We start from the raw sequence: 56,842 nt of genomic DNA, 5'->3' as shown, positions 1-56,842 counted from the left end.
AGAGGATCCCCCGATGGGGATCGCGCTGGAGAGCGTCGACGAGATCGATCGCTACTCCATCCAGCTCTATCACCGCACGGCCGACCAGATCGACCTGGCCGGGAAAGACGTCCTCGAGGTCAGCTGTGGCCACGGTGGTGCGGCGTCGTACATCACCCGGTACATGAAGCCGGCGTCGTACACGGGGCTGGACCTCAACCCCGCGGGCATCGAGTACTGCCGCAAGCACCACCAGCTGCCCAACCTGAAGTTCGTGCACGGTGACGCGGAGAAGCTGCCGTTCCCGGACGAGTCGTTCGACGCCGTCATCAACGTCGAGGCCGCCCACCTGTACCCCCATTTTCCGCTGTTCCTCCGCGAGGTCGCGCGGGTGCTGCGGCCCGGCGGCCACTTCCTGTATGCGGACCTGCGCGGCTCCGGCGGCGGGCACCTGGAGAAGTGGGAGGCCGATCTGGCGGCCGGCCCGCTGCGCGAGGTGTCGCAGCGGTCCATCGAGCACGAGGTGCTGCGCGGTCTGGAGAAGAACTCCGTCCGGCACACGGACCTGATCCAGCGACACACACCAAGGCTCCTGCGCGGCGTCGCGAAGGACATCGCGGGCGTCCAGGGTGCACGGCTGTACCAGCAGGTCGAGCGCGGCGACATCTTCTACCGCATCTACGACCTGGTAAAGGACTGAACTCAGCCGTCACCGGGTGAGGGGGCGGTGGAGAATTCCTCCAGGCACCCCTCGGCGACCGCATGCCTGATGCTGTCGGACATCTTCGGGCACGATCTGCTGCGGCTGGGGTCGCCGCCTTCGGCACGGATCTCGCTGAAAAACGCGCACCGCTGCGTCGCCTCCGAATTCCACTGCACCGCAGTGTGTTCGGGCCCCAGCTTCTTGACGGCCACCGTCGAGTGGCAGAACCGGCAGTCCACCGGAACCAGTCCGGAGGTCAGGTACCGCCGGCGGTCGGCCGCGGTGGCCTCCCGGACCGCCGCCAGGCGCGCCGGGTCGTCGGCGAAATCCGGTGCCTTGGACCAGGATCCGTGGGCCGGCGAATCGGATGGGGCATGCGCGTGGTCATCGTCATCGCCATGCCCCATCAACTGCAGCATCGAACGGGCCAGGCTCTCGGCTTCGTCGGCGGTGCCGACAAATGGGCTCCGAGCCTGATCCCGTTCGTCGTTTGCAGTCATTAGGAGGACTGCGCTGATTCTTTTTCGGACGACTTGGCTTCAGCCTGCAAGCGCAGGTTCTCGGCGACCTCGCCCTGCCACTTCTCGTTGGCGGCCGTGGTGTCGATCTCCAGCTCGAAGCGGTCGGTCATGTCGGGCGTGATGTCGGCGACGTCGACGTAGAACTGCTGGTACCAACGGCGCATCTGGTAGACAGCGCCGTCTTCCTCGACCAGCAGCGGGTTGTCGATGCGGGTCTTGTGCTTCCAGATCTCGACGTCCTGCATGAAGCCCTTGCTGACACCGTCGGTCATGGCGTCGGCCAGCTTCTGGGTGGTCTTCTCGTCCATGCCCTTGGGCTTCTCGACGATGACGCCCCACTGCAGCACGAACGCGTCCTGGCTGACCGGGTAGTGGCAGTTGATCAGGATCGACTCGGCCTTGTAGCCGCTGTAGTTGTTGTGCAGCCAGTTGATCATGAACGACGGCCCGAAGTAAGAGGCCTCCGAGTCCAGGTGCGCCTCGCCGTACTGGGTGCCCATGCCACCGATGTCCGGCCGGCCCACGTTGTGCAGGTACTGGCTGGCGATGTGCCCCTCGAAGACGTTCTTGAAGTACGTCGGCAGGCCGTAGTGGATGTAGAAGAAGTGCGCCATGTCAGTGACGTTGTCGATGATCTCGCGGCAGTTGCTGCCCTCGATCAGCAGCGAGTTCCACTGCCAGTCGGTCCAATCGTCGCTGTGGAATTCGGGGATCTCGGGGATCCGCACTTCTTCCTGCGGCGGGTTGCCCTCGTGGTCGTGCCAGACGAACAGCAGGCCGCCGCGGACGTCGGTGTGCCAGGCGCGGGTGCGGGCCAGGCGCGGGGTGCGCTTGGCGTAGGGCACCAGCTGGCACTTGCCGTCGCCGCCCCAGCGCCAGTCGTGGAACGGGCACGCGACGGCGTCGCCCTTGATGGTGCCCTGGGACAGGTCGCCGCCCATGTGCCGGCAGTAGCCGTCCAGGATCTTCAGGTCACCGTTCGAGTCTGCGAACACCACCAATTTGGTGCCGAATGCCTCGAACGAGTGCGGCTTGCCGTCCAGGAAGTTCTTCACAGGACCCACGCAGTGCCACCCACGGGCAAAGCGGTCCGGCAGTGCGCCGGTATCGATCTCGCGAACCCCCGCGGTTTCGGTGCTCACCTTGGCCTCCCAATCTGTGCCTAGTAACTAGAACACGTTACAGTTTTTCCTCGGTGCAGCGCAATGCAAGTGTCCCCACCTGCGGTGTATTGCGAGGGTGAGCGAAGCGACGGGGTAGGTTTTGACCATGCCGCTTTACTCCTTCGAGGGCCGAAGCCCGGTCGTCGACCCCACGGCCTTCATCGCCCCCACCGCCGTCCTGATCGGCGATGTCCGCGTCGAGGCCGGGGCATCGGTGTGGTTCAACGCGGTACTGCGCGCCGATTACGCGCCTGTCGTCATCCGGAACGGTGCAAACGTGCAGGACGGGTCCGTGCTGCACGCTCCGCCCGGCATTCCGGTCGACATCGGGCCCGGCGCGACCATCGCCCACCTGTGCGTCGTGCACGGCGCCCATGTCGGTGCCGAAGCGCTGATCGCCAACAACAGCACCATCCTCGACGGCGCGGTGATCGGCCGCCGCAGCCTGGTCGCGGCCCATTCGCTGGTGGTGGCCGGCACCAAGATCCCGGACGAGGTACTGGTGGTGGGCTCACCGGCCAAGATCCGCGGTCCGATCGCCGGCACCGGTGCACAGACCTGGGTGGACACCAATCCCGCGGCTTATCGGGAGTTGGGGCAGCGCTATCTGACGGGGCTGGGCGAACTCTAGGCGACCAACTCGAGCGGGTGTTTGCGTTTGGCTGGGAACCGGGTGGGTCCGGTGCGAGACTGGGCGGATGAAGTTGACGGTGTTCTCGGTTGCCGGCGGCATTGCGTTCCTGCTCGCCCCTGCAGCACAGGCGGCGCCGCCGCCGAACTTCCCGGACTTCACCGGCTTTGCCGTGGTGACCGACACCCATCAGGACACCTACCACGGTGAGTCGCTCCGGGTGGTCAGGTTCGCCACGCCAGACGGGGTGTTCTGCGGCATCAGCGCGCTGGGCCAGGTCGGTAATTCGGTGCGCTGCTATGGCCGGATCCCGGGACTGCAGGCGGTGGCCGTCACCACCGACCGGTATTCGCCGTCACCATGTGATTTCGGTGTGGCACAACTGCATGCGGCGTCGCCGGGCGTGCTCAGTCAGGTCAGTGGCGACTGTCCGACCGACCTGGCGGGCAGCGCACCGCTGGCGGTGGGACAGAAGGTCGTGGTGGGATCGGCCACCTGTGGCGTCGCGGCCGGCGATGTCACCGCGTGCCTGGACAAGACCGACGGGGGTCACGGCTTCGTGCTGACGCCCGCGGGTTCCTGGACGTTCTGACTGCGCTTCAGGCCAGTGCGCCCAGCCCGGCGCAGTAGGTGTCGACGTCGATGTCGACCGGGTTGAACGCGCTGAGCACGATGTAGCCGGCGACGGCGGCGGCGACGGCCCGGGCCGCGTCGTCGGCGCGGGTCGGGGTGGTCCACCTGGTGGCGGCGCGACGGAAGATCTCCAGTTGGCGCGCGAAGCTCGCGGTGACCACGGCCTGTGTCTCGGGCCGGGTCTGGGCGTGCGCCCAGCCCTGGACCGCCAGCCGAAACAGATCGACACCCTCTGTGTGGCAACGGAATTGGCGTAACTTTTCCAGCAGGGACCGGAGGAAATCCAGGCCGCTGGTGCTTTCGTCCAGGCCGACCTCGGCGGCAAGGGTCTCGAACTCGGCCATCGACCCGGTGATGGCGGCACGGATCATGTCGTCTTTCGACGCGAAGTACCGGTACATCAGCCCGGCCGATACCCCGGCCTCGGTGCGGATGTTCTCCATCGACGTGCCCTCGACGCCGAGTCGGGTGAAACAGCGTCGGGCGGCGTCGACGAAGCGGTCCGACTGGGCTTGACGATGGTCGTCGCTGACCTTGGGCATGCCGCCGATTCTACGTGAATAAACATTCACTATTGACGAGGCGGGCGCTTGGCGATAAAAATGAATGAACATTCATTGAAAGGGGTCGGCGATGACCGTCACCAAGGTGCACCACCTCAACTGCGCCTCGATACAGGGGATTTCGGTGCTCGGACAGCATCTGGTCTGCCATGTACTACTGCTGGAGACCTCCGACGCCGGACTGGTCCTGGTCGACACCGGACTGGGCAGCGCCGACTACCAGGACATGCCCTCGCGGCTGGGCTGGGAATTCGCCAAGGTCTACGCCCGCGCGCTGGTCGACCCGTCGCTGGCTGCCATCGAGCAGATCAAGGAGTTGGGCTTCGATCCGCGCGACGTCCGGCACATCGTGCAGACCCACCTGGACCTCGACCATGTCGGCGGGCTCAGCGACTTCCCGGACGCGTTGGTGCACGTGCATGCCACCGAACTCGACGCCGCCCAGCGCCGGGCCGGGATCCGTGGCAAGCGGCGCTACCGGCCGAAGATGTTCGCGCACAACCCGAAATGGCGAACCTACGCCGCCACCGGCGAGCCATGGCTGGGCTTCGACGCAGTCCGTGGACTGGAAGATCTCGGCGAGGACATCCTCATGGTGCCGCTGTTCGGGCACACCCACGGCCACTCCGGCATCGCGGTCAACGGCCCCGACGGCTGGTTGTTGTCCTGCGGCGACGCGTATTTCGATGCCCGTGAGGTCAAACTTCCGCAGCGCCGCTGCGGTATCGGCCCGGAACTCTTCCAATTGCTGGTGACCACCGAACGCGCCAACCGCCGCGACAACCAGGATCGACTGCGGGCGCTGAACGCCGATCATCCCGAAGTGGCCACCTTCTGCGGACACAACCCGTTCGAATACCTGGATCTGGTGGAGAAAGCCGGGCAGTCCCCGCGCGGTATCTCACCCACCCGGCGCTTTCGTCCGGAGAACCGGGCCATCGGCCGCGGCGATCGGCGGGTGAGTACCCGATGATCGATTACCGCAGCACCACCGCCCTGATCACCGGCGCCAGTTCGGGATTGGGCGCACAGTTGGCCCGGCGCCTGGCCGCTCGGGGCGCGAACCTGATCCTGGTGGCCCGGCGCACCGACCGGCTCGACGAGCTCGCGGCCGAGCTCGGGGGCAGTGTCCAGGTCGCCGTCTACGGCCACGACCTGGCGCAGCCGGGCGCGGGTGCGGTTCTGGCACAACGGATCGACGCGGACGGACTGACCGTCCACACCCTGATCAACAACGCCGGCACCGGCGTGCACGGCGACTTCATCAGCGCGGATCCGGCGGCGTTGATGACCGAAATCCAGCTCAACGTGGTGAGTCTGGTCGAGTTGACCAGAGCCCTACTGCCACAGCTGTCGCGCGGTCGCGGCGCACTGGTCAACATCGCCAGCACCAGCGCCTACCAGCCGACCCCGGCGATGGCCGTCTACGGCGCCGGCAAGGCCTTCGTGCTCAGCTTCACCGAAGCGCTCGCCTACGAGACCCGGCGCAGCCGGCTGCGGGTGCTCGCGGTGTCGCCCGGACCCATGCACACCGAGTTCTTCGACAAGCTCGGCACCACCCGACCGGGAGTCGGCCGCTGGCAGACACCCGATGACGTCGCGGAATTCACGCTGCGGACCCTGGATCGGCGCTGCCCGCCACCGAGTGCCATCGCCGGCGCACTCAATGCCATGCCGGTGTTCTTCTCTCGCTTCACCCCACGACGGGTCGTGTTGGCCCTCACCGGCCGCATGGTCGGTGCCTGACCTGAAAGGAATTCCGATGTCACTGCTGCATGCTCTCCGCCCGACGGACCCACGTCGCGCACCGCGCCAACCCCAGATCACGCTGCCGCCGGGCAATTGGCACGAACTGGATCATCCGCGCCGGATCCCGCCGCTGTCCCGTCCGGAACTGACATGGTGGCAGCGGGCGTTCCTGGCCGCCATCCGGATCGGTGCCGGCGACAGCTACGACTACACCTGTTTCCTGGTGACCGCCAGGCTGGGCCGGGCGTTTCCGCTGCACACCCTGTTCTTCACCCAGCTGCTGCAACACGGCGCAATTGCCCAGGCGGACAACGAATGTGTGGTGGTGCGGGTGGCCTGGCGGATGGGTTGCCAGTACGAGTACGCCCACCACACCCGGATGGCGCTGGAACTGGGCGTCCCGCGGGCGACCGTCGAATCATTGACCAACGAGGACGACCCCGACTGGGCACCTCGGCTGCGGACGCTGCTCGAGGCGGCCGATGAATTGATCGCCACCAAGAACCTGTCGGCGGCCAGGTTCGACGCGCTACGGCGCGAACTCGATGACGATCAGATCTTCCAATTCACCACGCTGGTCGGCCATTACGTGATGGCGAGCATGATGCTCGGGGTGGCGGGCGTCCAGCTGGAGCCGGCCTTCGAGTTGGCCGTTCAGACCGGCCGGGCGGTGGCCGCCGAACGCTCGACCTCCCAGTAGGCACGCAACGCCACCATCTGCCCGGCGGCGTTCACCCGATAGGTGAACACTCCTTCGGTGGTGATCTGATGCCCGCCCATGGTGGTGACGATGCGGCCGATGTTGGCCTCCTCGTCACCACACTGGTAGGTCTGCTCGAAGTGGAAATCCAGCTGGTCGGTCGGGGCAATGGCCTTGTCCCAGAATGCCGCAATGGCTTCCTTGCCGCGATGGCCGGTGCCCTCGGGATCGAAGAACGACGGACCGATCGGGTCCTGCACGATGGCGTCGTCGGCGAACACCGACAGCCACGCCTCTTTGTCCCGGGCGGCCACCGCCGCGCGGGAGCGGCACCCGGCCAGATGTGCGGGGTGATTCGGATCGGTGACGGTCATGTCAGTCCTGCCAGCCGGAGTGGATGTGGATGTCGGCGTACCGCTTGAGCGAATCCTTCTTCTTCTCGACCCACGGCGTCTCGGCGTTCCACATCCGCGAACCATCCGGGGTGTACGGATAGTCCGCGGCCTGGGACTCCATGTAGAACAGCGAGTCCGGCAACGCGATCGCGTCGAACCCGACGTCCTCGGCGGTCTTGGCGATCTCGATGATGTCCTCGATCGGACCCATCGCCACGCTGACGGTGTACTTCATCCTGGGCATCAGGCAGGCTTGTCCGCCGACACCACCCACATCGAGTAGTACTGTGCGCCACCGCCATACGCGTGGCCCAGCGCCTTGCGGGCACCTTCGACCTGGTGGTCGCCGGCCTTGCCCATGACCTGGATGGCCGACTCGGCGAAGCGGATCATGCCCGACGCGCCAATGGGATTGGAGCTCAGCACACCGCCGGAGGCATTGAAGGGGATCCTGCCGCCGATGGCGGTCTCGCCGGCCTCGGTGAGCTTCCAGCCCTCACCTTCCGCGGCGAAGCCCAGGTTCTCCAGCCACATCGGCTCGAACCACGAGAACGGCACATAGACCTCGGCACAGTCGATCTCGTCGATCGGGCTGGTGATGCCGGCGTCGCGCCACAGGGCTGCGGCCGCGTCGCGGCCGGCCTGCGGGTTCACCTGGTCGCGGCCCGAGTAGGCCAGCGGCTCGGTGCGCAGCGCCGTGGCGTGGATCCAGGCCACCGGATGTCCCTCGGCCACGCGGGCGTCGGCTACTTCCTCGTTGCCGATCACCAGGGCTGCGGCGCCGTCCGACGACGGGCAGGTCTCATCGAAACGGATTGGGTCCCACAGCATCTGGGAGGACATCACCTTCTCGACGGTGATATCGGGCTGGTGCAGGTGCGCCAGCGGGTTCTTGGCGCCGTTGAGCCGGTCCTTGACCGCCACCATGGCGCCGATGTGGCTCGGCGCCCCGGAACGACGGATGTAGGCGCGCACGTGCGGCGCGAAGTAACCGCCCGCGCCCGCGCCGACGGGCTTGGTGAACGGCACCGGAATCGACAGCGCCCACATGGCGTTCGACTCCGACTGCTTCTCCCAGGCCATGGTCAGCACCCGGCGGTACTTACCGGACTTGACCAGGCTGGCGGCGACGATCGCGGTCGAGCCACCCACCGAACCGGCGGTGTGCACGCGGATCAGCGGCTTGTTGGTGGCGCCCGTGGCGTCGGCCATGAACAACTCGGGCATCATGACGCCCTCGAAGAAGTCCGGTGCCTTGCCGACGACGACGGCGTCGATATCGGCCATCGTGCAACCGGAATCGGCGAGGGCGCGGTCGATGGCTTCGCGCACCAGGCCGTTCATCGAGACGTCAGAGCGCTTGGCGACGTACTTGGTCTGTCCGGTGCCGAGGACCGCAGCGAGATTCTTGGCCATGGCTACTTACCCTCCAGAACGGCAATCAGATTCTGTTGCAGCGCAGGACCACTCGTGGCGTGCGCCAGCACGCGGTTCGCCGATCCGTTGAAGATGTGCTCGGCGGCGAAGCCGATACGTTCCAGACCGGCCGAGAACATCGGGTTGGCGGCCAGGGCGCCACCGGACGGGTTGATCTTCGTCGACGCACCGAGCCCGATGGCCTCTTTGAGGATCAGCTGCTGGTGGCTGAACGGCGCGTGCAATTCGGCGATGTCGATCGAACCGGCGTCGCCGCCCGTGGCGACCTGCGCCGAAGCGGCAGTCGAGGGCGAGGTCGTCAGGTCCCGCGCACCCAGGACCGGGGTCTCGATACGGTGCTCGAAACCGGTGATCCATGCCGGGTTTTCGCGCAGCTCCCGCGCCTTGTCTGCCGACGCCAGCACGATCGCGGACGCACCGTCGGTGATCGGGGCGATGTCGTGGCGGCGCAGCGGATCGGCGAAGAACGGCCGGTCCAGCAGCTCACTCACGCTGGCGGCCGACTCGAGCCGGTCCACACGCGGCGACGCGGCGAACGAGTCCAGCGCCACCTGCGCCATGTCCTCGGCCGTCCACTTGCCGGCGTCCAGCCCGAAGCGGGCCTGCAGGCCCGCCATCGACACGGCATCGGGCCACAGCGGCGCGACGGTGTACGGGTCGGTCTGCAGGGCCAGCACGCGGCGCAGCGTGCCGGCGCTGCCCTTACCGAAGCCGTAGACCAGCGCGGTGTCGACCTCGCCCGTCAGGATCTTGATGTAGGCCTCGTACAGCGCCCAGGCCGCGTCCATCTCCACGTGCGATTCGTTGATCGGCGGGATGGCGCCGATCGAGTCGATGGCCGAGATGAACGAAAATGCCCGGCCGGCAAGGTAATCCGAGGAACCGGAGCACCAGAATCCGATATCGGCCTGCTTCAGGCCCAACTCGGCGTACAGCTTTTGGAAACACGGCATCAGCATCTCGACGCCGTTGGTGGTGCCGTCGGTGCGGCGCACATGCGGGGCATGCGCGAACCCGACGACCGCTACGTCACTGGAAGTCATTGTGGCAGTTCCCTTTACAGGTGGTGCTTGTACGAGTCGTAGTCGGCGTCAGGTTCGCCGGACGGTTTGAAGTGCGAGATGTTGTCGATGCCCAGGCCCCACTCCTCGCGGGGCTTCCACACCGCCTCCACCCGCATGCCCATCCGGACGTCAGCCGCGTCGATCTCGGTGACCAGGTGCAGGAACGGGATGTCGGCACCGTCGAGCAGCACGTAGGCCGCCACATACGGCGGCTTGATGCGCTGGCCGGCGAACGGGATGTTGATGATCGCGAACGTCGTCACCGTGCCGCGGTCGACCAGCTCGACGAACTCGTCGAGTTCCAGGCCCGTGGCCGGGTCGGCCTCCTTCGGCGGGAACAGCACGGGGCCGGGCTTGCCGTCGCGGCCGACCTTGGTGCGGCCGCCGAGCAGCTTGCCCTCCTGCAGGCCGCGCAGGAACACGGTCTCGGGATGTGAAGCGGTGTGCTGGATTTCGATGGACGACGGCACGACCAGCATCGTCACGGGGTCGCGATGGTCGTCCGGCAACGGCTCCTCTGCGTCTTCCCCGGGAACGAAGTAGGCGATGTCGGTGATCGCGCCGACGGGCTCGTCGACCCACTGGATGCGGACCCGGTCACCGGACTTGAGGGAACCTTCGGGAGCGTCGACCGCGTGCAACAGCGGGGTGTCCGCGCCGTCGAGCTTGATCAGCGCCCAGGCGAAAGGACGCTGCAGGGGCTGGCCCTCCAGGGGCTCGGGCTGCCAGGTCCACGACACCACGGTGCCGACGCTGGAAACCGGAACCACCTCGGTCAGGGCCTCGTACGTGACAGGGTCATACTCGGCGGGCGGGACGTGTACCCGGCCGTCCGACCCGCGGGTGCCGACGACGCGTCGTCCGCGCAGCGCGGTGAAGAACTGACTCAGGACCGGACCGACTGAACGGGTGTAGTCGAATGACAGTTTCAGCGGAGCTGAAAGGGGCGGCTCATGGCCTGCCATCTGGGCTGGGCTGCTTTGGCTAGCGCTCACGGCATCGAGTAGAACAGGTTCTAACAATCGTGGCAAGCATGCGCGGGAAGGCAACGCTATGAAACTCGGTTTGCAGCTCGGATACTGGGGCGCCAAGGCGCCCACCGACCACGCGACACTGGTCGCGGCCGCGGAGGAAGCCGGGTTCGACACCGTCTTCACCGCCGAGGCCTGGGGCTCGGATGCCTACACGCCGCTGGCCTGGTGGGGCCGGGAAACCACGCGTATGCGCCTGGGTACCTCGGTGATCCAGATGTCAGCCCGCACGCCCACGGCGTGCGCCATGGCGGCGCTGACCCTCGACCACCTGTCGGGCGGCCGCCACATCCTGGGCCTCGGCGTCTCGGGACCGCAGGTCGTCGAGGGCTGGTACGGCCAGAAATTCCCGAAGCCGTTGGCCCGCACCCGCGAATACATCGACATCCTGCGCCAGGTCTGGGCCCGCGAAGCCCCGGTGACCAGTGCCGGTCCGCACTACCCGCTGCCGCTCTCGGGGGAGGGCACCACTGGTCTGGGCAAGCCGCTCAAGCCGATCACCCATCCGCTACGCGCGGATATCCCGGTGATGCTCGGCGCCGAAGGGCCCAAGAATGTCGCGCTGGCCGCTGAGATCGCCGACGGCTGGCTGCCGATCTTCTACTCGCCGCGGATCTCCGGCATGTACAACGAATGGCTCGACGAGGGCTTTGCCCGTCCGGGTGCCCGCCGGACCCGCGAGACGTTCGAAATCTGTGCCACCGCGCAGATCATCGTCACTGACGACCGGCCGATGGTCATGGAGATGATGAAGCCGCACCTCGCGCTCTACATGGGTGGCATGGGGTCGGAGGACACCAACTTCCACGCCGAGGTGTACCGCCGCATGGGCTACTCCGAGGTGGTCGACGACGTCACCAAGTTGTTCCGCAGCGACCGCAAAGACGAGGCCGCCAAGGTCATTCCGGACGAGCTGGTCGACGACTCCGCGATCGTCGGCAACCTTGACTACGTCAAGGAGCAGATCAAGGCCTGGGAGGCCTCGGGCGTGACCATGATGGTGGTCGGGGCCAAGTCGGTCGAGCAGATCAACCAGCTGGCTGAATTGGTCTAGTTCGCTCCGCGAACTGTCGTAAAGCTGTCGTTTTGGCACGCCAAGGTGCAGTTTTGCGCCTGCTCGCAAACAGCGCAGTAGACACTTATTGCAAAGTGTCTAGAACCTGTTCTAGATTTGTGCTGTGACTGACGCCACCGGGTCTACGCCCTCGCAACACACCATTGCGGGCACCGTGCTGACCATGCCGGTGCGCGTTCGCAAAGCGACGCAGCACATGGCGATGTTTTCGGTCGACGCCGATGCTGCGCAACGCATGATCGACTACAGCGGCCTGCAGGTGTGCCAGTATCGCCCGCGCCGGGCGGTGGCAGTGCTGACGTTGATGCACTTCGTTGACGGCGACCTTGGCCAGTATCACGAATACTCCACCAATGTCATGGTGAACCCGCCGGGATCGAACGCGTCGGGCCTGCGGGCCCTGCAGTCGGCCGGAGCGTTCGTCCATCACATGCCCGTAGACCAGGCCTTCACCCTCGAGGCCGGCCGGAACATCTGGGGCTACCCAAAGGTGATGGCGGACTTCAACCTTCGGGGTGGCAAGAACTTCGGCTTCGACGTCACCATCGATGGCCAATTCGCTGTCGGGATGGATTTCCGGCCAGGATTCCCGGTGCCCGCGCCGTCCAAACCGCAACAGTCGCCGACGTACTCGCATCTCGATGGCATCACCCGGGAGACTGCGGGCGTATGGCTGCCGTCCGGTGTGCGGTACCGGCCTGGCGGCGTGACGGTGCGCCTGGGTGACCACCCGTATGCCCGCGAACTCGCGGCGCTCGGATTGCCGAAACGCGCCATGCTTTCCGGTTCCGCTGACAACGTAGACATGACCTTCGCCGATGCTCAGGAGATCAAGTGACAAGTGTTATCACCCGCCCCGACGTTGACCTGGCCGACGGCCGGTTCTATGCCGACCGGGCAGCTGCACACGAGGCCTACCGCTGGATGCGGGCCAACGAGCCGGTGTTCCGCGACCGCAACGGACAGGCCGCGGTGACGACGTACCAGTCTGTGCTCGACGCCGAGCGCAACGCCGAGCTGTTCTCCAACGCCGGCGGTATCCGTCCCGACCAGCCGGGTATGCCCTACATGATCGACATGGACGACCCGGCGCACCTGGTGCGCCGCAAGCTCGTCAACGCCGGTTTCACCCGCAAGCGCGTCATGGACAAGGTGCCGTCCATCGGGCGCCTGGTCGACGCGCTGATCGACAACGTCTGTGAGAAGGGCGAGGCCGACTTCGTCAACGATCTGGCCGCTCCGCTGCCCATGGCCGTCATCGGCGACATGCTCGGTGTGGTGCCCGATGAGCGCGAGATGCTGCTCAACTGGTCCGACGAGTTGGTGTCGGGGCTGTCGTCGCACCTGGACGAATCGTCGATCCAGAAACTGATGGAAACCTTTGCGGCATATACCGCTTTCACGATGGACGTCATCAAGGACCGCCGGGCGAACCCGACCGACGACCTCTTTTCGGTGTTCATCAACTCCGAGGTCGAAGGTCAGCGCCTGAGCGACGACGAGATCGTCATGGAGACGCTGCTGATCCTGATCGGCGGCGACGAGACCACGCGGCACACGCTGTCCGGCGGCACCGAGCAGCTGATGCGCAACCGCGACCAGTGGGACCGGCTCGTGGCCGACCCGTCGCTGATGCCCAGTGCCATCGAGGAGATGCTGCGTTGGACCTCGCCGATCAAGAACATGTGTCGCACGCTGACCGCTGACACCGTGTTCTACGGCACCGAGCTGAAAAAAGACGAGAAGGTCATGCTGATGTTCGAGTCGGCGAACTTCGACGGCGAGCAGTTCGAGAACCCCGACGAGTTCCACATCGACCGGAATCCCAACAGCCACTTGGCTTTCGGTTTCGGTACCCACTTCTGCATGGGCAACCAGCTGGCCCGCCTCGAGCTGCGCCTGATGACCGAGCGGCTGCTGCAGCGCCTGCCCGATCTCCGCTTGGCCGAGGGTGCGGAGATCCCGCTGCGCGCCGCCAACTTCGTCAGCGGCCCCGAGGCCATGCCGGTGGTGTTCACTCCGACGGCGCGGGTGCTGTAGCGCCGGTTCGCGGGTCCAATGTGAGGATTGTGCAAGGAATCGGCAGGTTTTGGGGTGCGGTGTAGCGTCTGCCGTCGATGATTGGCCGTATGACCACAACGATGATCCCGTCGAGCAAGGCGGAGAACCGCCGCGCGATCTGGAACACCATCCGGGGATCCTCGGGCAACCTGGTGGAGTGGTACGACGTCTACGTCTACACGGTGTTCGCCACCTACTTCGAGAAGCAGTTCTTCGATGAGGCCGACCAGAATTCGACGATCTACGTCTACGCGATCTTCGCCGTCACCTTCCTGACCAGGCCGGTGGGCTCGTGGTTCTTCGGCCGGTACGCCGACCGTCGGGGCCGTCGGGCCGCACTGACGTTCAGCGTGTCACTGATGGCGTTGTGCTCCATGGTGATTGCGCTGGTGCCCGGGCGGGCGACCATCGGGGCGGCCGCGCCGGTCGTGCTCATCCTGTGCCGGCTGGTGCAGGGCTTTGCCACCGGCGGCGAATACGGCACGTCGGCGACGTACATGTCAGAAGCGGCGACGCGCGAGCGCCGGGGCTTCTTCTCGTCGTTCCAATACGTGACACTGGTCGGCGGGCACGTGCTGGCACAGTTCACCCTGCTGATCATCCTGACCGTGCTCACCAAAGCTCAGGTACACGAATTCGGTTGGCGCATAGGCTTTGCCATCGGTGGCGTCGCAGCCGTGGTGGTGTTCTGGTTGCGGCGGTCCATGGACGAGTCGCTGTCCGAGGAGCAGCTGGCGGCCATCAAAGCCGGCAAGGACACCGGTGCGGGCTCGCTACGCGAACTGTTCACCAAATACCGGGCGTCACTGTGGGTGTGCTTCCTGATCACCCTCGGCGGCACCGTGGCGTTCTACACCTACAGCGTCAATGGCCCGACGATCGTCAAGACGACGTACAAGGACCAGGCCATGACGGCCACGTGGATCAACCTGGCCGGGCTCATCTTCCTGATGCTGTTGCAGCCGATCGGCGGGATCATCAGCGACAAGGTGGGGCGCAAACCGCTGCTGGTGTTCTTCGGCGTCGGCGGTCTGCTCTACACCTACATACTGATCACCTATCTGCCACAGACACATTCACCGATCGTGTCGTTCCTCTTGCTGGCGGTCGCATACGTCATCCTGACGGGCTACACGTCGATCAACGCGCTCGTGAAGTCCGAACTGTTCCCATCGCACATCCGCGCACTCGGCGTGGGAGTTGGGTATGCGATGGCCAATTCGATCTTCGCCGGAACATCGCCGGTGATCTACCAAGCTCTGAAGGCGCGGGGCGAGGTGCCGTTGTTCATCGGCTACGTGACGGTGTGCATCGCGATATCGCTTGCGGTGTACGTCTTCGTCCTGAAGAACAAGTCCATCACCTACCTGGACCGCGAACAGGGCGCGGCGTTCTAGCTGGGCGACGCCGGCACCGCCATCGAGATGACGGTCCCGGGCGACCCCGTGACGGTGAATTGGCCGCCGGTGGCCAGCACCTTGGTGCAGATGGACGCGAACCCGATGTGACCGTCCTCGACGCTCTGCGCGAGCCGGTCCGCAGGGATGCCGACACCGTCGTCGGCGACGCGTAGTTCGGCCCGATTTCCGTTGTGGGCCAGCGTGAATCGCAGGTTGTCGGCGTTCGCATGTTTGATCGCGTTGGTCGAGAACTCGCGGGCCGCGCTGTAGAGCAGATGATCGGCGTCGGTGCGCAGGGTGTCGGGCCAGCCGTCGGCATCCAGGTGGACCGAGAGGTTGGTCCGCGCGGCGATGCCGTCGGCGAGCGCGGTGATCGCGGCCTTGAGGCCGGAGCGCGCCAGCACCTCGGGATGTAGTTCGCGCACCACGTCGCGCAGCAGCCGGGAGGATTCCGCGAGCGCGAAGTCGACGCGGTCCATGCCCTCGACCGAACCGTCGCGGACGTCCTCCATGTCGTGCCGGGCCACCAGGACGTACTGCAGCGCCCCGTCGTGCAGGCGCTCCGAAAGTGATTGGCGTTCCCGCTTCTCCAGGCTGATCACCTCTTCGAGCAAGCGGGTCCGTTCCTGGGCCAGGCCGGCGATGGTCCGGGTCCTGGATTGCTGAATCCACGACAGTGCGACCGACCCGGCGGCCAGGCCGAACACGATGGCGGTCCGCAGCAGGATCGAGCCCCAGGGCTCGTTGCCATTGGCTTCCCGGTCGATCCAGTTCACGATGAAGAACGTGCCGATGGTGGGGATCGCGATCATGGCGCTGACGGCGGGATCGAGCTGGGCCGCCGCGATCAGCGGGATCAGGAACAGCCCGTGCTGCATGACGTCGGAGGTCCAGGTTTCCGGCGAACTGAGTCCGCTGTCCACTGAAATCACTGCCACCACAGTCAAATCCGCGCACAGCATCAGCAGCGCCACCGCGCGCTGCCTGCGCCGGCCGGATTGATCTGCCGAGCGTCGCGCCCACCAGCCCCACGCCCCGACCAGTGCGACGTAGCCGGCGAAGATGCCCCAGTGCAGGCGCAGGTTCGCGTTCGGTGGCTCCAGAATCAGGCCGAACCCGATGAACACCGCCAGCAGGGTCCGCAGCGCGAACTGCAGGAGCAGACCCCGCAACAGCGAGGCGTCTTCGTGCATGCCCGGCTCCTTTTTGATTTGTGCACGATTTTCCGCGATGGCCGCGAAAAATCGTGCACAAATCGCGCAGTCAGCGCATCTTGAACTGCGGCGCGCGCTTCTCCTTGAACGCCAGCGGGCCTTCTTTGGAGTCCTCGGACAGGAACACCGGGATGCCGTTGGCGGTGTCGGGCTTGAAGGCGTCCAGCTCGTGCATGCCCTCGGTCTCGCGGATGGTCTTCAGGATGGCCTGCACCGCCAGCGGGCCGTTGTTGTTGATCACCTCGGCGATCTCGAGGGCCTTCTCCAGCGCGGTGCCGTCCGGAACCACATAGCCGATCAGCCCGTAGTCCAGGGCCTGCTGCGCGGTGATGTGGCGGCCGGTCAGCAGCATGTCGCACGCGATGGTGTACGGAATCTGGCGCACCAGGCGCACCGCCGAGCCGCCCATGGGGTACAGGCTCCACTTCGCCTCTGAGATGCCGAACTTGGCGCTCTCCCCGGCGACGCGGATGTCGGTGCCCTGCAGGATCTCGGTGCCGCCGGCGATGGCCGGGCCCTCGACCGCGGCGATCAGCGGCTTGGTCAGGCGGCGGCCCTTGAGCAGACCGTCGATGCGCGACGGGTCGTAGCTGCCGTCCTTGAACGAGTCGCCCGGCGGCTTCTTGGTGGCGCCCTTGAGGTCCATACCGGCGCAGAAGTAGCCGCCGGCGCCGGTGAGGATGCAGGTGCGGATCTCCGGATCGCTGTCGACGCGGTCCCAGGCTTCGACCATTATCGAGAGCATCTCGCCAGAAAGCGCGTTGCGGGCCTCGGGCCGGTTCAAGGTGACGATCAGCGTGTGTCCGCGCTGCTCAATAAGGGCGTCGGGGCCTTTTTCGGGCTCGCTCACAGGTGCCTTCCTCCGGGCTCGAGAACGTTAGACTTGTCACAAAATGTAACACGTTCTAGTTTATGTAACGTGGCTCTGAACATCGCAGATCTCGCCGAGCACGCCATCGATGCTGTGCCGGACCGCGTCGCACTGATTTGTGGCGACGAACAGCTGACCTATGCCCAGCTGGAGGAAAAGGCCAACCGGCTGGCCCACTACCTCCAGTCGCAAGGTGTGAAGAAGGACGACAAGGTTGGGCTGTACTGCCGCAACCGCATCGAGATCGTGATCGGCATGCTCGGCATCGTCAAAGCCGGCGCCATCCTGGTCAACGTCAACTTCCGCTACGTCGAGGGCGAACTGAAGTACCTGTTCGAGAACTCGGACATGGTGGCCGTCATCCACGAGCGCCAGTACTCCGACCGGGTCGCGAACGTGCTGCCCGAGCTGCCGCTGCTGAAGACCAAGCTGGTGGTCGAAGACGGCAGCGACCTGGATTACCAGCGGTACGGCGGCGTCGAGTTCTACTCCGCCATCGCCGACAGCTCGCCCGAGCGCGACTTCGGCCCGCGCAGCGAGGACGACATCTACCTGCTGTACACCGGTGGCACCACCGGCTTCCCCAAGGGCGTCATGTGGCGCCACGAGGACATCTACCGGGTGCTGTTCGGCGGCACCGACTTCGCCACCGGCGAGCCCATCGCCGACGAATACGATCTGTCCAAGCAGGCTGCCACCAACCCGCCGATGATCCGGCTCCCCATCCCGCCGATGATCCACGGCGCAACGCAGTCGGCCACCTGGATGGCCATGTTCACCGGCCACACCGTGGTGCTGATGCCGGAGTTCGACGCCGACGCCGCGTGGCGAATGATCCACGAACACAAGGTGAATCTGCTGTTCTTCACCGGCGACGCCATGGCGCGGCCGCTGCTGGACGCGCTGCTCGCGCACCAGGACGCCGGCAACGAGTACGACCTTTCGAGCCTGTTCCTGCTGGCCAGCACCGCCGCGCTGTTCTCGACGAGCCTCAAGGAGAAGTTCCTCGAGCTGCTGCCGAACCGGATCATCACCGACTCGATCGGCTCGTCGGAGACCGGCTTCGGTGGCACCAGCATCGTGGCGAAGGGCCAGTCGCACACCGGCGGCCCGCGCGTCACCATCGACAAGAACACCAAGGTCCTCGACGAGGACGGCAACGAGGTCGTGCCGGGTTCGGGCGTGCGCGGCATCATCGCCAAGTGCGGGCACATCCCGGTCGGCTACTTCAAGGACGAGAAGAAGACCGCGGAAACCTTCAAGACCATCAACGGTGTTCGCTACGCCATCCCCGGTGACTTCGCTGAGGTCGAGGCCGACGGCAGCGTGACGATGCTGGGCCGCGGCTCGGTGTCGATCAACTCCGGCGGCGAGAAGATCTACCCCGAAGAGGTCGAGGCCGCACTCAAGGGGCACCCGGATGTGTTCGACGCCTTGGTCGTCGGCGTTCCGGACCCGCGCTTCGGCCAGCACGTCGCGGCCGTCGTACAGCCGCGCGAGGGCACCAAGCCGGCGCTGGCCGACCTGGATGCGTTCGTGCGCAGCGAGATCGCCGGCTACAAGGTGCCGCGCAGCCTGTGGCTGGTCGACGAGGTCAAGCGGTCCCCGGCCGGTAAGCCCGACTACCGCTGGGCCAAGGAGCAGACCGAGGCGCGTCCCGCCGATGAGGTGCACGCGAAACACGCAGGCGCACAAGCCTAGTCAGGAACGAGAGATGAAAACCGAACTCTGCGAACGCTTCGGGATCGAATACCCGATCTTCGTCTTCACGCCGTCGGAGAAGGTGGCCGCGGCCGTGACCCGCGCCGGCGGCATGGGCGTGCTGGGTTGCGTCCGGTTCAACGACGCCGACGACCTCGAGAACGTCCTGCAGTGGATGGACGCCAACACCGAAGGCAAGCCCTACGGCGTCGACATCGTGATGCCGGCCAAGGTGCCCACCGAGGGCACCAGCGTCGACATCGACAAACTGATCCCGCAGTCGCACAAGGACTTCGTCGCCAAGACCCTCGCCGATCTCGGCGTGCCGCCGCTGCCGGCGGACGAAGAGAAGAACGAAGGCGTGCTCGGCTGGCTGCACTCGGTGGCGCGCAGCCACGTCGAGGTGGCGCTCAAGCACCCGATCAAGCTGATCGCCAACGCCCTCGGTTCGCCGCCGAAGGACGTCATCGACCAGGCGCACGCCGCCGGGGTTCCGGTGGCCGCCCTGGCCGGCTCGGCCAAGCACGCGGCGCGGCACGTCGAGAACGGCGTCGACATCGTCGTCGCACAGGGGCATGAGGCCGGTGGTCACACCGGTGAGATCGGCTCCATGGTGTTGTGGCCGGAAATTGTTGATGCCCTTGATGGTTCGGCCCCGGTGCTCGCCGCGGGTGGCATCGGCACGGGTCGGCAGCTGGCCGCCGCGCTGGCACTGGGTGCGCAGGGCGTCTGGATGGGCTCAGCGTTCCTGACCTCGGCCGAGTACGACCTCGGCGTGCGCCTGGAGTCGGGCGTTTCGGTTGTGCAGCAGGCGATGCTGAACGCGACCTCGGCCGACACCGTCCGCCGCAAGATTTACACCGGCAAGCCGGCGCGGCTGCTCAAGAGCCGCTGGACCGACGCCTGGGACGCCGAGGGTGCGCCCGATCCGCTGCCCATGCCGTTGCAGAACATCTTGGTCAGCGAGGCGCATCAGCGGATGAACGAGTCCACCGATCCGACCGCGGTCGCGATGCCGGTCGGTCAGATCGTCGGCCGGATGAACGAGATCCGCCCGGTCGAGGTCATCATCGCCGAACTGGTCGCCGAGTTCGAGGCAGCCACCAAGCGCCTGGATGCCATCCGCGACAACTGATCCCGGCTACGGGGTGATGGTGACCTGGCGGGCGACCGCATCTGTGGCTGCCTGGACGATGGGCGTCTGCTCGGCTGAGCCGTCCGAATTCAGTTGCAGCACATAGGTTGCGCCGTTCGCCGGGAAGATCACCGTCTGTTGCGCGACGAACTTGGTCTTGCCGTCGGAAACCCAGGTGCCGGAGATCCGATAGGCGGGGTAGCTGCGCACCTTGGTTTCCGTGCCGGGCCCTGACGGGGTGAATCCCGGCAGGTTCTGGATTTCCCCGGGGGCGGTGGCCATCAGGGCCTTGGCGTCGACATCACCGGGCAGCTTCGACAGCAGGGCGATCACGCTGGGGGGGTAGTCCTTCGGGTCGACGGGCCCGTTGTAGACGATCGAGTCATAGGCCCAGGGCGGATTGTCGTCGCCCGAAGACCTCCAGCCGGTCGGCTTCGGCAACTCCACCTTGGGTTCGCCGTCGTCGGTGCGGTGCACCTGCTTCTCGGGGATCTTGTGGTCCTTGATGTAGCTGGCGATGGTCGGATTGGGGCCGTCATCGGCCTTGTCGCTGCCCGCATCCGGACCGGGTGTCGCCGCTGTCGCGGCGGCGCTGGTCGGGTTGTTGCCGGACGACGCACTCGCATCTTTTCCGGAGTCGCAACCGGCCAGCACCACAGACAGTGCGGTCGCCGCCGCGACGAGGCCGGTGATCGCGGACGTTCTCATACGGCCGAGACTAATCGACAATGCTCGCGATCCACCTGTGAGGCGGACCCGGCAGGGCGGATGTCTGCTCTAGCGGCCGGATTAGCTGTGGCATTACTGTGTGGTCCGTGGCAAACGCGCAGAAACCTCCGCCTGGTTGGCTTATCGACGGCATCGGCCGAGTCCGCGACGGATTGAGCCAGTTGCGCCAGGCCGTGGTGCCGGCCAATCTCACCGTGTTCGAGATGGTTCAGGGCGCTTGGCTGACCCAGGCAATGTACGCGGCGTCCAAACTCGGCATCTTCGACATCCTTGCCGGCGGACCAGCCACGCCTGACGACGTCGCCGGTCGGGTGGGCTCCGATCCCGGCGCCACGTTCCGGCTGATGCGGGCGCTGGCCAGCAACTCACTGCTCAAGCAGGAGAGCGGCGGGCGGTTCGCGCTGACCCGCCTCGGCGAGGCCCTGCGGTCTGACGCGCCCGGATCCATGGCGCCCATGCTGCAGTTCGTCGGCCACCCGAAGCACTGGGAGGACTGGGGACAACTGCTGTATTCGGTGCAGACCGGCAAGACGGCACTGGAGATGCTCCGCGGTATGGCGCCCTTCGATTACATCGAGAGCGAACCCGAGCTGGCCGAGGTGTTCAACAACGCCATGACCGGGCTGTCGGACATGGTGATCGAAACCCTGTTGCCCGCTTACGATTTCCGGAAGTTCAGCACCATCGTCGACGTCGGTGGCGGGCATGGCAAGCTGCTGGCCGCGGTACTGCAACAGGCGACCACGGCACGCGGTGTGCTCTTCGACCTGCCGTCGGTGGTCGCGGGTGCCGGCCCGGTTTTGGATGCCTCTGGCGTTGCCGACCGCATCACCGTCACCGGTGGTTCGTTCTTCGATTCGGTCCCCGAAGGTGCCGACGCCTACCTGCTGAAGACGATCATCCACGACTGGGACGAGGACAGCGCCCTGGCGATCCTGCGGAACATCCGGAAGGCGATGGCCCCGCACGGCACCGTGGTGCTGATCGAGATGGTCCTGCCCGAAGGCATGCCGTATCACCCCGGGATGCTCCTGGACCTGGAGATGCTGGTGACGGCGGGTGGCCAGGAACGCACGGCCTCGCAGTACGCAGAACTGTTGCGGCAGGCCGGCCTTCGGCAATCCCGGGTGGTGCCGACGGCCGGGCCCATGTCGCTCGTCGAGGCCGTCCCGGCCTGAAAGTCAGCGCGCGATCGCGAAAACCGGGTCCGCGCAGTCGGTGCCCTCAGCGGATAACTGCCGCTTGATGACCTTGAAGGTCTCGGTCCGCGGAAGGGTCGTGGCGACGCGGATGAACCGGGGCCACTGCTTGGGGCCCAGGTCCTCTTGGGCGGCCAGGAAGGCGCTGAAGTCGTCCGCGGAGAACTCCGCGTGGTCGAGGAGTACGAGTGCCGACATCACCTGGTCGCCGACGGCGGGATCGGGTATCGCGTAGACGGCCGCCTCGACGACGTCGGGGTGCCGCAGCAGTACCTGTTCGATGGGCGCGGTGCCGAGGTTCTCGCCGTCGACCCGCATCCAATCACCAAGGCGCCCAGCGAAATAGATGAACCCTGCTTCGTCCCGGTAGGCCAGGTCGCCGGTGTGGTAGATGCCGCCGGCCATGCGTTCGGCCTCGGCCCCCTCGTTGTTGTAGTAGCCGCGGAACCAGCCCCGGCCGGTCGGGTTCACGATTTCGCCGACGACGCCCGGCGGGCACGGCAGGCCGGTCTCCACGTCGACGATGGCCACCTCGTCGGTCAGCGGCCCGAGCGCGCCGGCCGGGGTGTCCGGGGTGCGGGCGATCGCGACACCGCCCTCGGTGGAGCCGAAACCGTCGACGACGATGACGCCGAAACGCTGTGCGAACCGGTTCAGGTCACGCGGGGCGCCCTCGTTGCCGTACATGAACTTCAGGGGATTGTCGGTGTCGTCCGGCCGGGCCGGCGTGGCCAGAATGTACGACAGCGGCTTGCCGACATAGTTGGCGTAGGTGGCGCCGTAGCGGCGCACGTCCGGGAGGAATCCGGAGGCGGAGAACTTGCGGCGCAACGCAATCGACCCCTGCGCCGCCAGCGCCACCGCCCAGCCGGCCATCACCGCGTTGGAATGGAACAGCGGCATGGACAGGTAGAACGTGTCGTTGCGCCCGAGGCCGAAACGATCGGCCAGCATCTGGCCCGGGAACGCCACCTTGTCGTGGGTGACCCGGACGGCCTTGGGATCACCGCTGGTGCCCGAGGTGAAGATCAGCATGAACAGGTCGTCGGGATCGACGTCCGTGAATTGCACCGGCGTGCCGGCGAACCCGGCGAGTTCGGTTGCCCACGAGGTGGATTCGACGTCGATGACGTCGATGCGCGCGGCCTCGAGGCCGGCCGGGACCAGGTCGGGATTGTCGGCGAGCACCAACTGGCAGTCGGAGCGCTCGGCGTCGCCGACCAGCGCCGCTCCGCGGCGGGTGGGGTTGAGGCCGACCGGAACCAGCCCCGCCAGCGCGGCGGCCACCAGCAGCGACGAGAAGAACGTCGTATTGCTCAGCAGCACACCGATGTGCGGCGGTTTGGCCGGGTCCAGCCGGGCCTTCAACGCCGCGGCCAACTGCACGCCCGCGGCGATGTGGTCGGCCCAGCTGATCAGATCAGCCGGGCCGACCGGTGAATCGTCCGGCGCCGTGGTGCAGTCGTACAACCCGCGGTCGGTGACGTCGACGAGCGGGCGCAGCAGGTCGCTGACGGTGGGCCGGGAGGACATCAGTCGAATCTAGACGGGCGTCTCGGCGAGTTCGCGCCCGATCTGCAGCAGCTGCCCGGTGGCCCCGCCGACCGCGAACTCGGTCTGCTTGGCAGCCAGGAAGTAGCGGTGTACCGGGTGATCCATGTCGATGCCGACGCCACCGTGCACGTGCACCGCGGTGTGCGCCACCCGGTGTCCGGCCTCGGCGGCCCAGAACGCCGCAGTGTTCACGTCGACCTCGGCGGGGAGGCCCTCGGCCACGCGCCAGGAGGCCTGGGTCAGCGTCAGGCGCAGCGCCTTGACGTCGATGTAGCCGTCGGCCAACCGGGACGACACGGCCTGGAAGCTGCCGATGGGGCGGTCGAACTGCTCGCGCTCGCGGGCGTACAACGCGGTGAGCTCCAGCGCGCGCTCCACCACGCCGAGCTGGAATGCGGTGCGGCCCAGGGCATTGTGCAGCTGCAGCCAGGCGAGCACCTCGGCGCCGCCGACGACGCGGTCAGCGGCGACGGACACGCCCTGCAGATCCAGGTGCGCGACGCTGCCGTGTCCGGTGGTGTCCAGCGACGTGACGGTGACGCCCGCATCGGCCGCGGCGACCAGGAAAACCTTGACGCCGGAATCGCTTTCGGCAGGCACCAGGAAGGCATCGGCGACCGGGCCGTAGGCGACCTGGGTGCGGGTGCCGGTGAGCTTGTAGCCGGTCTCATCGCTGCCGGTTGCCTGCACCGGGCCCTGACCCATCTCACCGTCGAGCGCCGGCACGACGATCTTGCTGCCGGCGACGGCCGGGGCGGCCCACTCGGATTGCAGTTCGGCCGAGCCGAATTCGGCGATGGCGCCGGCGGCCAGGATGGTCGACTCGAGGTACGGCACCGCCGCGAGCTGACGGCCGAGCGCCACGAGCACGGCGGACTGCTCCAGCGGACCGAAACCACCGCCTCCCACCGACTCCGGTGCGGTGGTGGACAGGATGTCGGAATCGATCAGCTTGTCCCACAGCTCACGGTCGAACCGTTCGTCGAGCTTGTCCAGCTCCTTCTGGCGTTCCGGGGTCACCACCGATTCGGTGATGGACCGGACCAGGCCGCCGAGGTCCTCAGATGCTTCGGTTGTCTTGAAGTCCATTTCTCGCCGCTCTCTCTTAGCGATTCACTCGGGGCAGGCCGAGCGCGACCATGCCGATGATGTCGCGCTGAATCTCGTTGGTGCCGCCGCCGAAGGTCAGGATCAGGCAGGACCGGTGCCAGCGCTCGATCCGGCCGCGCAGCAGCGCACCCGGGGTGTCGCGGCGCAGGGTCGCCGAGGTGCCGAGCACCTCCATGAGCAGCCGGTAGGCCTCGGTGGCCAGTTCGGTGCCGTAGACCTTGGCCGCCGAGGCGTCGGCGGGGGAGGGCGCGGAGTCGGTGGCCGAGGCGAGCTCCCAGTTGATCAGCTTCAGCACTTCGGCCTTGGCGTGCACCCGGGCCAGGTTCAGCTGCACCCACTCGGAGTCGATCAGGCGCTTGCCGTGGTGGTCTTTGGTGTTCTGGGCCCATTCCCGAACCCCGTCCAGTGCGACGAAGATCGGCTGCGCCGACACCAGCGCCACGCGCTCGTGGTTGAGCTGGTTGGTGACCAGTTTCCAGCCGCCGTGCTCCTCGCCGACCAGGCTGGAGGTCGGGACGCGGACGTCCTGGTAGTAGGTGGCACTGGTGTCCACACCGGACATGGTGTGCACCGGCGTCCAGGAGAAGCCCTCGGCGGTGGTCGGCACGATCAGCATCGAGATGCCGCGGTGCTTCTTGGCCTCGGGGTTGGTGCGGGCCGCCAGCCAGACGTAGTCGGCGTAGGCGATCAGCGACGTCCACATCTTCTGGCCGTTGATGACGTAGTCGTCACCGTCGCGGACCGCGGTGGTGCGCAGCGACGCCAGGTCGGTGCCGGCGCCGGGCTCGCTGTAGCCGATGGAGAAGTGCAGCTGGCCCGCGGCGATCTTGGGCAGGAAGAACTTCTTCTGCTCCTCGGTGCCGAAGTGCATGATCGTCGGTGCCACGGAGTTGATGGTCAGGAACGGCACCGGGACGTTGGCGATGGCGGCCTCGTCGTTGAAGATCAGGCCGTCCATCGGCGGCCGGGCCTGGCCGCCGTACTCCTTGGGCCAGCTCAGCGTCAGCCAGCCGTCCTTGCCCATCTGCTCGACGGTCTCGCGGTAGACGTTGCCGCGTCCCATCTCGCCGTCGTTGGACGCCAGCGCCTCGGCGCGCTCCGGGGTCATGAGCTTGGAGAAGTACGAGCGCAGTTCGCGCCGCAGCTCCTCCTGCTCGGGCGTGTAGCCGATCCGCATCGAACTCATCCTTTATCAGTTGAATTGGGTTGGGTCTGTGGTCCGTTGTCACGTTGCCGGGGCGGCTTTCGTCGACCCGTGCCTATTCAAACTTGTAACACGTTCTAGTCTTGGGGTCCAGAGCGTGCCACACTGGCATCGCCATGGTGGGGTCGTTATGTTGGCCTCACTGTCGAAATCCGGGCTCTCAGGAGGGTGTCATGCGGGTTGAAGTTGATCACGATCGCTGTGAAGGAAACGCGGTTTGCGTGGGAATTGCGCCGGACCTTTTCGATCTCGACGACAACGACTATGCAGTAGTCAAGGCCGATCCGGTGCCTGCCGACCAGGAAGAACTCGCCGAGCAGTCCATCGCGGAATGCCCCCGCGCCGCCCTTCTCCGCAAAGACTAGAGGTATTCATAAATTGACCAGCCAAATCGACTCCACTGACCTGTCCGGGAAGGTGGCCGTGGTCACCGGTGCCGCCGCGGGGCTCGGCCGCGCCGAGGCCATCGGCCTGGCGCAGGCCGGCGCCACCGTCGTGGTGAACGACATGGCCGGCGCGCTCGACAAGTCGGACGTGCTCGCCGAGATCGAGGCCGCCGGCTCCAAAGGTGTTGCGGTGGCGGGCGACATCAGCGCCCGCAGCACCGCCGACGAGCTCGTCGCCACGGCGGACAGCCTGGGCGGGCTCGCCATCGTGGTCAACAACGCGGGCATCACCCGCGACAAGATGCTGTTCAACATGACCGACGAGGACTGGGACGCGGTCATCGCGGTCCACCTGCGCGGCCACTTCCTGCTGACCCGCAACGCCGCGACCTACTGGCGCGCCAAGGCCAAGGAGTCGGCCGACGGCAAGGTCTACGGCCGGATCGTCAACACCTCGTCCGAGGCCGGCCTGGCCGGTCCGGTGGGGCAGGCGAACTACGGTGCCGCCAAGGCCGGCATCACGGCCCTGACCCTGACCGCGGCCCGCGGTCTGGAGCGCTACGGCGTTCGCGCCAACGCGATCGCGCCGCGGGCTCGTACCGCGATGACGGCCGATGTCTTTGGTGCGGCTCCTGGTGAAGGAGAGGTCGACCCGCTGTCGCCGGAACACGTTGTGAAGTTGGTGCGTTTCCTTTCCTCGCCCGCGTCGGAAAACGTGAATGGCCAGCTCTTCATCGTTTATGGTCCGACTGTGACCCTGGTAGCAGCCCCGACCGTGGAGAGCCACTTCACAGCGTCGTCCGCTGAGTGGGACATGACACAACTGAGTGCCACGTTGCGCGGATATTTTGCTGACCGCGATCCGGAGCGGAATTTCTCGGCGACTGCCCTGATGGAGTCGAGGGACTGAACGTCCCGGATCGAGTGCTGACGCGGCGTAGAAAGCGCCGCGTCGGCACTAGAACTTGTTTCAGTGACGGCAACGTCAAAATATACTCTGAGCTGCGATTATATGTCGTTTCCCAGTGATTTTGCTGTTCTTTTGCCAGTGCGAACATGTTCTAGCTACTATGCGCCGGCTCACAAGAGCCATGCATTACAACGTGGTGATCAGGCCGCTGTGGAAGAGGGAAACCCCACTCTTCGCCGTGACTGCTCAGCCCGGACCGAGAATGGAGTCGAAGGTTGATCGAACAGCTTGCGGCTCCGGCCCGGGCCGTCGGCGGGTTCTTCGAAATGGCCCTCGACACATTCACAAAGATGTGGCGTCGCCCTTTTCAATTCCGGGAGTTCTTCGAACAAACCTGGATGATCGCCCGCGTATCGCTCGTGCCGACCCTGCTCGTCGCCATTCCGTTCACCGTGCTGGTCGCCTTCACGCTGAACATCCTGCTGCGTGAGATCGGCGCCGCCGACCTCTCCGGCGCCGGCACCGCATTCGGCACGGTCACCCAGCTGGGCCCCGTCGTCACCGTGCTGGTGGTCGCCGGCGCGGGTGCCACCGCAATCTGCGCCGACCTGGGCGCCCGCACCATCCGCGAAGAGATCGACGCGATGCGCGTGCTCGGCATCGACCCGATCCAGCGGCTGGTCGTGCCCCGCGTCCTCGCGTCGACCTTTGTCGCCGTGCTGCTGAACAACCTGGTGTGCGCCATCGGCATCTCGGGCGGCTACGTCTTCTCCGTCTTCCTGCAGGGCGTCAACCCGGGTTCGTTCATCAACGGCCTGACGGTGCTGACGGGCCTGGGCGAGCTGATGCTCGCCGAGATCAAGGCCGTGTTGTTCGGCCTGCTCGCCGGCATGGTCGGCTGCTACCGCGGCCTCACCGTCAAGGGCGGCCCCAAGGGCGTCGGCATCGCGGTGAACGAGACCGTGGTCTACGCCTTCATCTGTCTGTTCGTCATCAACGTGATCATGACCGCCATCGGCGTCCGAGTACTGGTGAGGTGATTCGGCCATGAGCTACGACGCAACCCTCAGATTCAAACGAATGTTCCGGGCCGTGCCCGCCGTCTTCGACGGCATCGGTGAGCAGGCGCTGTTCTACGGGGAGTCCTTCCGGTACATCCCCAACGCGCTTACCCGCTACCGCCGCGAGACCATCCGGCTGATCGCCGAGATGACCATGGGCACCGGCGCGCTGGTGATGATCGGCGGCACCGTCGGCGTCGCGGCGTTCATGACGCTCGCCTCCGGTGGCGTCATCGCGGTCCAGGGTTACTCGTCGCTGGGCAACATCGGTATCGAGGCGCTGACGGGCTTCCTGTCCGCGTTCCTCAACGTCCGCATCGTCGCGCCGATCATCGCGGGTATCGCGCTGGCCGCCACGATCGGGGCCGGCTGTACCGCGCAGCTGGGCGCCATGCGCGTGGCCGAGGAGATCGACGCCGTCGAATCGATGGCGGTGCACTCGGTGTCCTACCTGGTGTCCACCCGGATCATCGCGGGCCTGATCGCCGTCATCCCGCTGTACGCACTCGCCGTCCTGGCGTCGTTCTTCGCAGCGCGGGCCGCCACGGTGTACATCAACGGCCAGTCGGCCGGCCTCTACGACCACTACTTCAGCACCTTCATGGTGCCCACTGACCTGCTGTGGTCATTCCTGCAGGCCATCGTCATGTCCGTCGCGGTGATGCTGGTGCACACCTACTACGGCTACAACGCCAGTGGCGGACCCGTCGGCGTGGGCATCGCCGTCGGTCAGGCCGTGCGGACCTCGCTGATCGTGGTCGTCACGATCGTCCTGCTCATCTCCCTGGCCGTGTACGGCGCGTCCGGCAACTTCAACCTCTCCGGATAGGGGGTGCACGACGATGTCTTCCGGCGGTCCTAAACGCAGCCATGTGAGGCTCGCGGCAGCGGTGCTGATCAGCATCATGCTGGCCGCCGTGGTGTTCACCTACTTGTCGTACACCGCGGCCTTCACCCCCACCGACACCGTCTCGGTCATGGCGCCCCGCGCCGGCCTGGTCATGGATCCCGATGCCAAGGTCAAGTACCGCGGCATCCAGGTCGGCAAGGTCGAGACCATCGAGTACGCCGGCGACCAGGCGAAGCTGAATCTGGCGGTCCTGAGCGACCAGATGCGCTACATCCCGTCGAACGCCCGCGTCCGGCTCGGCAGCACGACGGTGTTCGGCGCCAAGTCGGTCGAGTTCCTCCCGCCCGAGCATCCGTCGAAGGAAGCGATGCGGCCCGGCGCGCAGGTGCAGGCCAAGGACGTCCAGCTGGAGATGAACACCGTCTTCCAGACCCTGACGGACCTGCTCGACAAGATCGACCCCGTCAACCTGAACGCCACGGTGACCGCGCTCGGCGAAGGCCTGCGGGGCCACGGCGACGACGCCGGTGCCGCGGCGGCCGGGCTGAGCAAGTACCTCGAGTACTTCAACCCCAAGCTGCCGACCCTGCAGCAGGACTTCAAGGACACCGCGACCGTCGCCGGCATCTACGGTGACGCCGCGCCCGACCTGGCCAAGATTCTGGACAACGCGCCGACCGTCAGCAAGACGCTGACCGACGAGCAGAACGACCTGAACGCGGCGCTGCTGGCATCCACCGGGTTCGCCAACAATGCCTACGCGACCATCTCGCCGGCCGCCGACGACTACATCGCCGCCATCCAGCGGCTGCGGGCCCCGCTCAAGGTCCTGGGTGACTACTCACCGGAATTTCCCTGCCTCATCCAGGGCTTGTCGAAGGCCGTGGACCGCTACGGCCCCGTGTTCGGTGGCGTCAAGCCGGGCCTGTTCGTCTCTTCGAACTTCTTCCCCGGCGCGCCCAACTACACCTACCCCGAGAGCTTGCCGATGGTGAACGCCTCCGGTGGCCCGAACTGTCGTGGCCTTCCGGACGTCCCGTCCAAGCAGTTCGGCGGTTCGTGGTACCACACGCCGTTCCTGGTGACCGACAACGCCTACATCCCGTTCCAGCCGAACACCGAGTTGCAGTTCGACGCGCCCTCGACGCTGCAGTTCCTGTTCTCCGGTGCCTACGCAGAGAGGGACCGCTACTGATGTCCGCGAGTGAGTGGGGCCGCCCATGAGACACAGGCGCGAAATGATCAACGTCACGGTGTTCACCGTCGTGATGTTGCTGGTCGCCGCCGGTCTGGTCGTCGTGTTCGGCCAGTTCCGGTTCGCCTCGTCGAACACCTATCACGCCAACTTCACCGACGCGTCCCGGCTCAAGGCCGGTGAGGACGTCCGCATCGCGGGCGTGCAGGTTGGTTCGGTCAAGAGCGTCAAGCTCAAGAACGACAACACCGTCGACGTCAAGTTCACTCTGAACGACCGCTATCAGCTGTACAGCTCGAGTCGCGCCGTCATCCGCTACCAGAACCTGGTCGGCGACCGGTACATGGAGATCACCTCCGGTCCCGGCGAGCTGCGCAAGCTGCCGGCCGGCGGCACCGTCGTCCTCGCCAACACCCAGCCGGCGCTCGACCTCGACGCCCTGCTCGGTGGTCTGCGCCCGGTCGTCAAGGGCCTGGATGGCAAGAAGGTCAACGAAATCACCGCCGCCATGATCGAGGCCCTGCAGGGGCAGGGGGGCGCGCTCTCGGACCTGTTGTCCAACACCGGTTCGTTCAGCCAGACCCTGGCCGACCGTGACCAGCTGATCGGCGACACGATCACCAACCTCAACACGGTGCTCGCCACGGTCGACTCCAAGGGGTCGCAGTTCAACACCAGCATCGACCAGCTCCAGCAGCTGATCACCGGCCTGGCAGAGGGACGCGACCCGATCGCCGGTGCCATCGGCCCGCTGGCCTCGGCCGAGAACGACCTGACCGAGATGCTGCAGAAGTCACGGCGCCCGGTGCAGGGCGTCATCGAGAACGCCCGCCCGTTCGCGCAGCGCATGTATGAGCGCCGTGCTGAAGTGAACCCGGTCATCGAGAACCTCGCCGAGAACTACCTGCGGCTCAACGCCCTGGGCGCGTACGGCGCGTTCTTCAACATCTACTACTGCTCGGTCAAGATCAAGATGAGCGGCCCGGCGGGCAGCGACCTGATCGTGCCGTTCGGTGGTCCGGCGGATCCGTCGAAGGGCAGGTGCTCCGAAAATGGCTAAGCCGGAAAAGGATCCGGTCCGCACCGGCATACTCGGCGTCTTCATCGTGACGTGCCTCGTACTGATCTCGTTCGGGTACACCGGACTGCCGTTCTATCCGCAGGGCAAGAACTACTCGGCGTTCTTCAGTGATGCCGGTGGCATCACGCCGGGCAGCGACGTCCGGGTCTCGGGCATCAAGGTCGGCAAGGTGGGCACCGTGGAGCTCGCCGGTACGGCCGCGAAGGTGAACTTCACCGTCGACCGCCAGATCCGGGTCGGCGACCAGTCGCTGGTGTCGATCAAGACCGACACGGTGCTGGGTCAGAAGTCTCTCTGGGTGACCCCGAAGGGTACGAAAGAATCGACGGTTATCCCGTTGGGCCGCACCACGACTCCGTACACGATCAACACCGCACTGCAGGATCTCGGGCAGAACACCAGTGAGCTGGACAAGCCGCAGATGGAGCAGGCGCTCAAGGTGCTGACCGACACGTTGCACGACGCGACGCCGCAACTTCGTGGCGCGCTCGACGGGGTGGCTTCCCTGTCGCGGAGCCTCAACAAGCGCGACCAGGCGCTCGAACAACTTCTGGGCCACGCCAAGAAGGTGTCGGACACGTTGGCGCAGCGCGCCGACCAGGTGAACAAGCTGGTGATCGACGGCAATCAGCTGTTCGCCGCACTGGATGAACGGCGCCAGTCCCTGAGCACGCTGATCTCCGGTATCCGTGGTGTCTCGCAACAGCTTTCCGGGTTCGTCGCCGACAACAAGCGGGAGTTCGGTCCGGCCCTCAAGCAGCTGAACCTGGTGCTGGACGAACTGCTGAAGCGCAAGGAGCACATCAGCGAGGCGCTCAAGCGGTTGCCGGGTTACGCCACCGCGCTGGGTGAGGTGGTCGGTAACGGCCCGGGCTTCAACATCAACCTGTACGGTCTGCCGCCGGCGACGATGTCGGAAGTGTTGCTCGACACGTACTTCCAGCCGGGCAAGCTGCCTGCCAGCCTCGGCGACATGCTGAAGGGCTACATCTCTGAACGGATCGTCGTGAGGCCGAAGTCGCCATGATGAAGAACATGAAGTCGCGCGGCGCAATCGTCGCCCTCGTAGTCGTACTGGTGGTTGTCGTCGCCGGTGGCGCCTACCTGCTGTGGCCGTCGCGTGGCGGCCACAAGGTCGTGGCCTACTTCACCAATGCCGTCGGCCTGTACGCCGGCGACGATGTGCGGGTGGTCGGGGTACCGGTCGGCACCATCGATTCGGTTGAGCCGCAACCCAATTCGGTCAAGGTCTCCATGACGGTGAAGGACGGCGTGAAGATCCCGGCGGATGCCCGGGCGATCATCATCTCGCCGAACCTGGTGGCCGCCCGGTTCGTGCAGTTCACCCCGGCCTACGACGGTGGTGCGGCGCTGGCCAACGGCGCCGAGGTGCCGCTGAGCCGGACCGGTGTCCCAGTCGAGTGGGACGACGTCAAGAAGCAGCTGACGCAGCTCAGCGCGCAGCTCGGTCCGCAGGACGGCGCGCCCCAGGGTCCGCTGGGTGCGTTCATCAACCAGGCCGCCGACACCCTCGACGGCAAGGGTGACTCGTTCCGCAGCGCATTGCGTGAGTTGTCGCAAACCGCTGGGCGCCTTGGGGATTCGCGTGGCGACCTCTTCGGCACCATCAAGAACCTGCAGATTCTGGTCAACGCGCTGTCGAACAGCAACGAGCAGATCGTGCAGTTCACCGACCACGTCGCGTCGGTCTCGCAGGTGCTCGCGGAGAGCTCGGCTGGTCTGGACCAGACCCTCGGCGCGCTCAACCGGGCGCTGGGCGACGTCAAGAGCCTGCTGAAGGACAACAACACGGCCCTGATCGACCAGGTTGGCAAACTGGCCGAATTCACCCAGGTGCTGACCGACAACAGCGACAACATCGAGCAGATTCTGCACGTCACGCCGAACGGTCTGGCCAACTTCTACAACATCTACAACCCAGCGCAGGGCTCCCTGGACGGTCTGCTGTCACTGCCGAACTTCTCCAACCCCGTGCAGTTCCTGTGCGGCGGTAACTTCGACGTCGGCGCCACCCCGGACAACTACAAACGGTCGGAGATCTGCCGTCAGCGCATGGGCCCCGTGCTGCGCCGTATTGCGATGAACTACCCACCGGTCCTGTTCCACCCGATCAACAGCATCACGGCGTACAAGGGCCAGGTCATCTACGACACCCCGCAGACCGAAGCCAAGGCGCAGACCCCGGTGCCGTACCTGCAGTGGAATGCCGCACCGGGAGTCATCCCGCCGAAGGTCCAGCCGGATGGGACGCTCAGCGACCTGATCCTGCCGCCGCCGGCCGTTCCGGGCCAGATTTCGCCGGCCACGCCGCCGGTGGGGCCGGGTTCGACGCCGCTGAACGGTTCCGGCCCGCTGCCCGGACCCGCCCCTGCGCCCGCAGCTCCGGCGGGTGCACCGCTGCCCGCTGAAGCCGGAGGTGGCAACTGATGAAGGCGGTCGCAAAGGTCCTCGCACTCGGATCGAGTGCCGTGGTGCTCGCCGGTTGCCAGTTCGGTGGCCTGAACTCGCTGGACATGCCGGGCACTCAGGGCCACGGCGCCGGTTCGTACCAGATCACCGTGCAGCTGCCCGACGTCGCGACGTTGCCGCAGAACTCGCCGGTGATGGTCCACGACGTCACCGTCGGCAGCGTGTCGGGCCTGGACGCGGTCCAGCGCCCCGACGGCACGTTCTATGCCGCGGTCAAGCTGTCGATCAACGGTGACGTGAAGCTGCCGGCGAACGCCAGGGCGAAGGTCGCCCAGACGTCGCTGCTGGGTTCGCAGCACGTGCAGCTGTCGGAACCGGTCGGGGAGGCTCCGGAAGGCCGGCTCAAGCCGGGCTCGGAGATTCCGCTGGCGCACACCGGCCGGTACCCGACCACCGAAGAGGTGCTGTCGTCGCTGGGCCTGGTGGTGAACAAGGGCAATCTCGGTGCGCTGCAGGACATCACCGACGAGGCCTATGCCGCCGTCGCGGGGCGGGCCGGGCAGTTCGCCGACTTCATCCCGCGACTGGGGGAGTTGGCCGCGTCGCTGGACAAGCAGACCACCGACATCATCGGGGCCATGGACGGGCTGAACCGCTTCGCCTCGATCCTGGCCAAGAGCAAGGACGGCCTGGGCCGCACGCTGGAAACGCTGCCCGGTGCGATCAAGGTCCTCAACGACAACCGCAAGAACATCGTCGATGCATTCACGGCGCTGCGGAAGCTCGCGGTGGTCGGTGCCAAGGTCATCGCCGCAACCAAGGATGACTTCGCGGCGGACTTCAAGGACCTCTTCCCGGTCATCAAAGCGCTCAACGACAACGCCGACGACTTCATCCACGACCAGGATCTGATGGCGACGTTCCCGTTCTCCAGCAAGTACTTCCGCAACGCGGTGCGCGGTGACTACCTGAACGTCTACGTGACGTTCGATCTGACGCTGCGCCGCCTGGGGGAAACCGTCTTCCCCACCTCGGGGGCATTCGACCCGAACATGAGGCACCTGGACGAAGTGGTCAACCCGCCGGACTTCCTGTTGGGTGCACTGGCGAACCTGTCCGGACAGGCCGCCGATCCGTTCCAGATTCCAGCAGGCACAGCGACGCAACATGGAGGGGTGAAGCCGTAATGTTGTTGACCCGTCTTGCGCGTTTCCAGCTGGCGATCTTCGGCGTCGTCACCGTCATCTGCCTAGCGCTGATCACGACGTCGTACCTGCACCTGCCGGCCGCTGTCGGCCTCGGTGTCTACAACGTGGACGCCAAGTTCGTCGTCGGTGGCGGCATCTACCAGAACGCCAACGTCACCTACCGCGGCGTGACGGTCGGCCGCGTGACGAACGTCGGCCTGACTGACAACGGCGTGACGGCGCGGATGCGACTGAACACCGACACCCCGGTGCCGGACAACGTGACCGCCACGGTCAAGAGCGTGTCCGCGATCGGTGAGCAGTACATCGATCTGGTGCCGCCCGCCAACGTCTCGAAGAACATGCTCAAGAACGGCGCCACCATCGGCGTCGACCGGACCGCGGTCGGGCAGGACATCGTGGACCTGCTCAACCAGGCCCAAAGTCTGGTCAGCAGCATCAGCAACACCCGCTTGCAGGACCTGTTGCGGGAGTCGTTCAAGGCGTTCAACGGGTCGGGTCCGGAGCTGTCGCGCATGATCCAGTCGTCGCGACTGCTGGTTGACGAGGCCAACGCCAATACCAATGAGATCAACAAGCTGCTCGATCAGGCCGGCCCGCTGCTCAAGGCGCAGATCCGCGCCGGTGCCGATCTCAAGACCATGGCCAGCAGCCTCGCGACGCTGACCGGCGAAGCCGCCCAGGCCGACCCGCAGATTCGGTCGGTGCTCAAGACCGTCCCGGGCGCCGTCGACACCGTCAACGAGACGTTCGACGGCATCCGGCCGACGTTCCCGGTGCTGGCGGCCAACCTCGCCAACTTCGGCCGGATCGGCGTGATCTACCACAAGTCGATCGAGCAAGCGCTGGTCATCTTCCCGGCGCTGATCGCGGCACTGCTGACGGACGCCGGCCAGTTGCCCATCGACGAAGGCGGCAAGCTGGACTTCAAGATCAGCCTCGGCCAGCCGCCGTGCGTGACGGGCTTCATCCCGGCGCCGGAGATCCGCACGCCGGCTGACACCACCGTGCGCGATCTGCCGAATGACTTGTACTGCAAGACCGCGCAGAGCGACCCGAGCACTGTGCGCGGTGCCCGCAACTACCCGTGCATGGAGTACCCGGGCAAGCGCGCACCCACGGTCCAGCTCTGTCGTGACCCCCGCGGTTACGTGCCGATCGGCAGCAACCCGTGGCGCGGTCCACCAGTGCCGTACGACACCCCGGTCACCGACCCGCGGAACATCACGCCACCGAACCGGTTCCCCATGATTCCGCCGGGTGCCGACTACGACCCGGGTCCGCCCTCGGTGCAGCTGCCGCCGGGCGTGCCCGCCGGGCCGGGACCTGCGCCCAACGCGCCGTTCCCGCTGCCGTACCCGCCGAGCGATCCGGGTCCGCAGCCGCTGCCCTGGCCGTTCTTCGCGCCGCCGGATCAGGTGACTCCGCCGTACGCGATCAACAACCCGCCGGCGCCCGGCCCCGAGGGCCAGCCGCAGGCTAGCGGGCCGAAGGGGCCGCAGAGCACGACGTACGATGCGAATACCGGGGTCTTCGCTGACCCTGCCGGCGGTACGGGAGTGTTCAACGCCGGCTCGAGTAACGGCGACGCAGGCGAGTCCTGGGTCGACCTGATGAAGGATCCAAGGCAGGTTTAATGAGTGACGAACCGGCTGCGACGGACGAGACGTCGAAGCCGCCGGTGACCCGTGCGCGTCGGCGGGCCTCACGGCCCGCCGGCACCGCCGGTTCAGCAGAGGCAACAGTGCTCGACGTGGCGGTACCGTCGACCGCGAGCAAGACATCATCAACCGAATCGGTGACCTCCAAGGCGCGGCCCGCGATCCAGGTACCGCGCCGCCAACCGCACCGGTCGCTGGTCATGACCATCGGCCTGGCGGTCGTCGCCGTGCTGGTGGCGGCCCTGGCCGGCGGCACCTGGTTCCTCCGCCACGGCAACGGACAGATCGAGGCGACGCAGGACCGTGATCAGCGGTTCGTGGACACCGCGAAGCAGACCGTGGTCAACATGTTCAGTTACACGCAGAACACCGTCGACGAGAGCGTGAACCGCTTCGTCAATGGCATCGGCCCCGGCCCGCTGCGCGACATGATGAACCAGAGCAACAACGCCGACAACCTGAAGTACCTGTTCAAGCAGACGCAGGCCAACTCGGAGGCGGTCATCACCGCGGCGGCACTGGAGAGTATCGACAACACCTCCAACATCGCGAAGGTGCTCGTGACGGTCCGCGTGACACTGTCCGACATGAACGGGGTGAACCAGCCGTCGACGCCGTACCGGCAGCGGGTGTTCATCCGCGAGGACGACAGCGGACACATGGCGGCCTACGACATCAAGTACCCGGACGGAGGCAACTGATGAACCGGTTGCTGGTGGCGCTCGGCGCCCTGCTGGCGGTCGCCGTGGTGGCGCTCGGGGCGCTCGGCGGCTCGGCGTTCTGGAACCACGTGGAGCTCTCCGGCGAACAGGCGACGGCCGACGAGTTGCCCAGCCTGGCCAGGTCCCAAATCCCACAGATCCTCGGCTACGAGTACAGCAGCGTGCAGCGTTCCACGACGCAGGCACTGACGCTGATGACGCCGGCGTTCCGCAAGCGGTACGAGGAACTGACGGCCAAGAACAACATCTTCAACGACGCGGTGAAGCGCAAGCTGATCAGCCAGGTGAATGTGGTTGGCGCGGGCATGATCTCGTCGCACCGCGACTCGGGCACGGTCCTCGCGTTCGTGAACCGGGTCATCACCGATGAGCGCAAGCAGCCCAACTACGAGGGCAGCCGGCTGAAGGTCGACTACCGCAAGATCGACGGCAAGTGGCTGATCGACGAAATGACGCCGATCTTCTAGTACCCCAACATGATTCAGGCCCCGGAGCGGTGCTCCGGGGCCTGAGTTCTTGGTCGGTCAGTCGCGGGTGTGCGACAGGGCGTCGAGGAACGCCCGGGCCCAGCGGTCGACGTCATGGGCCAGCACCTGCCGGCGCAGCGCGCGCATGCGGCGTCGTCCCTCTTCGGGGGACTGGGTCAGGGCTTCGGCGATCGCGTCCTTGACCCCGTCCAGGTGATGCGGGTTGGTCAGGTACGCCCGTCGCAATTCCTCTGCGGCGCCGGTGAATTCGCTGAGCACGAGGGCGCCGCCGAGGTCGCTGCGGCATGCCACGTACTCCTTGGCCACCAGGTTCATGCCGTCGCGCAGCGGCGTCACCAGCATCACGTCGGCCGCGACGAAGAACGCGATGAGTTCCTCGCGGCCGATCGCCCGGTGCATGTAGTGCACCACCGCGTGACCGACCTCGCTGTACTCGCCGTTGATGTGCCCGACCTGGCGCTCGATGTCCTCCCGCATGACCTTGTAACTGTCCACGCGCTCCCGGCTCGGAGTGGCCAGCTGCACCAGCACGGTGTCGTGCCGGTTGGCCCGGCCTTCGGCGAGCAGCTCCGAGAACGCGCGCAGCCGCACGTCGATGCCCTTGGTGTAGTCCAGCCGGTCCACGCCCAGCATGATCTTGCGCGGGTTGCCCAGCTCATCGCGGATCTGACGGGCACGCTGCCGGATGGTGCGACTGCGGGCCTGGGCGTCCAGCGCCGCCGAGTCGATCGAGATGGGGAACGCGCCGACCTTGACCGTGCGGCCGTCGTGGCTCACCTCGCCGAGCCGGGACCGGACACCGATGGTGTGACGCGATGTGTTGGCGTCGAGCAGTCGACGGGCCAGCACCAGGAAGTTCTGCGCGCCGCCGGGCAGGTGGAAGCCCACCAGGTCGGCGCCGAGCAGGCCTTCGATGATCTCGGTGCGCCACGGCATCTGCATGAACAGCTCGACGGGCGGGAACGGGATGTGCAGGAAGAACCCGATGGTCAGGTCGGGACGCAGCTCCCGCAGCATCTTGGGGACCAGCTGCAGCTGGTAGTCCTGCACCCAGACGGTCGCGCCCTTCGCCGCGACGCGGGCCGTGGCCTCGGCGAAGCGCCGGTTGACCGCGACGTAGGCGTCCCACCAGTGCCGGTGGTAAATGGGCTTGACGATGACGTCGTGGTACAGCGGCCACAGCGTCGCGTTGGAGAAGCCCTCGTAATAGTCGGCGATGTCGTCGGCCGAGAGGCTGACCGGGCAGAGGGTCAGCTCGTCCTGGACGATCGGCTCTTCGTCGCTGTCAGCGATGCCGGGCCAGCCGATCCAGGCGCCGCGTTGCTTGCGCAGCAGCGGTTCCAGTGCGGTGACGAGACCGCCGGGGCTGCGCTTCCAGGTGATGGAACCGTCGGGGAGCCGCTCCATGTCGACGGGCAGCCGATTGGCGACCACGACGAAGTCGCAGTTGCCGACGGGCTTGGCGGCGGACTTACCGCCCTTGGGGGTTTTGGGACTCGCGGTGGACGCCGCAGAAGCGTCGTTGCCTCCGCGGGCCGTCACGCGTCGAGCTTCGTGGGCCCGATACCCAGCATGGACAGGAACATGCGACATTCGTCGGCATCGTTGGCGTACGCGGCGACGACCCGGCGGGCCTGACGGGCGGTGCTGTCGGCCAGGGGCTCCACGTCGCCGATATCGGCGGGATCAGTTTTTGCGGGCATTACACAACCTTAGGCGACTGTTGTTACGGGCTCGAACCCACCGATCAGTGCGGCTGCACGCCGGGCACCTGCTCTTCTGAGAGACCGATGCATTCGCCGGTGTTGCGGCCGGTGCAGGGAATGCCATCGACTTCGCCGAGCTGGTTCGGGGCCGCTTCGACCGGCCCGGGGGCCTGGACGTTGCCGCTCCCGTAACAGGAGCCGCTGACGGGGTTTTCCGTCATGCCCGGCGGACAGTTGGTGTCTCCGAGCAGTGTGGTCGCCGCCGGGCTGACGAGAGCCAACAAGGCGGGAGCGGCGACCGTCGCGATGGCGAAGCCGCCGGTGACCAGGAGCCGTTGGTACATCGGGTGGATGGCCATGGCGTCACGCTTTCGTCGGGGAAAATTTCAGCGTACGCCCAGGTGCCGTGCAGCGAGTGCGGAAATTGGCCGCCCGACCAGCATTGTGTACAACTTTTGAAAAGTGTATACAAGATATGTCCCCGTCGACCTGTCTATGAGGAGAACGTCGGTGCAGTTTTCAGTCCAGGGTTGGCTGACAGATCGGACGGTGTTGATCACCGGCGGTGGCAGCGGAATCGGCAAGGCCGTCGCACAAGGCGTCGTGGCCGCCGGCGGCAACGCCCTCATCGTCGGCCGCACCGAGGCCACGCTGCAATCTGCCGTCGAGGAGATCGCGGCTGCCGGCGGACCCGGTGCGATTCGGTACGAGGTCGCCGACGTGACAAACGAGGACGACGTCATCCGTGCCGTCGAGGCGGCCACTGCCTTCAACGGGAAGCTGTGGGGCGCCGTGCACTGCGCCGGTGGCTCGCTGACCGTCGGGCCCATCACGCACCAGGATTCCGAGATGTGGCGCAAGACCGTCGACCTGAACGTCAACGGCAGCATGTACGTGCTGAAGCACACCGGTCGGGCGATGGTGCGCGGCGGCGGCGGCTCGTTCGTCGGCATCTCGTCGATCGCGGCGAGCAACACCCACCGCTGGTTCGGGCCGTACGGCGTCACCAAGTCCGCGCTCGACCACCTGGTCCAGCTGGCGGCCGACGAGCTCGGCGCCTCGTGGGTGCGCGCCAACAGCATCCGCCCCGGGCTGATCCGCACCGATCTCGTGGCGGCCAGCATCTTCCAAATCCCGCAGGTGCGTGACGACTACACGGAGTGCACCCCGATTCCCCGGGCCGGCGAGGCCGAGGACGTCGCCAACCTGGCCCTGTTCCTGCTCAGCGACGGGGGCGCGTACATCTCGGGTCAGGTCATCAACGTCGACGGCGGCCAGGGGCTGCGTCGCGGCCCGGACTTCTCGGCCATGATGGAGCCGATGTTCGGCGCCGACGCCATGCGCGGGGTTTTCGCCGAGTAGGCAGTTCGGCTATTTCGGCGCGACCACGCCGTGGTCGTAGGCGTAGACGATCGCCGCCGCCCGGTCCCGTAGGTCGAGTTTGGTGAAGATGCGCCCGATGTGGCTCTTCACCGTCACCTCCGAGATGACCAGGCGGCCCGCGATCTCGGCGTTGGTCGCGCCGGACCCGATCAGCTGCAGCACGTCGAGTTCGCGGGCGGTGAGCCGGTCGGCCACGTCGTCGGACGGTGCGCCGGGGGCGCGCCGGTAGCCGTTCAGCACCCGGGCCGTGACGGCCGGATCGAGATACGCCTCGCCGCGCGCGACGGCATGCACGGCCCGGATCAGTTCCTCGGCCGGTGAGTCCTTGAGGACGAACCCCGACGCCCCGGCGCGCAGTGCCGCCGACAACAGGTCGTCGTCGTCGAACGTGGTGAGCGCCAAGGCCGGTGGACCGCCATTGGTGCGCAATGCCCGGATGGCGTCGACGCCGCTGACCCGCTTCATGCGCAGATCCATCACCACGACGTCGGGACTGCACCGGAGCACCTCCCGCGGCACCTCGTCACCGTCGGCGCACTCTCCGACGATGGCGAAGCCGTCCTTGCGCCGCAGGATCCGGCGCAGGCCCGAGCGGACGAGTTCCTGGTCGTCGACCAGCAGGACGCCCACGTCAGTCATGGCGAACCTCATGGCGTGGCATCAGAATTCGGTGCATGGCGCAGTGCGCCTCCGGCACCGTCGCCACCGGGATGCGGGCCTGCACCGTCCAGCCGCCCGGTCCCGGTCCGGCTTCGAACTGCCCGTCGAGCAATGCGATCCGCTGGCGCATCCCCGGCAAACCGGCGCCCGTCGCCTCGCCGGTGACCGGTCGTGTCAGTTCATTGGTGACAGACAGGATGGCCGTGCCCTTCTCCAGATAAAGCCGCAGCCGCGCCGCCGACGCCGGGGCGTGCTTGGCGATATTCGCCAACGATTCCTGCGCCACCCGGTACAGCCCCAGGCCGATCCCGGGAGTGACCGACTCCGGGTCGACCTCGATGCTCGACTCCACGTGCAATCCCGCGTCGGCGAAACTCGTCACCAGATCGGGGATGTCGGACAACCCGGGCTCCGGTGCCAGCCGTAACGGGGCGGAATCTCGCGCGCCGAGCAGGCCGACAGTCTGGCGGATGTCCGACATGGCCTGTCGTCCCAGACGCTCGGCGTCGAGCAGACCGTCCACCGCCTCGTCGACGTCGTTGTCTTCTTGTAGGGCGCGCCGGGCCCCGGTCAGGTGCAGCATGGTCACCGACAGCGAGTGGGCGATCACGTCGTGGACCTCGCGCGCGATCCGGCGCCGCTCATCGGCCGCGGCCTGCTCGGCGAGGGCGGCCTGGCGTGCACGCTCCTCCAGGACAAGGCGCTGCTGCAACTGCAGGATGTGCCCCATCATCGCGGCGATGGCCAGGAAGAACAGCAGGTACGGCACGAACGTGGTGAGGTGCCCCGCGCGGGACGCCCCGACCAGCAGCAGCGCACTGGCGAGCAGGCTCGCGAAGCCGATGCGCAACGGACCCAGTGCGAACACCTCACCGAGCATGAACATCAACAGAAACGGCGCCGCGTCGAGGAAGACCGGTGGCCAGCACAGCAACAGCAGCGTCACCCCGACGAGCACCGACGCCGCGCTGACGGCTGTCGAAGGCTTGTAGCCGCCCACGATGAACGCGACGATCGGCGCGAACACCAGTCCGACGGCGACGAACAGCAGCCACGGCTTGGCGAAATCCCGTTGTGTCGCGGCGGTCGCCGCGACCACCAGCGTGCCGGTGTACATGACGATCGGGACCGTGAACGGGTACTGGTAGGCCACGAGGCCGCGCCGACGCAGCGCAAAGTCACGGAGCCAGGCCATACCGCCAGCGTAGAGCCGGCGCCGGGGTTTCGACATCATCCGCGGGGTGGCCCGGGTGTCCTACCACGGTAGGAGGCGGGGTCTCGTCCGCAGCACGACGCTTCCGAACCCTGCCCGCTCGTAGCTTCGGATGCCATGTGGGACGCCATCGCAAGATTCTGCAGCCGCTTCGCGGTCCTGATCATCGGATTGTGGGTGCTGGCCGCGGCGGCGGGCAATCTCCTTGTGCCGCAGGTGGAAACCACCGCACACACCCATGCGCGGGGCTTCCTGCCCGCGGATGCTCCGGTGAACCTGGCCGGGGTACAGATGGACCGGCAGTTCCACGACGGCTCGGGCGGCAACCTCAATTACCTGGTGCTGGAGAGTGATCGCCCGCTCGGCGCGCCCGAGCGGGCCTACTACGAGCGCCTGCTGAGCACATTGCGCGCGGATACCGAGAACGTGGATTCGGTGATGGATCTGTGGTCCGACCCCGTGACCGCAGCGGGCGCGCAGAGCACCGACGGCAAGGCCGTCTACACGATGCTACGGATTCGCGGCGAGCTCGGCGCGGCCAAGGCCAATGCCGCGCTGGATACGGTGCGGTGGATGGTCGCTGCCGCGCCCGCGCCGGCGGGCCTGCACGCGTACGTCACCGGGCCCGGTGCCACCATTGCCGATGAGCTGACCGCGATCGACAAGCAGATGCTGATGATCACCGGGGTCACGGTGGCACTGATCGCGGTGTTGTTGTTCGTCGTGTACCGGTCGGTGGTCACGGCGGCGATTCCGCTGCTGACCGTCGGGCTGGGCCTCGGGGTCGCGCGGGGCGTCGTGGCGACCTTGGGGGAGCGGGATCTGATCGAGGTGTCGATCTTCTCGGTATCTCTGCTGGCCGCGATGGTGCTCGGTGCGGCAACGGATTACGGCATCTTCCTGCTGGGTCGCTATCACGAACAGCGGCGCGCGGGCGTCGACCACGAGGACGCGCTGGTGATCGCGAACCGCAGCGTCGCGCCGGTGATCGCGGCGTCGGGCCTGACCATCGCGGCAGCGCTGGCGTGCCTGCTGTTCGCTCAGGTCGGCATGCTGCGCAGTGCCGGCTTGCCCTGTGCCATCGGCATTCTCGCCGGAATGTTCGCCTCTCTGACGTTGTTGCCCGCGTTCATCGGGCTGGCCGGCCGGCATGGTCTGGCTCAACCCCGGGCGCGCGCCACCGTCAAGGTGCCCGGTCGGAGCTGGCGCCGGGTCGGCACCGTCGTCACCCGCTGGCCGGGGCCGGTGCTGGTGGCCTCGGGCCTTGTCCTGGTGGTCTGCGCCCTGCCGGTCGTCGGCGTGCGGCTGGGCTTCGATGAGCTTGCCGCTCAACCGGATTCCACGCACGCCAACCGCGGGTACCAGGCCATGGACCGCCATTTCCCGCCCAACCGGTTGCTGCCCGAGATCGTCTCCATCGAGACCGACCACGACCTGCGCAACCCGGCCGGTGTCATCGCTGTCGAGCGGGTGACCCGAAAGGTCATGGAGATTCCCGGTATTCGCATGGTGCAGTCCGCGTCGCGCCCGTCGGGCTCGGTGCCCGAGCAGGCGGCTCTGACCGACCAGGCCGGCACCATCGCCGATCAGCTCGACGACGGGGCGGCCCAGCTGAGCAAGCGGCTGGGCGCGGTCAACCAGCTCTCGGGCACATTGGACCAGTTCTCTTCGGCGATAACGCAATTGCAGAACGGGCTCGGCGGCAGCGTGCGCGGGCTCGGGCAGCTCGGCTCGGGGATCGATGCCATGCACGGTGGCATGCAGCAGTTGCGCGACAACGTCACGACGGTGTCGCAGTACATGGACCCGCTGCGCGGCTTCACGAACGCCAACCCGAATTGCGCGGGTGACGCCATCTGCTCGCTGGTGCTCAGAGTCGTCGAACCCATGGACTCCGTCGTGGCAGCCACCGGCACCCTGACCGACAGCACGGTGGGATTCAGCGCCGGTACCACGGACATGGCCCGGTCGCTGACGGGTGCCCAGGCGTCGGTGCGGTCGATGCGCGCCGCCGTCGACCAACTCGGTTCGGTGACAGCACAATTGACCAAGACCGTGGGCGAGACCCGCGGCATGTTCACCGGGCTGACGGACTATCTGCGCGGGGTGCGGGCGGACTTCCAGGACAGCGCCTCGGGTGGCTTCTATCTGCCGCAGCGCGCCTGGCAGGACCCACGCTTCCAGCGCGCCGCCGGGCTGTACTTCGCGCCCGACGGCCGATCGACGCGCCTGCTCGTCTACGGCGACGGCAAGGTGTTCGGCACCGACGGGGCGCTGCGCTCACCCGAGATCCTCGCGGCAGTGCGGGAGGCGACGAAAGAGGGCACGCTGGTCCGAAACACCGTGTATGTCACCGGTTTCGGCACCGGTACGGCAGAGCTGCGCGGCTACGTCTCCGACGACTTCCTGCTGCTGGCCGGAGTCGCGCTGGCGCTGGTGTTCCTGATCATCCTCATCATGCTGCGCAGCCCGGTGGCTGCGGCGGTCGTGATCGGCACGGTGGTGGTGTCGTATGCCTCGGCGCTCGGGGTGAGCACGTTCATCTGGCAGTACCTGCTGGGCAAAGACCTGCACTGGGCGGTGCCGTCCATCGCGTTGATCGCGCTGGTGGCCGTCGGAGCGGACTACAACCTGCTGCTGACCATGCGGCTGCGCGAGGAGATTACCGGCGGGCTGAGAACGGGGATGATCCGCGCCTTCGGCGGCACTGGCGGTGTCGTGACCACCGCCGGAATCGTCTTCGGCATCACCATGTTCGCCATGCTGTCCAGCGACGTGCTGAGCATCGAACAGGTCGGCACCACCATCGGCGTCGGCCTGCTGATCGACACCCTGATCGTGCGGACGTTCGTGGTGCCGGGCATCGCCGGGCTGCTCGGGCGGTGGTTCTGGTGGTCGCCGGTGCCGCTGGTGCGCGGCGTGCTGGCGCGGACCGTGGCGCGCCGGGAACGGGCGCCGCGCCGCCCCGCCGGCCGTCGGGTATACCGGGCCGAACCCGCAACAAACCTGAGCTGACCGTCCGGCGCGATTGCCTTCCTGGGAAGCGGCTGAGAACTATCGTCTTCTCATGAAGAGGATCACGGATTTTTCTGCTTACGCGAATGTCCTTCCTTATGCCAGCGAGATCTTCGGTGTCTATCAGCCGATGCTGGGTTGGCGCGCCAAGCGTATGGCGAACCGGTGGGACCGCGGTTTCGCCGTAGACAAGGCCATGGCCTTCGAGTCGCTGTACAAGAAGTTCAAGAGCCAGTTCGAACTCAAGCTCGACGACCGAAAGCCGTTGGTCCACATCGCGAATCTCAAGCCTGCGCAGTTACGGGATGCCGAGACACGGTTCGGTGGCAGCTTCGTGTTGGAACGCATCGCGCAGTCGCTACCGACGCTCGCCGACTACCACCCCTCGGTCTGGGACCGGGCGATCGTGCCCGCGGAAATCCAGAAGACGCTGGACAAGGTGGTGATCCCGAAAACTCAGCAGTGGCACACCGCGGCGCTGAGCCACGACGCTGTCGGCGCCGAGTCTGCCCGGCGGTCGGAGGGCCTGACCGACATGGTTGCCGGTCAGCTGAGCCGCGAGTCCGCTGTCGCCGGTTTCATCTTGTACCTCAAGGAGAACCAGCACTTCGACGAACTCAAGAACCTGTTCTATCGGCCGGACAAGAACCTCGACCGACTGCTGGCGCTACTCAAGTTCCGGGACCCGCTCGAGTACATGGACCCGTTTCGTGATCTGGATCGGGTCAGCCTGTCACCGCTGGGGATCGTGCACCTGTTCCGCCAGTACTTCTTCGAGTTCGACACCTTTCTGGGGCCGCCGGTGGGCCACGTCTGGATGAGCCCCGGCGCGACCGTCGAGCTGGTCGAGATCAGCACGCGAAAGACTCTCCAGGAACGTATGACGGAGAGCTCGACGGAGACGGTGCTCAAGTCGGAGAAGTCGACGACCGAGCAGGACGAACTGTCCGACGCGGTCAAGACCGACAACAAATCTGACACCAAGTTCGGGGTCGACACCACGGCGAACCAGAGCTGGATCGGGGGCAGCGCGAGCGCGTCCGCCAAAATCGACATCGGCAAGACGCAATCGACGGCGCGGGAGGTCACCCACAAGCGCATGCGGGAGCAGACCGAGAAGCTGTCCACGGAGATCCGCAAGAATTACAAGACGACCTTCCGGACGGTGACGGAAACGACCGACACGTCAAGCCGCCGTTACGTTCTCGCCAACCACGGCGACAAGCTCCTCAATTACGAACTGCGGCGCAAGATGCGGCAGGTCGGCGTCCAGGTGCAGGACATCGGGACGTACCTGTGCTGGCAGACCTATGTCGACGACCCCGGTCGCCAGCTCGGCGTTGCCAATCTCGTGCATCTGGCCAAGGACCCGGAGTTGGGCAGTGTGCCGCCGCCGGAGTCCATTCCGATGCCGACGCCGTTCGTGACGGAGTACCCGATCGACATTCCGTTCGTGCCCATGACCGAGGACACGATCCCCGAAGACGACATGGACGAGGCGTACAAGGACGGCAAGGAGGTCAACCTCGATACGACCGAGGGCGACCCGGAGCGGATCAAGGCCGACTTCGACGGCTTCGTCGCCGTGTGTGACCGGCCGGGCTACGAGTTCGGCCCGGACGGCAAGGTCGAGAAAGGCATCATCGAATTCGACTACGGCGGCAACGACATCGAGATTTCGGTCCGCCATCTCGTCGAGGATTCGCCCGGTGACATGTCGTTCGGCATCCACCTCGAGTACGTGAATTTCCGCAACGTCTCGCCGCTGCGGGTGACGGCGAAGGTCACGTGGCAGCCGACCCAAGCCGCGCTCGACGACGTCAATGTCAAGAACGCCGCGGCGACCGAGAAGTTCACCGAGCAGACTCGCCGCGAATACGAGAAGGCGTTCGTCGAAGCAGCCCGCGACCGGATCAACAAGGCCAGCAACATCGAGCCGCGCCCCTTCGAAGACCTCCGCGAGGAGGAACGAATCATCGTGTACCGCAGCCTGATTCAGGAGATGCTGACCAAGGACCTGCCGATGCCTGACGACCGCACCCGGCACGTCGTCTCCGAGCTGCTCAACACGATCTTCGACGTCGACAAGATGCTCTACTTCGTGGCACCCGAATGGTGGCGCCCCCGCCTGCACCAGAGCCACCAATCGCTGGGCGGGCTGCGGACGCCGTCGGACATCGCCGCGTCGCCGGTCCTGCACGACGCCGCGAGGGTGGGATCGATATTCAGCCAGTCGAAGTCCGAGGCCACGAAGAACGTCATCACGAGTGCCGTGTCGGCGACCGCCGGCCACCCCAGCCAGATCGCATCCATGGACACGGTGTCGTGGGGCGGTGCCGACAACCGCGTCGACGACTACTACATCACCGAGGAATCCCATCCGGCGAAGCTCGGCGCGTCATTGGGCTGGCTGATGCAGCTCGATGGGGACAACCTTCGCAACGCGTTCCTCAACGCGCCGTGGGTCAAGGCGGTGATCCCGATTCGGCCGGGCAAGGAACGCGCGGCGATGAACTGGCTGCAGCGGCTCCACATCGAAGGCACCGACGGACTGGACGATCAGTACACGGCGCCGGCCGACGAACTGGCCCAGATTCCTCACACCGGACCATCTCCCACGGTGCGCGACGCCATCAACCACCTGTGCGACATGGTGGCCAAGAAACACAGCGACGCCCTGAAGGTGGGCCGCTATCCGAGTGACGAGATCAACGACGACAACAGGGTGTCGGCGACCCCCATCGACAAGGTCTACGAGCACGGGTTCTATCCGCTCGACGGAGGTTTTCGCGCGACGCCCGGCACTGAAGACTTCCAGGTATTCGACCAATGGGTGGAGGTGCTTCCGACCGACCAGGTGGTGCCCGTCGAGGTCACCTACGACCCGAAGACCGGACGCCAGGTGTGACCGATTGGTTCCTCCCGGCGGGAGGGCCCGGCTCACCTGACGAATGGTGCTTTCAGACGGTGACGACCGCGGACATCAAGGTCTACGCCGACTATCAGTCGTACTTCGACCGGCTTGCCGCACTGATGTCGCAAGCCAAGGAGAACTGCGAAATCTTTTTGGTCGGTTGGGCTTTCACTCTCGATATGTTGCTGACGCTGAAGTTCGGCATGCTGAGTCTGCTCAGCTGCCTGCATGGAGCGCTGGGGCGAAAAGCGCGAATTCGCTTGATGTTGACACGCTCGCATTCGTACAGCGACAACGCCAAGGAGGTTGCCGACGCGATCGCAGAGAAGATCACCGAAGCAGTTGTCGATGAGCAGCTGCACCCCAACGCGGTGTTCCACCAGAAGGCGGCGTTCTTCAAACTGGGCTCGACCTCGCACCTGTTCGTCGGTGGCATGGATGTCACGCTGAAGAGACGCACCGATCCTGGATGGTTCGATGTGCAGGCCGAGATCATCGGGGCTGGAGCGCATTTGGGACGCAAGACACTGGAGGAGCGCTGGGAATCGCTGAAACCGCCACTGGGCGGGCTCAGCTCGACGCAGCAGTCGATACCGCCCGGGAGCGGAGATGCCCACCGCGTGCAGTTCGTCCGCACCTACCCGCCATTCCCTGCGGACACCACGAATTGGAAACGCACGTACGCCAAGAACGGCGACCACACCTACTACAGCCTGTTGTCCCGAGCTATCGGGGCCGCTACCAAGTCGATCTATATCGAGGAGCAGTTCTTCCAAACGATGGGAGCTGCTCCGACGAGAACCAACCCGACCGGCGGATCGTCGCCGCGGGAGCGCTCGGATGTGCCCGACCTTCCTCGTTCATTGGACGACCTGCTTCAGGACGCCATCAGCCGCGGCGTGAAACTGGTGGTTGTCAGCAACACAAGAGGTCACGCGGCCAATCCGTCCCTGCGTGACCCGCTGGTTCAGACGCTGAAGGGCGGGACCAATCCTCCGGTGCTGCTGCAGGTGCCGAACGGCAAGAAGTTCGTGCACTCGAAGGTCTGGATCTTCGATGACCACACTGACGACGCGTTTGTGATCATCGGCTCGGCCAACTTCTGGCATCCGTCCTTCACCAGCACGGGTCTATTCGCCGACGCCGAGTTCGGGGTCGGGTTCACCAGCAAGGTCGACGGTACCGCGCTCGGCTTCGAAAAGGTCTCCTTCGCCCGGGCGTTGCGAATCATGCTGTGGGAGAGGCTTCGTCAGGATCAAGACCCGAACTACACCTGGCCCCGCGACAAGTCGGCAACGCTCGACGACGAAATCAAGGAGCTGCGCAGGCCGATCAAGGGCGCCGACCCGTTCACGGTCATGGCGTAGGTAACCTATGCCCGGGGCAGGTCGAATTCAGCTACTGGTCACCCTCTTGGTCAACCTGATCAATTGGTCCAGCAGCCCAGCCAGTTCTCCGGCACGTCGCTCCAGCGGGGTGAATCCATCGGCGCCGAACTCGGTGAACAGGGACAGCGAAACCTGGGCGCGGACGTCGAGCATCTGGAAGTTCGCGACGATCTGTCGCCACTGTTCCACGGCGCGCACCCCGCCGTCGGCACCGTAGGACACGAAAGCCACTGTCTTGCCGAACCATTCAGAACCGAGGCTGTCCACCGCGTTCTTGAACGCACCCGGGACACCGTGGTTGTACTCGGGGGTGACGAAGATGAACCCGTCGCAGGCGTCGATCGCCGCACTCCACCGCCGGACGTTCTCGGATTCGTACTGCTTCTTGGCCGCGGCGGGGACGGTGGCAGAGGTGAGCAGCGGCACGTCGAAGGTTTTCAGGTCGAGGAGCTCGAGCTGGGCGTCGTCGCGCCCTGCTGCCTGTTCGGCCACCCAGGTGCCGACACCGGCACCTGCGCGGCCATCCCGAATCGATCCCACGATGATGCCGATCTTCATGAAGTGCTCCTCTTCTGCGTCGTGACCCCGATGGCGGCTCCTGACAGCCTGCCGAACTCGGGGTACCCGCGCGGAAGAATCGCAACCACTCACATGATCAATGCCCGGCGTCGAACTCCACCGGCAGTGTCTGCGGCCCGCTGACCGCCATCAACGGCTTCCACGGGGCCGGACCCGTACGGCGAATGTTCGGCATCCGCTGCGCCAGCACCGTGAGCGCACGGACCAGTTCCAGGCGCGCGAGATGCGAGCCGAGGCAGTAGTGCACACCGCCACCGAACGTGAGCATCGGCGGTGCCTCCTGCCGCGTGATGTCGAACTGATCGGGGTTGTCGTACACCAGCGGATCACGGTTCGCCGCAGCGGTATTGGCGACGACGAGCGAGTCCCGCGGAAAGAGGAACCCCGACAGCTCCACGTCTTCGGTGACATACCGTGGCACGTTCAGCACGATCGGCGCGAACCGCATCACCTCGTCGACGGCCTGGGGCACCAACTCGGGATGTGCTGCCAGGAGCGCCCATTGGTCCGGGTGATCGCAGAAGGTGTCGACGGCGGCGGCGAGTTGGTTGCGCGTGGTGTCGGTCCCCGCCGCAAGGATCCCCATGGACAGCATGAGCAGTTCGGAATGGCTCAGCCGGTCGCCGTCGTCCTCCGCCCGGATGAGGCCCGACAGCAGGTCGTCCGTCAGCGCGGCGCGGCGGTCCGTGATCATCGCGTCGATGTAGTCGTCGAACTTTTGCCAGGCCGTGAGGATTTCGGATTCGTGGGCCGCCACATCCCACCAGAACATCTTGAAGATGTCGTCGGTCCAATCCGAGATCATCCGCCAGTCGGTACGCGGCGCGCCGAACAGTGCGCAGATCACCGGGATGGGATAGGGCTGGGCGACGTCGGCGACGATATCGCAACGCCCCACGGCGGCAACGGGATCGACCAACTCGGCCAGGATGGAGTCGATCAGCGAATCGAGCCTGCCCACGGCCCTGCCGGTGAACGCCTTGCACACCAGCTTCCGCAGCCGAGTGTGCTCATCACCGTCGAGACTGAGCAGTGCACTGCCGATGCGATCCCACAACGGACCTCCGGTGACTCCGCGCGGCACCAGCCCGCGCACGCCGGGTTGATGAAACCGCGAGTCGCGCAGGACCGTACGGACCAATTCGTAGCTGAGCACCTCCGGTGCGTGCGGCCCGATGGCCACGGGCGACTGCCGGCGGACCTCCTTGATCATCCGGTGGGCCGCCGCCGGATCATCGATGGTTTCGTAATCGATCCTGGGCAGGCCGGCATCCGAGACGTCGACGACGGCGTTCGTGGCGATGGTCATCGATGTCTCCCTCGGTTCCGATAGAAGTCACTATCGGGCCGAGCGGGGCGCAACACATCAGCCGAACGGCGTAATTAACCACCTAGTCGAGCTGCACGGTCAGCTCGGCGCCGGTCGCCGCGATGACATCCTCGACGCTCACGCCGGGGGCGGTCTCGCGCAGGATCAGCGTGCCGTCGCCGGGCACGTCGATGACGGCCAGGTTGGTGATGATCCGGTCGACCACACCCTGACCGGTCAGCGGCAGCGTGCAGACCGGGACGATCTTGGGGTTACCGGCCTTGTCGGTGTGCTCCATGAGCACGATGACCCGCGACGCGCCGTGCACCAGGTCCATGGCGCCGCCCATGCCCTTGACCATCTTGCCCGGCACCATCCAGTTGGCCAGGTCGCCGGTGCGCGAGACCTCCATGCCGCCGAGTACGGCGGTGTCGATGTGGCCGCCGCGGATCATCCCGAACGACAGCGACGAATCGAAGTACGCCGCACCGGGATTCACCGTCACGGTTTCCTTGCCGGCGTTGATGAGGTCGGGGTCGACGTCGTCCTCGGTGGGGTACGGGCCCGTCCCCAGGATGCCGTTCTCCGAGTGCAGGGTGACGTGGACGTCGCCTGTCAGAAAGCCGGGGATGAGGGTGGGCAGGCCGATGCCGAGGTTGACGTACTCGCCGTCGATCATGTCGGCCGCGGCGCGGGCGGCCATCTGGTCACGGTTCCAGCCGGTGGGCGCGGTCACTTCGCGGCTCCCTCGTTCGCGCGCACGGTGCGCTTCTCGATCTGCTTGTCCTGCGGCCCGGTGTGCACGATGCGCTGCACGAACACGCCGGCCAGGTGGACGTCGTCGGGGTCGATCTCGCCGGGCTGCACCAGTTCCTCGACCTGGACGATGGTGATCCGGCCGGCCATCGCGGCGAGGGGGTTGAAGTTGCGCGCGGTCTTGTTGAAGACCAGGTTGCCCGCGGTGTCGGCGCGCAGCGCGTGCACGAGCGCGAAGTCGGCGTTGATCGACTCCTCGAGCACGTAGCGCTTGCCGTTGAATTTGCGAATCTCCTTGGGCGGCGAGGCAACTGCGACGGAACCGTCGGCCGCGTAGCGCCACGGCAGACCGCCGTCGGAGACCGGGGTGCCGACGCCGGCCGGGGTGTAGAACGCGGGGATGCCGGCGCCGCCGGCGCGCATCCGCTCGGCCAGCGTGCCCTGCGGGGTGAGTTCCACCTCGAGCTCGCCGGACAGGTACTGGCGGGCGAACTCCTTGTTCTCCCCGACGTACGACGCGGTGACCCGGCGCACCTTGCCGAGGCCGAGCAGCACACCGAGGCCGACGCCGTCGACGCCGCAGTTGTTCGAGAACACCTCGAGGTCGGTGGCACTCGATGCGGCGATGGCATCGATCAATTGGTCGGGGATGCCGCACAATCCGAATCCGCCGACGGCCAGCGTGGCGCCGTCACCGATGTCGGCGACCGCTTCGGCGGCCGAGGCGTACACCTTCGAGGTCATGGCACTCCGTTCATCCAGTAAACGCGGGACCTACTTTTCACGTGGCGCCGCTGACATGGCAAGTCTCTGTTGGAAGCCGGTCAAAAGTGTTCACAGGGTGAGCACCGCTGTCATGTGCGTTCAACCAGTGAACGCATAGGATGTGGTGATGACCGGTCCGAATGTCGTGGCTCGCGTCGGGGCGATGCTGCGGGCCGTTGCCACAACCGAACCCGACGGCGCCTCCACCACCGAGCTCGGAAAGTTGGCCGGCCTGGCCCGGCCGACGGCGCACCGGCTGCTCACGGCACTGGCCGACGAACATCTGGTCAGCCGGGATCAGAAAACCGGGCGCTGGTCACTCGGACCCGAGCTGTATCTGCTCGGTGTCGGCGCGGCCCAACACCACGACGTGACCGATCAGGCGCGGGCCGTCGTGACGCGACTGGCCCGCGAGACCGGCGAGAGTGCGTTCTTCTCCGCGCGCCGCGGTGATCAGACAGTGTGCGTGCTCAGCGAGGAGGGCAGCTTCCCGTTGCGTTCGCACGTCCTGCAGGTCGGCATCCGGTTCCCGCTCGGGGTGGCCAGCGCCGGGCTGGCCATCCTCAGCCATCTACCGGCCGCCGAGGTCGACGACTACTTCTCCCGGGAACAGCCCGAAACCAAATGGGGGCAAACGCATTCCGAAGCCGCCATTCGCAAACGCATCGAGCAGACCCGGCGTGCCGGCTACGCCGTCAATCCCGCGCTGCTGGTCGAAGGCAGCTGGGGCATGGCGGCAGCGGTGTTCGACCGGCGCGGCCTGCCGGGCTGGGCGTTGAGTCTCACCGGTGTCGAGACGCGGTTCCGCGCCGGCCGTCGACGCGAACTGGGTCGCCTGCTTCTCGAGCAGGCCCACGAGTTGTCGGGCCGGCTGCAGGGGTGACCCCGCGTCACGGCACGACCGGCGGTAGGCGATGGTGGAGTGGTGACTGAACGCGCGCGCATCGACTTTCCGTCCCGCATCGGCGTCTGGTGGGCCAGCGACAGCTGGGCCATGCCGGCCGCGCAAGAGGTGGCCCGCGACATCGAAGCCATGGGCTACGGCTCGCTGTTCCTGCCCGAGACCGTCGGCAAGGAGTGTCTCACCGAGTCGGCGGCATTCCTCGCGGCGACCGACCGGCTGGTGGTCGGCACGGGCATCGCCAACATTCACGTGCGCCTGCCGTCTGCCGCCGAAGCCGGTGCCCGCACGCTGACCGCGCTGTACCCGGGCCGGTTCGTGCTGGGCCTCGGGGTCAGTCACGGGCCGCTGGTCGAGCGCGGGATGGGCGGCACCTATGAAAAGCCGCTCGCCACGATGCGCAGCTACCTGGAGCGCATGGCCGCCGTGCCGGACGCCATCGAACCCGGCGTGGGCCGACCGCCGCGACTGCTCGCGGCGTTGGGCCCCAAGATGATCGAACTGTCGGGCAGCCAGGCCGACGGTGCGCACCCTTACCTGGTCCTGCCGTCCGCCACAGCGACGACGCGGGAAATCCTCGGGCCGGACAAGTGGATCGTCTCCGAGCAGGCTGTGGCGATCGGTGGCGATGACGCCGACCAGCTGCGCCGCGCCCACGAGCACCTGAACGTCTACAGCGGCCTGCCCAACTACCGGAACTCGTGGCTGCGCCAGGGCTTCGACGACAGCGATCTGGTCCGCGGTGGATCCGAGCGACTGGCGCGCGCCCTGGTCGGGATGGGCAGCGTCGAAGACGCCGCGGCCAAGGTCAAGGCGCACCTCGATGCCGGCGCCGACCACGTCGTGGTCCAGGTGCTCGCGGAGCATCCGACCGCCGACCCGCGGCCGGGCCTGCGTGAACTGGCCGGCGCGCTGGGCCTGTAGCCGGCCGGCAGCGCGGCGCAGCGAGGCGTCGTGGATGAACGGCGCCCTTGCGCGCCGTATCACCTTGTGGGACTGTCTGTTTCGCCGCCCTCGTCTCCGCTCTCGGGTGGGTAGAGCGTTGGGTGCCAGTAGTGGTTGGTGTGGGGTTGGCCGGTGTCGAGTAGTGGTGGTGGGGTCCAGTGGGCTCGGCCGTTTTTCATGGTGGTGGTCCAGCCGGTGGTGTCTTCGAGTCGGTTGTCGCCGCCACAGGCCAGGGCCATGGTGGTGATGTTGGTCTGTCCGTCGTGGGTCCATCCGGGGATGTGGTGGGCCTGACAACCCGCGGCCGGGACAGTGCACTCGGGGCGGGTGCAGCCCAGGTCGCGGGCGAATAGGGCCAGGCGCTGGCCGGTGGTGGCGGTGCGCCGCGCCCGCCCCAGATACAACGGCACATCACCATGGTTGTCGAACACCGTGAGATAGCAACTTGCCCCGGTGCGGGCAGCCAGGTTGAGCAGGTCCTTGACCGGCAGTGTGCTGCCGGTGTGCGTCACGGCGACCCCGGCCCGGTCCTCGAGCTGCTCGAGGGTGCAGGTCGCCACGATGGTGACCGGGAACCCGTTGCGTTCCCCCAAATCCCCGGAGAGCAGCAGCAGGCCGATGGTTTCCCAGGCGTCATGCTGACGCTGCGCCAGGGTGCGCCGGTCATTGTCGATCTGCTCCTGAGTCGGCGTTCCGGAGGTGCAGGGCACCGGGTCGGCGGGGTTGCACATGCCGGGCGCGGCGTATTTGACCATCAACGCTTCGTAGGTGGCCCGCGCTGTCGGGGTAAGGCGGCCGCGCAGCTCGCTGCTGCCGTCGGGGCGCTGCTTTGACAACACCAGCGCCCGGTCTCGGTACGGGTCGGGTTCCCGGTCATCGGGTGGCGGCCCGTCCTGATCCAACTCGTAGAGCTTGCGCCGGACCACCGACCGCAGAGCCTCGGGGGTCAGATTGCGGGCAGCGGCCACCAGCGCCAGCTCACACTCGTCGAGGGTGGCCAGGTCGGCCCAGGTGGGCAGTTTCGTGAAGAACGACTCGATGACATCGACATGATCACCATTGATCGCCCCGGCGGCGACCGCGGCCGCGACATGCGGCCGCAGCGGCGGCAGTGGCTCCCCGGTCAATGACCAGCGGGGGCCGAGCAGCTCGGCGTGCCGGACCCGGCGGCGGGATTCCTCCAGGCCGAGCCGGTCCCGGGTGCGCAGCACGTCGGCCCAGTTTTTCGCCCCGATGTCTTTCGCCGTGGTGTGGGTTTGCAGCGCGGTCAGGATCTGGTGGTCCACGGCTTCGGCGGCACACCGTAGCTGTTCGCGGTGGGACTGCAGCGCCAACAACTCGGGCACTGACAGGGTGCGGTAATCCAGGCACGCCACCCGCGCCTGCGCCACGTCGAGGCCGGTGTAGACCTCGTCGATGACAGCTAAGTCGGTCAATCCCATACATCGAACACTAGTGGCGCTCCACGGGTTTTCGTGGGCGCCTTTGTGCTGT

General features: G+C 66.4%; 54 protein-coding genes and 1 pseudogene (1 of these 55 cut by a window edge). 31 read left to right on the top strand and 24 right to left on the bottom strand.

What is annotated here, in order from left to right:
• On the top strand, window positions 1-679 hold the 3' portion of the coding sequence (locus EB75_RS14245; RefSeq protein ID WP_073696029.1) for a phthiotriol/phenolphthiotriol dimycocerosates methyltransferase. The gene continues 122 nt to the left of window position 1, outside the view; the window shows 679 of its 801 coding nt (coding positions 123-801); its start codon lies off the left edge, out of view; the stop codon is at window positions 677-679.
• Between the two features lie 2 nt (window positions 680-681).
• Here the strand turns inward: EB75_RS14245 and EB75_RS14240 are convergent, their stop codons facing one another.
• Together EB75_RS14240 and EB75_RS14235 are read right to left on the bottom strand one after the other, a co-directional pair.
• Window positions 682-1,182 (bottom strand): hypothetical protein, encoded by a 501-nt coding sequence (locus EB75_RS14240; RefSeq protein ID WP_073696028.1) that lies wholly within the window; start codon window positions 1,180-1,182, stop codon window positions 682-684.
• Window positions 1,182-2,345, bottom strand: a complete 1,164-nt coding sequence (locus tag EB75_RS14235; RefSeq protein ID WP_073696027.1) for a 3-ketosteroid-9-alpha-monooxygenase, oxygenase component — start codon at window positions 2,343-2,345, stop codon at window positions 1,182-1,184. Before EB75_RS14235 ends, EB75_RS14240 begins: the two co-directional genes overlap by 1 nt.
• A 127-nt stretch (window positions 2,346-2,472) precedes the next feature.
• On the opposite strand from EB75_RS14235, the gene EB75_RS14230 reads away from it, so the two are divergent.
• Window positions 2,473-2,997: a gamma carbonic anhydrase family protein gene (locus tag EB75_RS14230; RefSeq protein ID WP_073696026.1), complete on the top strand. Its 525-nt coding sequence runs from the start codon at window positions 2,473-2,475 to the stop codon at window positions 2,995-2,997.
• Window positions 2,998-3,064: 67 nt separating this feature from the next.
• Window positions 3,065-3,589, top strand: a complete 525-nt coding sequence (locus EB75_RS14225) for a hypothetical protein (protein WP_073696025.1) — start codon at window positions 3,065-3,067, stop codon at window positions 3,587-3,589.
• 7 nt (window positions 3,590-3,596) lie between these two features.
• On the opposite strand, the gene EB75_RS14220 is transcribed toward EB75_RS14225, so the two are convergent.
• Window positions 3,597-4,172 carry a TetR/AcrR family transcriptional regulator gene (locus EB75_RS14220; RefSeq protein WP_073696024.1) on the bottom strand — a complete coding sequence of 192 codons (576 nt, stop codon included), beginning with the start codon at window positions 4,170-4,172 and terminating at the stop codon, window positions 3,597-3,599.
• Window positions 4,173-4,263: 91 nt separating this feature from the next.
• On the opposite strand from EB75_RS14220, the gene EB75_RS14215 reads away from it, so the two are divergent.
• The 3 genes from EB75_RS14215 to EB75_RS14205 are packed head-to-tail and all read left to right on the top strand — an operon-like array spanning window position 4,264 to window position 6,642.
• The gene (locus tag EB75_RS14215) at window positions 4,264-5,166 is read left to right on the top strand and encodes an MBL fold metallo-hydrolase (protein WP_073696023.1); all 903 of its coding nucleotides are present in this window, start codon (window positions 4,264-4,266) and stop codon (window positions 5,164-5,166) included.
• On the top strand, window positions 5,163-5,939 hold the full coding sequence (locus EB75_RS14210) for an SDR family NAD(P)-dependent oxidoreductase (RefSeq protein WP_073696022.1): 777 nt from the start codon (window positions 5,163-5,165) through the stop codon (window positions 5,937-5,939). The genes EB75_RS14215 and EB75_RS14210 overlap by 4 nt, the downstream gene beginning before the upstream one ends.
• Before the next feature lie 16 nt (window positions 5,940-5,955).
• A complete protein-coding gene (locus EB75_RS14205) occupies window positions 5,956-6,642 on the top strand; it encodes a carboxymuconolactone decarboxylase family protein (RefSeq protein WP_168176040.1) in 687 nt (228 codons plus the stop codon).
• Here the strand turns inward: EB75_RS14205 and EB75_RS14200 are convergent.
• From EB75_RS14200 to EB75_RS14180, 5 genes and pseudogenes are all read right to left on the bottom strand, one after another.
• Entirely contained in the window at window positions 6,597-7,016 is a 420-nt protein-coding gene (locus tag EB75_RS14200) for a nuclear transport factor 2 family protein (protein WP_073696020.1), read from the bottom strand. The two genes, EB75_RS14205 and EB75_RS14200, sit on opposite strands and share 46 nt — an antisense overlap.
• Window positions 7,017-7,080: 64 nt before the next feature.
• Window positions 7,081-7,272, bottom strand: a pseudogene (locus EB75_RS14195) (LLM class F420-dependent oxidoreductase); the annotation flags it as partial.
• A gap of 8 nt (window positions 7,273-7,280) precedes the next feature.
• Window positions 7,281-8,453 (bottom strand): thiolase family protein, encoded by a 1,173-nt coding sequence (locus EB75_RS14190; RefSeq protein ID WP_073696019.1) that lies wholly within the window; start codon window positions 8,451-8,453, stop codon window positions 7,281-7,283.
• Window positions 8,454-8,455: 2 nt separating this feature from the next.
• The gene (locus EB75_RS14185; RefSeq protein ID WP_073696018.1) at window positions 8,456-9,517 is read right to left on the bottom strand and encodes a thiolase family protein; all 1,062 of its coding nucleotides are present in this window, start codon (window positions 9,515-9,517) and stop codon (window positions 8,456-8,458) included.
• A 14-nt stretch (window positions 9,518-9,531) separates the two neighbouring features.
• On the bottom strand, window positions 9,532-10,533 hold the full coding sequence (locus EB75_RS14180; protein ID WP_073696017.1) for a Zn-ribbon domain-containing OB-fold protein: 1,002 nt from the start codon (window positions 10,531-10,533) through the stop codon (window positions 9,532-9,534).
• 58 nt (window positions 10,534-10,591) lie between these two features.
• Between EB75_RS14180 and EB75_RS14175 the strand changes: the two genes are divergently transcribed.
• From EB75_RS14175 to EB75_RS14160, 4 genes are all read left to right on the top strand, one after another.
• On the top strand, window positions 10,592-11,623 hold the full coding sequence (locus EB75_RS14175; protein WP_073696016.1) for an LLM class F420-dependent oxidoreductase: 1,032 nt from the start codon (window positions 10,592-10,594) through the stop codon (window positions 11,621-11,623).
• A 184-nt stretch (window positions 11,624-11,807) separates the two neighbouring features.
• Window positions 11,808-12,482: an acetoacetate decarboxylase family protein gene (locus EB75_RS14170; RefSeq protein ID WP_073696047.1), complete on the top strand. Its 675-nt coding sequence runs from the start codon at window positions 11,808-11,810 to the stop codon at window positions 12,480-12,482.
• Window positions 12,479-13,684, top strand: a complete 1,206-nt coding sequence (locus EB75_RS14165; RefSeq protein ID WP_073696015.1) for a cytochrome P450 — start codon at window positions 12,479-12,481, stop codon at window positions 13,682-13,684. The genes EB75_RS14170 and EB75_RS14165 overlap by 4 nt, the downstream gene beginning before the upstream one ends.
• An 89-nt stretch (window positions 13,685-13,773) precedes the next feature.
• Window positions 13,774-15,102 (top strand): MFS transporter, encoded by a 1,329-nt coding sequence (locus tag EB75_RS14160; RefSeq protein WP_073696014.1) that lies wholly within the window; start codon window positions 13,774-13,776, stop codon window positions 15,100-15,102.
• Here EB75_RS14160 and EB75_RS14155 read toward each other — a convergent pair.
• A complete protein-coding gene (locus tag EB75_RS14155; protein WP_073696013.1) occupies window positions 15,099-16,298 on the bottom strand; it encodes a sensor histidine kinase in 1,200 nt (399 codons plus the stop codon). The two genes, EB75_RS14160 and EB75_RS14155, sit on opposite strands and share 4 nt — an antisense overlap.
• Window positions 16,299-16,368: 70 nt before the next feature.
• A complete protein-coding gene (locus EB75_RS14150) occupies window positions 16,369-17,169 on the bottom strand; it encodes a crotonase/enoyl-CoA hydratase family protein (protein WP_073696012.1) in 801 nt (266 codons plus the stop codon).
• Window positions 17,170-17,238: 69 nt separating this feature from the next.
• Between EB75_RS14150 and EB75_RS14145 the strand changes: the two genes are divergently transcribed.
• The gene (locus EB75_RS14145; RefSeq protein ID WP_073696011.1) at window positions 17,239-18,891 is read left to right on the top strand and encodes an acyl-CoA synthetase; all 1,653 of its coding nucleotides are present in this window, start codon (window positions 17,239-17,241) and stop codon (window positions 18,889-18,891) included.
• 13 nt (window positions 18,892-18,904) lie between these two features.
• The gene (locus tag EB75_RS14140) at window positions 18,905-20,026 is read left to right on the top strand and encodes an NAD(P)H-dependent flavin oxidoreductase (protein WP_073696010.1); all 1,122 of its coding nucleotides are present in this window, start codon (window positions 18,905-18,907) and stop codon (window positions 20,024-20,026) included.
• Between the two features lie 6 nt (window positions 20,027-20,032).
• On the opposite strand, the gene EB75_RS14135 is transcribed toward EB75_RS14140, so the two are convergent.
• Window positions 20,033-20,734, bottom strand: coding sequence for an LpqN/LpqT family lipoprotein (locus tag EB75_RS14135; protein WP_073696009.1), 702 nt, complete (start codon window positions 20,732-20,734; stop codon window positions 20,033-20,035).
• A 107-nt stretch (window positions 20,735-20,841) separates the two neighbouring features.
• Here EB75_RS14135 and EB75_RS14130 point away from each other — a divergent pair, with 107 nt between their 5' ends.
• The gene (locus tag EB75_RS14130) at window positions 20,842-21,933 is read left to right on the top strand and encodes a methyltransferase (RefSeq protein WP_073696046.1); all 1,092 of its coding nucleotides are present in this window, start codon (window positions 20,842-20,844) and stop codon (window positions 21,931-21,933) included.
• A gap of 3 nt (window positions 21,934-21,936) precedes the next feature.
• Here the strand turns inward: EB75_RS14130 and fadD17 are convergent, their stop codons facing one another.
• The 3 genes from fadD17 to EB75_RS14115 are packed head-to-tail and all read right to left on the bottom strand — an operon-like array spanning window position 21,937 to window position 25,795.
• Window positions 21,937-23,487 carry a long-chain-fatty-acid--CoA ligase FadD17 gene (gene fadD17, locus EB75_RS14125; protein ID WP_073696008.1) on the bottom strand — a complete coding sequence of 517 codons (1,551 nt, stop codon included), beginning with the start codon at window positions 23,485-23,487 and terminating at the stop codon, window positions 21,937-21,939.
• 9 nt (window positions 23,488-23,496) lie between these two features.
• Window positions 23,497-24,597, bottom strand: a complete 1,101-nt coding sequence (locus tag EB75_RS14120; RefSeq protein WP_073696007.1) for an acyl-CoA dehydrogenase family protein — start codon at window positions 24,595-24,597, stop codon at window positions 23,497-23,499.
• A gap of 16 nt (window positions 24,598-24,613) precedes the next feature.
• Complete coding sequence (locus EB75_RS14115) at window positions 24,614-25,795, bottom strand: acyl-CoA dehydrogenase family protein (RefSeq protein WP_073696006.1); 1,182 nt, start codon at window positions 25,793-25,795, stop codon at window positions 24,614-24,616.
• Between the two features lie 200 nt (window positions 25,796-25,995).
• On the opposite strand from EB75_RS14115, the gene EB75_RS14110 reads away from it, so the two are divergent.
• The 12 genes from EB75_RS14110 (at window position 25,996) to EB75_RS14055 (ending at window position 37,793) form a co-directional block, all read left to right on the top strand.
• Window positions 25,996-26,187: a ferredoxin gene (locus tag EB75_RS14110; RefSeq protein ID WP_043398182.1), complete on the top strand. Its 192-nt coding sequence runs from the start codon at window positions 25,996-25,998 to the stop codon at window positions 26,185-26,187.
• Between the two features lie 4 nt (window positions 26,188-26,191).
• Window positions 26,192-27,118 (top strand): 3-oxoacyl-ACP reductase, encoded by a 927-nt coding sequence (locus EB75_RS14105; RefSeq protein ID WP_168176041.1) that lies wholly within the window; start codon window positions 26,192-26,194, stop codon window positions 27,116-27,118.
• Window positions 27,119-27,393: 275 nt separating this feature from the next.
• Window positions 27,394-28,158, top strand: a complete 765-nt coding sequence (locus EB75_RS14100) for an MlaE family ABC transporter permease (RefSeq protein WP_029105067.1) — start codon at window positions 27,394-27,396, stop codon at window positions 28,156-28,158.
• Between the two features lie 7 nt (window positions 28,159-28,165).
• Window positions 28,166-29,008, top strand: coding sequence for an MlaE family ABC transporter permease (locus EB75_RS14095; protein WP_073696005.1), 843 nt, complete (start codon window positions 28,166-28,168; stop codon window positions 29,006-29,008).
• Between the two features lie 13 nt (window positions 29,009-29,021).
• Window positions 29,022-30,224, top strand: a complete 1,203-nt coding sequence (locus EB75_RS14090; RefSeq protein ID WP_073696004.1) for an MCE family protein — start codon at window positions 29,022-29,024, stop codon at window positions 30,222-30,224.
• Window positions 30,225-30,249: 25 nt separating this feature from the next.
• Window positions 30,250-31,284 (top strand): MCE family protein, encoded by a 1,035-nt coding sequence (locus EB75_RS14085; protein WP_071285621.1) that lies wholly within the window; start codon window positions 30,250-30,252, stop codon window positions 31,282-31,284.
• The gene (locus EB75_RS14080) at window positions 31,277-32,332 is read left to right on the top strand and encodes an MCE family protein (protein ID WP_071285619.1); all 1,056 of its coding nucleotides are present in this window, start codon (window positions 31,277-31,279) and stop codon (window positions 32,330-32,332) included. The genes EB75_RS14085 and EB75_RS14080 overlap by 8 nt, the downstream gene beginning before the upstream one ends.
• On the top strand, window positions 32,332-33,753 hold the full coding sequence (locus tag EB75_RS14075; RefSeq protein WP_073696003.1) for an MCE family protein: 1,422 nt from the start codon (window positions 32,332-32,334) through the stop codon (window positions 33,751-33,753). Before EB75_RS14080 ends, EB75_RS14075 begins: the two co-directional genes overlap by 1 nt.
• Entirely contained in the window at window positions 33,753-34,922 is a 1,170-nt protein-coding gene (locus tag EB75_RS14070; RefSeq protein WP_073696002.1) for an MCE family protein, read from the top strand. Before EB75_RS14075 ends, EB75_RS14070 begins: the two co-directional genes overlap by 1 nt.
• A gap of 2 nt (window positions 34,923-34,924) precedes the next feature.
• Entirely contained in the window at window positions 34,925-36,580 is a 1,656-nt protein-coding gene (locus EB75_RS14065) for an MCE family protein (RefSeq protein ID WP_071285702.1), read from the top strand.
• Window positions 36,580-37,305 (top strand): Rv1363c family protein, encoded by a 726-nt coding sequence (locus EB75_RS14060; protein ID WP_071285614.1) that lies wholly within the window; start codon window positions 36,580-36,582, stop codon window positions 37,303-37,305. The genes EB75_RS14065 and EB75_RS14060 overlap by 1 nt, the downstream gene beginning before the upstream one ends.
• Window positions 37,305-37,793: a mammalian cell entry protein gene (locus tag EB75_RS14055; RefSeq protein ID WP_043984613.1), complete on the top strand. Its 489-nt coding sequence runs from the start codon at window positions 37,305-37,307 to the stop codon at window positions 37,791-37,793. Before EB75_RS14060 ends, EB75_RS14055 begins: the two co-directional genes overlap by 1 nt.
• A 57-nt stretch (window positions 37,794-37,850) precedes the next feature.
• Here the strand turns inward: EB75_RS14055 and EB75_RS14050 are convergent, their stop codons facing one another.
• Genes EB75_RS14050 through EB75_RS14045 form a run of 3 tightly spaced genes read right to left on the bottom strand, consistent with a single transcriptional unit; the run spans window position 37,851 to window position 39,879 of the window.
• A complete protein-coding gene (locus EB75_RS14050) occupies window positions 37,851-39,356 on the bottom strand; it encodes an alpha,alpha-trehalose-phosphate synthase (UDP-forming) (protein ID WP_073696001.1) in 1,506 nt (501 codons plus the stop codon).
• Window positions 39,353-39,517 (bottom strand): hypothetical protein, encoded by a 165-nt coding sequence (locus EB75_RS28805; protein ID WP_090562895.1) that lies wholly within the window; start codon window positions 39,515-39,517, stop codon window positions 39,353-39,355. Before EB75_RS28805 ends, EB75_RS14050 begins: the two co-directional genes overlap by 4 nt.
• 44 nt (window positions 39,518-39,561) lie before the next feature.
• A complete protein-coding gene (locus EB75_RS14045; protein WP_073696000.1) occupies window positions 39,562-39,879 on the bottom strand; it encodes a hypothetical protein in 318 nt (105 codons plus the stop codon).
• Window positions 39,880-40,030: 151 nt separating this feature from the next.
• Between EB75_RS14045 and EB75_RS14040 the strand changes: the two genes are divergently transcribed.
• Entirely contained in the window at window positions 40,031-40,882 is an 852-nt protein-coding gene (locus EB75_RS14040) for an SDR family oxidoreductase (protein ID WP_286150192.1), read from the top strand.
• A 9-nt stretch (window positions 40,883-40,891) separates the two neighbouring features.
• On the opposite strand, the gene EB75_RS14035 is transcribed toward EB75_RS14040, so the two are convergent.
• Both EB75_RS14035 and EB75_RS14030 read right to left on the bottom strand, forming a co-directional pair.
• Window positions 40,892-41,542, bottom strand: a complete 651-nt coding sequence (locus EB75_RS14035; protein ID WP_073695998.1) for a response regulator — start codon at window positions 41,540-41,542, stop codon at window positions 40,892-40,894.
• Window positions 41,535-42,758, bottom strand: coding sequence for a sensor histidine kinase (locus tag EB75_RS14030; RefSeq protein WP_073695997.1), 1,224 nt, complete (start codon window positions 42,756-42,758; stop codon window positions 41,535-41,537). Before EB75_RS14030 ends, EB75_RS14035 begins: the two co-directional genes overlap by 8 nt.
• Window positions 42,759-42,893: 135 nt before the next feature.
• On the opposite strand from EB75_RS14030, the gene EB75_RS14025 reads away from it, so the two are divergent.
• From EB75_RS14025 to EB75_RS14015, 3 genes are read left to right on the top strand one after another with little or no spacing between them, the layout of a single operon-like run.
• On the top strand, window positions 42,894-45,791 hold the full coding sequence (locus EB75_RS14025) for an MMPL/RND family transporter (RefSeq protein ID WP_073695996.1): 2,898 nt from the start codon (window positions 42,894-42,896) through the stop codon (window positions 45,789-45,791).
• Window positions 45,792-45,843: 52 nt separating this feature from the next.
• Complete coding sequence (locus tag EB75_RS14020; RefSeq protein WP_073695995.1) at window positions 45,844-48,699, top strand: hypothetical protein; 2,856 nt, start codon at window positions 45,844-45,846, stop codon at window positions 48,697-48,699.
• Window positions 48,700-48,758: 59 nt separating this feature from the next.
• A complete protein-coding gene (locus EB75_RS14015; protein ID WP_073695994.1) occupies window positions 48,759-50,072 on the top strand; it encodes a phosphatidylserine/phosphatidylglycerophosphate/cardiolipin synthase family protein in 1,314 nt (437 codons plus the stop codon).
• A gap of 27 nt (window positions 50,073-50,099) precedes the next feature.
• Here the strand turns inward: EB75_RS14015 and EB75_RS14010 are convergent, their stop codons facing one another.
• From EB75_RS14010 to EB75_RS13995, 4 genes are all read right to left on the bottom strand, one after another.
• Window positions 50,100-50,651 carry an NADPH-dependent FMN reductase gene (locus EB75_RS14010; RefSeq protein ID WP_073695993.1) on the bottom strand — a complete coding sequence of 184 codons (552 nt, stop codon included), beginning with the start codon at window positions 50,649-50,651 and terminating at the stop codon, window positions 50,100-50,102.
• Between the two features lie 97 nt (window positions 50,652-50,748).
• The gene (locus tag EB75_RS14005) at window positions 50,749-51,981 is read right to left on the bottom strand and encodes a cytochrome P450 (RefSeq protein WP_073695992.1); all 1,233 of its coding nucleotides are present in this window, start codon (window positions 51,979-51,981) and stop codon (window positions 50,749-50,751) included.
• 82 nt (window positions 51,982-52,063) lie between these two features.
• Window positions 52,064-52,717 carry a 3-oxoacid CoA-transferase subunit B gene (locus EB75_RS14000; RefSeq protein WP_064857292.1) on the bottom strand — a complete coding sequence of 218 codons (654 nt, stop codon included), beginning with the start codon at window positions 52,715-52,717 and terminating at the stop codon, window positions 52,064-52,066.
• Window positions 52,714-53,481, bottom strand: a complete 768-nt coding sequence (locus EB75_RS13995) for a CoA transferase subunit A (RefSeq protein ID WP_073695991.1) — start codon at window positions 53,479-53,481, stop codon at window positions 52,714-52,716. Before EB75_RS13995 ends, EB75_RS14000 begins: the two co-directional genes overlap by 4 nt.
• A gap of 148 nt (window positions 53,482-53,629) precedes the next feature.
• On the opposite strand from EB75_RS13995, the gene EB75_RS13990 reads away from it, so the two are divergent.
• Both EB75_RS13990 and EB75_RS13985 read left to right on the top strand, forming a co-directional pair.
• A complete protein-coding gene (locus tag EB75_RS13990; protein WP_073695990.1) occupies window positions 53,630-54,385 on the top strand; it encodes an IclR family transcriptional regulator in 756 nt (251 codons plus the stop codon).
• A gap of 42 nt (window positions 54,386-54,427) precedes the next feature.
• The gene (locus tag EB75_RS13985; protein WP_073696045.1) at window positions 54,428-55,327 is read left to right on the top strand and encodes an LLM class F420-dependent oxidoreductase; all 900 of its coding nucleotides are present in this window, start codon (window positions 54,428-54,430) and stop codon (window positions 55,325-55,327) included.
• A gap of 59 nt (window positions 55,328-55,386) precedes the next feature.
• On the opposite strand, the gene EB75_RS13980 is transcribed toward EB75_RS13985, so the two are convergent.
• Window positions 55,387-56,790, bottom strand: coding sequence for an HNH endonuclease signature motif containing protein (locus EB75_RS13980; RefSeq protein ID WP_073695989.1), 1,404 nt, complete (start codon window positions 56,788-56,790; stop codon window positions 55,387-55,389).
• Window positions 56,791-56,842: the final 52 nt, after the last annotated feature.

The sequence above is a fragment of the Mycobacterium sp. ST-F2 genome (genome assembly GCF_001905655.1).
In the GTDB taxonomy this organism is placed as follows: domain Bacteria; phylum Actinomycetota; class Actinomycetes; order Mycobacteriales; family Mycobacteriaceae; genus Mycobacterium.
The sequence above is the reverse complement of the archived record's forward strand: the minus strand, read 5'-3'. Positions and strand labels throughout refer to the sequence as shown.

Excerpts from the sequence above, each read along its gene's own strand:
- EB75_RS14240 (WP_073696028.1), bottom strand. The coding sequence starts at position 1,182 with ATGACTGCAAACGACGAACGGGATCAGGCTCGGAGCCCATTTGTCGGC.
- EB75_RS14230 (WP_073696026.1), top strand. The coding sequence starts at position 2,473 with ATGCCGCTTTACTCCTTCGAGGGCCGAAGCCCGGTCGTCGACCCCACG.
- EB75_RS14225 (WP_073696025.1), top strand. The coding sequence starts at position 3,065 with ATGAAGTTGACGGTGTTCTCGGTTGCCGGCGGCATTGCGTTCCTGCTC.
- EB75_RS14220 (WP_073696024.1), bottom strand. The coding sequence starts at position 4,172 with ATGCCCAAGGTCAGCGACGACCATCGTCAAGCCCAGTCGGACCGCTTC.
- EB75_RS14215 (WP_073696023.1), top strand. The coding sequence starts at position 4,264 with ATGACCGTCACCAAGGTGCACCACCTCAACTGCGCCTCGATACAGGGG.
- EB75_RS14210 (WP_073696022.1), top strand. The coding sequence starts at position 5,163 with ATGATCGATTACCGCAGCACCACCGCCCTGATCACCGGCGCCAGTTCG.
- EB75_RS14205 (WP_168176040.1), top strand. The coding sequence starts at position 5,956 with ATGTCACTGCTGCATGCTCTCCGCCCGACGGACCCACGTCGCGCACCG.
- EB75_RS14200 (WP_073696020.1), bottom strand. The coding sequence starts at position 7,016 with ATGACCGTCACCGATCCGAATCACCCCGCACATCTGGCCGGGTGCCGC.
- EB75_RS14190 (WP_073696019.1), bottom strand. The coding sequence starts at position 8,453 with ATGGCCAAGAATCTCGCTGCGGTCCTCGGCACCGGACAGACCAAGTAC.
- EB75_RS14185 (WP_073696018.1), bottom strand. The coding sequence starts at position 9,517 with ATGACTTCCAGTGACGTAGCGGTCGTCGGGTTCGCGCATGCCCCGCAT.
- EB75_RS14175 (WP_073696016.1), top strand. The coding sequence starts at position 10,592 with ATGAAACTCGGTTTGCAGCTCGGATACTGGGGCGCCAAGGCGCCCACC.
- EB75_RS14170 (WP_073696047.1), top strand. The coding sequence starts at position 11,808 with ATGCCGGTGCGCGTTCGCAAAGCGACGCAGCACATGGCGATGTTTTCG.
- EB75_RS14160 (WP_073696014.1), top strand. The coding sequence starts at position 13,774 with ATGACCACAACGATGATCCCGTCGAGCAAGGCGGAGAACCGCCGCGCG.
- EB75_RS14155 (WP_073696013.1), bottom strand. The coding sequence starts at position 16,298 with ATGCACGAAGACGCCTCGCTGTTGCGGGGTCTGCTCCTGCAGTTCGCG.
- EB75_RS14140 (WP_073696010.1), top strand. The coding sequence starts at position 18,905 with ATGAAAACCGAACTCTGCGAACGCTTCGGGATCGAATACCCGATCTTC.
- EB75_RS14135 (WP_073696009.1), bottom strand. The coding sequence starts at position 20,734 with ATGAGAACGTCCGCGATCACCGGCCTCGTCGCGGCGGCGACCGCACTG.
- fadD17 (WP_073696008.1), bottom strand. The coding sequence starts at position 23,487 with ATGTCCTCCCGGCCCACCGTCAGCGACCTGCTGCGCCCGCTCGTCGAC.
- EB75_RS14120 (WP_073696007.1), bottom strand. The coding sequence starts at position 24,597 with ATGGACTTCAAGACAACCGAAGCATCTGAGGACCTCGGCGGCCTGGTC.
- EB75_RS14115 (WP_073696006.1), bottom strand. The coding sequence starts at position 25,795 with ATGCGGATCGGCTACACGCCCGAGCAGGAGGAGCTGCGGCGCGAACTG.
- EB75_RS14110 (WP_043398182.1), top strand. The coding sequence starts at position 25,996 with ATGCGGGTTGAAGTTGATCACGATCGCTGTGAAGGAAACGCGGTTTGC.
- EB75_RS14095 (WP_073696005.1), top strand. The coding sequence starts at position 28,166 with ATGAGCTACGACGCAACCCTCAGATTCAAACGAATGTTCCGGGCCGTG.
- EB75_RS14090 (WP_073696004.1), top strand. The coding sequence starts at position 29,022 with ATGTCTTCCGGCGGTCCTAAACGCAGCCATGTGAGGCTCGCGGCAGCG.
- EB75_RS14085 (WP_071285621.1), top strand. The coding sequence starts at position 30,250 with ATGAGACACAGGCGCGAAATGATCAACGTCACGGTGTTCACCGTCGTG.
- EB75_RS14080 (WP_071285619.1), top strand. The coding sequence starts at position 31,277 with ATGGCTAAGCCGGAAAAGGATCCGGTCCGCACCGGCATACTCGGCGTC.
- EB75_RS14075 (WP_073696003.1), top strand. The coding sequence starts at position 32,332 with ATGAAGAACATGAAGTCGCGCGGCGCAATCGTCGCCCTCGTAGTCGTA.
- EB75_RS14070 (WP_073696002.1), top strand. The coding sequence starts at position 33,753 with ATGAAGGCGGTCGCAAAGGTCCTCGCACTCGGATCGAGTGCCGTGGTG.
- EB75_RS14060 (WP_071285614.1), top strand. The coding sequence starts at position 36,580 with ATGAGTGACGAACCGGCTGCGACGGACGAGACGTCGAAGCCGCCGGTG.
- EB75_RS14055 (WP_043984613.1), top strand. The coding sequence starts at position 37,305 with ATGAACCGGTTGCTGGTGGCGCTCGGCGCCCTGCTGGCGGTCGCCGTG.
- EB75_RS28805 (WP_090562895.1), bottom strand. The coding sequence starts at position 39,517 with ATGCCCGCAAAAACTGATCCCGCCGATATCGGCGACGTGGAGCCCCTG.
- EB75_RS14045 (WP_073696000.1), bottom strand. The coding sequence starts at position 39,879 with ATGGCCATCCACCCGATGTACCAACGGCTCCTGGTCACCGGCGGCTTC.
- EB75_RS14035 (WP_073695998.1), bottom strand. The coding sequence starts at position 41,542 with ATGACTGACGTGGGCGTCCTGCTGGTCGACGACCAGGAACTCGTCCGC.
- EB75_RS14030 (WP_073695997.1), bottom strand. The coding sequence starts at position 42,758 with ATGGCCTGGCTCCGTGACTTTGCGCTGCGTCGGCGCGGCCTCGTGGCC.
- EB75_RS14025 (WP_073695996.1), top strand. The coding sequence starts at position 42,894 with ATGTGGGACGCCATCGCAAGATTCTGCAGCCGCTTCGCGGTCCTGATC.
- EB75_RS14020 (WP_073695995.1), top strand. The coding sequence starts at position 45,844 with ATGAAGAGGATCACGGATTTTTCTGCTTACGCGAATGTCCTTCCTTAT.
- EB75_RS14010 (WP_073695993.1), bottom strand. The coding sequence starts at position 50,651 with ATGAAGATCGGCATCATCGTGGGATCGATTCGGGATGGCCGCGCAGGT.
- EB75_RS14005 (WP_073695992.1), bottom strand. The coding sequence starts at position 51,981 with ATGACCATCGCCACGAACGCCGTCGTCGACGTCTCGGATGCCGGCCTG.
- EB75_RS13995 (WP_073695991.1), bottom strand. The coding sequence starts at position 53,481 with ATGACCTCGAAGGTGTACGCCTCGGCCGCCGAAGCGGTCGCCGACATC.
- EB75_RS13990 (WP_073695990.1), top strand. The coding sequence starts at position 53,630 with ATGACCGGTCCGAATGTCGTGGCTCGCGTCGGGGCGATGCTGCGGGCC.
- EB75_RS13980 (WP_073695989.1), bottom strand. The coding sequence starts at position 56,790 with ATGGGATTGACCGACTTAGCTGTCATCGACGAGGTCTACACCGGCCTC.